The sequence below is a fragment of the Clostridium intestinale DSM 6191 genome (genome assembly GCF_900130055.1).
In the GTDB taxonomy this organism is placed as follows: Bacteria; Bacillota; Clostridia; order Clostridiales; family Clostridiaceae; genus Clostridium_T; species Clostridium_T intestinale.
Map to the genome: position 1 here is coordinate 519,042 of NZ_FQXU01000005.1, position 40,815 is coordinate 559,856.

Sequence of the window (40,815 nt, forward strand, 5' to 3'; positions counted from 1 at the left end):
ACTTTCTTTTGACTATGTGTTAATAGATTGTCCTGCAGGCATTGAGCAAGGATTTGAAAATTCAGTTATAGGTGCTGATAGGGCACTTGTTGTAGTAAACCCAGAACTTACATCAATAAGAGATGCGGATAGAGTTATAGGAATGATTGAAGAGCGAAACATTAGAGACATAAAGCTTATAATAAATAGAATTGACTATGAAATGACTAAAAATGGGGATATGCTAGATGTTGAAGATATAGTTAATAGTTTAAATATAGAATTAATAGGTATTATCATTGATGATAGAGCAATAACAATTGCCACTAATAGAGGAGAGCCAATTACACTAAATAAAAATTCTAAACTTAGAATGTCTTTTATGAGGATTGCTATGAGAATAACTGGTAAGAAGTTGCCATTTAAATATGATGATAAAAGTGATAAATCTTTTAGTTCAACTTTTAGAAAGTTATTTGCTTCAAAATAATAGAGGATAAGTGATGAAAAATTTTTATAATAAAACATCCTCGAAAGAAGTGGCAAGCAAAAGATTGAAACTTATATTAATTAATGACAGGGATAGTTTAAGTTTAGAGTTATTAGAGAAAATAAAAAGTGAAGTAATAATGATAATTGCCAAGTATGTTGAAATACATAATACAGAGGTGGAATTAAAAATAATAAAAAATAGTTCACCTGGAGTTGATTCATCAATACTAGTAGCCAATATACCTATTAAGGTTAATAGATATAGATAAAAGTTCATAAATTTAAAGGTGGATTAGAGTATCCACCTTATTTTGATATTTAAAGTACAACGCTAACAGCGCCATCTTTTTCTTCTAGCTTTCTATTACTTTTAATAACAACTTTATCACGGTATTGATAAGTATCTAATATTAAACCGTTTGGGTACTTAAATAAGTTTCTAGTGTATTCATTAGTTTGTGTAACTTCTGTTTTAACTTGATCAAAATCAACTTCGAATGGTGTAAGAACTTCTATAACGTTAGTAAATGTATATTCAAACATAATTGTCACCCCCTTTAAAAATTAATTCTACATGTAGGATGAAAATCCTTTAATAATAGATTAAAAATTGAATGAGGAATTTTAAACTAAATTTGTGTATAATATATTTATCAAATTTTATAAGGAGTCATAAAATGGATAAGATAATATGTATAGTAGGTGAAAGTGGAAGCGGAAAGTCTACTATTGCAGAAAGATTAGAAAAAGAAGGATATAATTATATACAAAGTTATACAACAAGGAAAAAAAGATATGATGGAGAAAAAGGACATATATTTGTAGATGCTGCTACATACCATGAGTTTGCAAGTAGAGAAGATGAAGTAATAGCTTATACATATTTTAATTCAAATCATTACTGGGCTACTAGAGAGCAATATAGAAATAAAGGTGTATCCGTTTATGTAATTGATCCAATTGGAGTAGATAAAATAAAAACAGAGATAAAAGATGCTAAGATAATAGTACTATATATAAAGACAGATAAAGATATTAGAATTGACAGAATGTGTTTGAGAAAACATAATAGGCTTAATGTTGTGGATGAGGATATTTTGCAAAGAGTAGAGCATGATAGTAAAGCATTTAATATTATAAAATGTGATTATGTTATTGATGGTAACAGAAGTAAGGAAAGTATATTTAGAGATGTTGTTAAAATAATAAATTATAAATAACTATTTTGGAAAACATTAAAAACCTAACCTTCTAATAATACATATAATAATTGAGAATACTATAGAATAATTAGGAGGTGCAAAATTGCAAATAAATGAATATATATTAAATATAAAAGAATTAACAAAGGATTTTATAAAAGAAAACTTAGGAGAATTAATTGATTTTGATGTAATGAGCCTTCCAGAAGAAAGAGGGATTTTCTTTATATATAAAAAAGACAGTAATGAGCTAGAATATATAGGAAGCGCAGATGAAGCTAACTCTAATATTAAAGATACATTATCGGAATATTTAAATCCAGAGTTTACTCAATTAGAATTTCGTAATAAAGTTATGCACAGTATTTATAACTCTATTAATTGGGTGGAAAATGAAATAGGGGAAGAAGTAAAAAATGTAGAACAAATAAACAAAACCATAGAATATATTAAAGGGAATTATAAGATAAGAGTAATAGTATTTCCTTCAGATACAGAGCTTAAAGATATAAAACTTATAAAAAAGGCTTGTATATCTTTAGAAAATCCAAATTTAAATGATTAAAAATGGTAGTTCGCGAATGAACTACCATTTAATTTTAAAGTATAGATCCTAATAAGAACCAAGGAAGTGGATTAAATCCTTGATTAGGGTATGGATGGTAGGGGTAGCCGTAGCCATATCCATGATTCCAATATGGATTCATAGGATATGGATTCATAGGATACGGAGGTCTAGGGTTAGACTTTGATTTTTTCTTTTTTCTCATATCTTGGGAATCCACAAGTTCTGATCCAATAGGCATATAATAAGGATTAAGTACAAAAGGTATTTGGTGAATATCGGTATTAAAAGGGGTATATTCGCTATCTTCGTAGTCGTCATCATAAGATAAAGATCTGAAATAGTTACTGTAATCATCCAGACTCTCAGTTCTTATTTCTTCATCGATATTAACGTACATTTACATCCTCCAAAAAACATTCTTATATGTATAGTGTATAGATTTAGTGATTAAAATGTGAATTAATTATATAGAGAATTTAAAAAAAACTATATAAATCTATATTTGGAAGTTTAAAATGATAATAATTATCTGTTGAAACTATTTATTATTTGATAGTTATAGTGTATAATGAAATAAAATATTTTATAAAAAGGATGGTTGTACATGGAGAATACACAAAACAAAAAACAATGTCGCTGTGGAGGCAATAAATCAGTTGAATTAGTAAAGGATCCAAATGCAACATGCTCATGTGGCAAAAGAAAGTTAAGTGAAAAGAAAGAAGAGGGCTGTGGCTGCGGTTGCGGGTGTAGTTAGTTAAATTTAGCTGTTTAGGAGGTTTTACTTCCTAAACAGCTTTTTTATAGATATATTCTTTTAATTGAACTATCAGCAATAATAGGAGAAAGTTTAACCGTTATTATATCTCCAACTTTTAGATTTGTAGCATCTATTAAGGTATTATCCATGTTTGGCTGACTAATTATATCTATAGGTATATCTTTAAAATATAGTTCCTTTAGAGGTACAAAAAATCTATAGATTATTCTTAGTAGATTTATTAAAGATAAACCATGTCTATTTACAGAACAATAAAAATTATGAATTTTACCGATGGGTAAGACACCGATAAGCATATCTTTCGGGGCTTTATATTTATCTCCATAACCAACAGTATTACCTTTTGAAACCTTAAAAGATTTTAGTATTTTACTTTTAAAAGAATAAGTTTGTTTAAATCCTTTATCTAATCCGCTATATCCATAGAGTAAGTTCCCGATTCTAATAAAATTAGTAAAATCACATGCCTCATATAAAACATCATTTAAAAAGCCATTAGAATTTAAACAATGTATATTAGGAATAATTCCAATATAGGGAGTTACACATCTTTTAAAATTCTCAATCTGCTTTAAAGAATAATTAGTGTTTTTAGTATTATGAAGGTGAGTATAGATACCCTCAATGATAACATTTTTATAATTACTTTTTATATAGTCTATAAACTTAGGAAGTTTATCTATTTCAATTCCAAATCTATTCATACCAGTGTTAACATAAATATGAACTCTATATTGTTTTTCCATATTTAGATAAGATAAATCTTCTTCATCATCTATAGTTAAAATAATATTACTATTTATATCGTTATAATCGTGAAATACGCATAAAGGAGTTAAAACTAAAATATCTTTTTCTATAGTTAGACTTTGAGCTTCTTCTAAAGTTGAAACAGCAAAACTATCAACTAAAGGACTTAAGATGGAAGATATTTCGTTTATACCTAATCCATATGCATTGGATTTAATTACTGCCATAAGTTTTTTTGAAGATTTCTTTTTTATAAGGTCTACATTGTGAATTATTTTATCTTTATAAACCTCACACCATACATTCATATTCATCACCTAATTTAAATATAGCCATAATTTGTTTCGTCTAATACAGTAGTTGTATCTAAGTTGTAAAAAGTAATAGATTATTTTTTTAAGTTACTTCTGATTTCCTTAAACTTTGGAAAGGCAGTTTTATATAGAAAATATAACAACTTACTTCTGATTATATATATTTCTCCTATAAACTCTATGAAGTCACCACCAAAGCCTTTCTTAAACTTATATAGTCCAGAAAGATTTTTGTTTGCTTCAGTAGGTTTAGGGGTTCCTCTAAAGTCATAAAGCTCTAAGCCTAAGTCAATTGAGTGCTTAATCATTTCCCATTGCATTAAATAATTAGGCATAGTATTTCTTAAGATATCGTGTGATGCACCATAGAGATACCAGGCTTTATTCCCATAGTGAGCATAGATAGCTCCACTTAAGTATATAGTTTTACCTTCATATACACTTATGGAGGCGATTTTAGCTTTAGTTTCAAGTATCTGTCTGTCTAGATCTTTAATTGAGTTTTTTAGTTTATCACTTATATTTATGTTTGATGAGTCTTTGTTAAGTTTATCAAGAAGTATATCTTGTTTTGCTCTTAACTCGGTAAGTTTTGCATTCATATATGAAAAATCTTTTTCATAATCATATTTAACTAAATACATGGTTATGTTAGGATGCAATTTATTTAAAAGTATATTAAAATAATTCCTGTCTCTTATTAAAAAACCATCTCGTTTGCCTGTTATTTTCATAAGTTCATAAAAGTTAGTTAATGTTTCCTGAGATATGTTAGTGGAATCATAACACTCAGTAGTTAAACCTCTAGAAGAAGCTGTTTTTATATTACGTTTAGTAGTTGAAGAAAATTTATTAAATGTAGCTGCTTTTATAGTATCTTTATCCCATTTAGGAAGAGCTAGTCTAAAAACAGTCCCAGGTTGTATAGAATCAAAATTAGTAGATGAGTTAACTTTGATTTTTTTTGAGGATAAAAATTTAAGTAATTTAGCCGACTTAGAGTTTATGGAGTCATTAACTTTGTAAGGAATGTCAGGATCTAAAGTTATAAAAGCTATCTTATTATCTTTCATAAACTTATCTAGGTATCTAAAAAATTCTTCTAAGAGGGTTTCATTTTCATAATTACAAATAAACCCTCTAGGAATATAACCTATATATCTAGGTAGAAAGGGCAGTTTTCTTATTAGGATTAAAGAACTTAGAACCATCTCATCGGTGTTTTCTTTAAAGCCTCCAATATATTTAGAAATCCAACTTTCTTTAACTTCTCCCCAGTTAGAACATTGAAATAAATGCCCTTTTTGAGAAGAATAGTTGAAATTATTAAGTTCATCTTTTGATATATCTTTAAAAATATACATATTAAAACCTCCTAGGAAAAGAGTTCCTAGGAGGTATTTTATAATACTGATGTATCAAAATAACTAGATATTGTATCTAAGTTGTAAATTATTTGAAGGAGAAAGTATAGATAACATTGTTTCCATTATAGCCATCAGTGATTTGAAAAGCTAGTTTGTTATCGTTACTCCAGCTTATGTTTGAGATAGAGTTTTTGTTTCGAAATATTTCTGTAGCAGTTAAGTTAGGATCATTTAAATTAATTACACTTAACTTTGCTAAATTACCATTTTCAACTAATGACAACATGCTTTTATCATTACTAATGTTAATATAAAACCATGTTGAAGATGATGTGATTGTTTTAAGCTTTTTATGTTTTTCAGTATCATATATAAATATAGAGTTTTCATCTATATTAGTAAGTAGAAGTAGATTATTATTGATAACGTATATTTCAGGACTAAGATACTTATCACTAAGTATTTTTTCAGGGGTCATATCTTTTTTACTCATCTTGTAAATTGAATACATACCTAATTTATAATCGTAATAAGAAAAATAATAAGTTGAACCATCATTTGATATAAAAATTGATGATATTTCAGCTGTATTTATTCCTGAAGATTTATCAAGAAAAGTGTGAGTGCTTTTGCTTTCAATATCATAAATGACTAAACTGTTAGAAGTATATGATTTTGCTATAAATCCACTACCATCAGGAAGCCACCTCATAGGATACAATCCGTCTAGAATTGGGGTAGAGGTATTATCTAGAAGGGAATAATAATAATATCTATTTCGATAGTTATACATTTTTTTATATTCATCTGGATTAAGACCTCTAATAAATTCATTAGTGTATTCTTCTGTACTTTCATATAAAAATCCATTGCCTAAAGGGGATACCTTGAAATCAGAAGATAAATTTTTAATATCTAGTTTTGTAGAAGAATTAGTTTTTGTATTTAAGATCTCTACATAGACATTTGAAGGGTAAGAAAAAAACATGCTTGCTAGAATAATTTCATCATTATTTATCCAGAAACTGTTGTCAAAAGTTTTATCAATATTAAAGCTGTCTGTAGAATCTATTTTAACATAAGAGGAAGAGTCCTCAATAGATGAAATATTAATAGGTCTATCATTAAGTACTATAGTATTTGTTTTTTTTCTAAAAATAGATGTTGGATTAAACCATAATGAAAGTATAGAGAAAGAAATAAATAAGACTAAAACTTTTAATACAAAATGTTTTTTCATCTCTAAACCTCCATTTTAGGAAAAGTAAGTGTAACCTTAGTTCCAACATTGACCTTACTTTTAATATCTATAGAAGCATTGTGTTTAGTTAAAATGTTTTTAACAATGCTTAACCCTAAACCTGTACTTCCTTTTTCTTTAGACTCAATCTTAGTAGCTCTATAAAAAGGTGAAAATATATTTTCTAGCTCAGTTTGTTTAATACCTATACCTTCATCTTGAACTATAAGTTTATAAGATGAATTTTCAGTTAAAGAAGTAATCTTAATAGAAGAGTTAGGATAACCGTATTTTATAGAGTTATCTAGAATATTTATTATAACTTCTTTAATCTTATCTTCATCACCATATATAGTCATATCAGCAAGTACATTTAAGTTTATAGATATACCATATCTATGAGCCTTAATACTTAGTTCTTCTGCAGTACTTTTTATGACTTTAGATAAGTTTAATTCTTTAAACTCATAACTAAAATCATTTGATGAGCTTTTAGATAGTTCGAGAAGTTGAACAACCATACGATTTAATCTATTTCCTTCAGAAACAATCTTATTAACGCCTCTATTAAAAAACTCTTCATCTGTAAAACCGTTATCTTTTAAGATTTCACCATAACCAACAATTGTTGTTATAGGAGTTTTAAGTTCATGAGTAACATTGTCAAAGAAGTTTTTTTGCTGAGCAGACAACTCTTTCAAAGTATCTCTATCTTTACTTATGATGTCTAGTTGACTCTTTATCTTATCAACCATGAGTTTAAAACTCTTACTTAACTTACTTACTTCATCTTTGTTAGAGTTAGTTTTAAGGGAGACATTCCAGTTGCCTTCTGTAATCTTTTCTGCTTGAGTTGTAAGAGTTGTTATGGGTTTTGTTATTTGCTTAGAAATTAAGTAAGAAAGAAACACACTTACAATGAATATAAACACAGAAACTGGAATAACTCTGTTTAAGAAGCCGTAACTTTGACTAAATAAGTAAGTATAATCTCTAGAATATCTCATAACAGCGATAACTCCATCATTACTAACTATTGGATAAGAAAAATAAACTGTAGTTTCTTGGTTTTTGTTATCAATAGTATAGGATATGTTTCCAGCTAAGGCTTGAGTTAAATCTTTAGAGTTAGTCAAAGAACTATTTCCCATAGAGTATAAAACTTGAGAGCCAGTGTTATATAAAGTTACACTAGTACCTAGCTTATTACTGATTTCTTTAGATAGGTTAGGGGCTTCAATCCTAATAGAAGTCTCATTAAGCTCTATTGTTTTTCCCAGGAAATATTGCTTCAAATATAAATCAATACCATTTTTGGTATCAGTTACTTCTTTATTAATAAAATACTCATTATTACTATTTAAAACTTCGTAAGATGAACTTATTAAAGCCATTAGGGAAATAGATGTAATAAATATAAATGAGATTAAAAGTTTGTTTCTTATAGATAAACTCATATTCACCTCTTAATTAACAAGCTTATAGCCAATGCCAAAAGCTGTTTCTATAATAGAGTTGTTCTTATTTTCATCAAGTTTTTTTCTTACTCTTTGAACATGGATATCAACAGTTCTAGTATCACATACAAAATCTATTCCCCACACACTATCTAAAATCTGACTTCTTGAAAGTATTCTTCCTTTATTTTGAGCTAAGTAAAGTAGTAGGTCATACTCTTTATTAGTTAAGTCAACAATACTATTATCCTTAATTACAGAACGCTCATCTGTATGAATTTCTATATTATCTCTTAATTTAATTACATTAGAGTTATAAGAAGAAACATTAGAAGAGATTAGTTCAATTCTCCTAAACAAAGCTTTAACTCTTGCTATAACTTCTCTTATATTAAAGGGTTTAGTTATATAATCATCAGCACCTAATTCAATTCCTAAAATCTTATCTACTGGATCAGATTTAGCTGTTATCATAATTATAGGTACATTGTAGTTTTTAGTTATTAATTTACATAAATCCAAACCATTTATATCAGGTAACATTAAATCTAAAATAACTAAGTTAGGAATAAACTTATCTAATAGCTCACGAGCCATAGTTCCATTATTAGCAACTTTAGTCACAAAACCCTCTTTACTAAGAGCATAAGAAAGAATATCTCCTATAGACTCTTCATCTTCAACAATCAAAATTTTTTTATTCATGTTTAACACCTCGCATAAACATAGCTTAAACTTATTTTAGCATATAATACTTAATTTAAAGATAGGAACACCTAATTTGTTACAATACTGATACAAGTTAAGATAAAAGATTAATAATTATTTTAAAATATTTAAATAATAGTAAAAATTACATTTATATAGTAGCTTAAGTGTGATAAAATAATGTCGATAATTAAAACACAGGCATGATAAATAATACGGAGTTTTGTCATTTATCACAATAAAAGGGGGAATTTAATTGCCTAGAAACAGGAAAATGAACATAAGAGGGATACGTACTAAGCTTATGGTTAGTCTTATATCCATATGTCTAATACCATTAGTTATATTAGGATTGTCAAATTATAGACAAGCAAAAAACACTTTAAGTAAAAATTTCGAACTTACAAGTAAACAAACAGTACATGAAATTAATACATCACTTAATTATTACTTTGATGCGATGTCTATTCAACTAAAGATGGCAAGTCAAAATGTTAACTTTACAAAACCAGAAGGTACTGCTGATAGAAGTCAGTATACTGAAGCTTACTTAAAAGATATAAAAGCAAGTAATGTTGATGTTTTAAATGCTTATTATGGTACAGAAAGTGGAAAGTTTTTAGTTTACCCTAAAGTTGAATTACCTAGCGACTTTAACCATAAAGAAAGAGATTGGTATAAAGAAGCTATTAAAAATAAAGGAAAAGTTTTCTATACAAGTCCCTATGTAGATGTAGCAACCGGACAAACAGTTGTAAGTTTAGTTCAAACTGTAGAAGATAATGGTACTATTGTAGGGGTTGTAGGAGTTGATGTTTCACTTGAGAGAATGACAAATGTTTTTGAAAGTTCTAAAGTTGGAAAAAATGGCTATGCGTATATAAGCGATAGTAACGGAATTATAATAGCACACCCAAATAAAGAGATAGTAGGTACAGAAGAAGCAAGTAAGCTTTCAGTTTGGAATTACATAAAAACAAGCACAAGTGGATTTACAGATTATGAATATAATGGTGATAAGAAGTATGCAACTTTCACAACTAATGAAAACACTGGTTGGAAGATAATTGGTTCAATGAGTGAAGATGAAATAAGTGAAGATGTAAATTCAATAAATAATGCAATGTTTATTACAATAGGTGTAATGATTTTAATATCAACTATCTTATCATATTTTTTAAGTAAATCAATGGCAAGTCATGCAAAGGCATTAAGAGATGCCTTTAGTAAAACAGCAAAAGGTGACTTAACAACTCGAGTAGATATAAAGTCAGGAGATGAATTTGGATTCTTAGGAAAAGACTTCAATATGATGATAGATAATATATCTGGTCTTATGTCAGAAGTTAAAGTGTCATCAGAAGTTGTATTAGAAACTTCAACAAACCTTGCAGCTATGGCAGGAGAAACAACAATATCCATAACTCAAGTTTCTAGAGCAATAGAAGAAATATCTCAAGGTGCTACAGAACAAGCATCTAATGCTCAAGATGGTGCAATGGGTATGAGTGTATTATCAGAAGGAATAGATGAAATTGCAGATACCACAAACCATTTAGAACAAGTAGCCTATGATGCATTAGATTTAGGACACATTGGATTAGATGTAGTTAAGGAACTTGCAGGTAAGTCAGACAGGACTAAAGAAGCTTCTAATGAAGTTAGTCAAATAGTTACAGACATGAGTCAGAAAACAGAACAAATTAATATGATTTCTGATGCTATAGCAGATATTACTGAACAAACAAACCTTTTATCTTTAAATGCAAGCATTGAAGCTGCAAGAGCAGGTGAAGCTGGAAGAGGTTTTGCAGTAGTAGCAGATGAAATAAGAAAACTTGCAGAACAGTCTAAACAATCAACAGAGGAAATCAGAAAAATAATTGAAAGCATACAAACTATGTCTAAAAATGCAGCTAAGGCAATGAATGAATCAAATGATTTAGTAAAAGATCAGGATATAGCAGTAGAAGAGACAGAAAAGATATTCATGAAAATATTGGATGCTATAAATGATTTGACTGAAAGAATCAAACAAATAGGTAGTTCGGCAAAAGTAATTGATGCTAAAAAAGATGAAGTAGTAGGTCAAATTGAAAATATATCTTCTGTATCAGAAGAAACTGCTTCAGCATCAGAAGAAGTATCAGCTTCAACAGAAGAAATAAATGCAACTATGGACGAAGTTACAAGATATGCACAAGATCTTCAAGAGTTAGCTAAAGCTCTTGAATTAGGAATACAAAGATTTAAATTATAGTAAAAAAGGTCATTCTACTTAGGTGGAATGGCCTTTTTATTTTATCGATATGAAATAAGTAAAAAATATTATTATATAAAAATAATTATGAGAAAATATTGTAAAATAGCCTATAAAATAGTATAATTTTAAAAAGTAATATTTTAGGGGGTGAAATTATGGTTAGTGAATTATTTATAAATACACTGTTACTTATTTCTTTTACATTCATAGGAGAACATTTATTAAAGGAATTACCTCAAAATATTATGAAAGATGTAAAAGAAAGAATATTATTAGGAATAGCTGGAGGAATATTAGGTATTTTCATGATGATCTATACCATAAATATTGTTCAAACGCAAACATTCTTAGATCTTAGAATATTAACTATAATGATTGTGGATATAGTAGGGGGAATAGCAAGCGCTGCAATATCAGGAGTAATTATTTTATTTTTTCGTATAAATTATTTTGGATTAAATCAATCTTCTTTAGTTGCAATTATTCAAGTGATATTGTGTCTAATATGCTTTTATATTCTAAATAAAAAAATTAAAGAGTTTAATAAAAGATGGTTTACAGCCTTGGGAATTTCATGGGTGATTTTATTTTTAACTTATGGATATTTGTTAAATGAAGTAGAAAAAAAATATTTAATTATATCAGAATTTTCTATAGCCTTTTTACTAGCAGGAACACTAGAATATTTTTTATTAAAATACGTTCAGGAATCCAATGAACTCTATAGAATATACAAAAAAAATTCCACTCAAGATTTTTTAACTGGACTAAATAATACGAGGAATTTTGATAAATTAGTAAATGAAACTTTTGTACAAGCTAAGGAAAATAAATTTGATTTATCTTGTTTTATGGTAGATATAGATCATTTTAAAAAAGTAAACGATACTTATGGACATCCTGTAGGAGATATAGTTCTAAAGGAATTAGCATATATTCTTAAAAATAACTGTAGATCTTTTGATATTATAGGTAGAGTTGGAGGAGAAGAGTTTTGTATATTGCTTTTAGATTGTGGACAAGAAGAAGCCTTTCAAATAGCATCAAGAATAAGAAAAGCAGTAAAAATATATGATTTTGAAATTGGGAATAAAGAGTATATTAACATAACTGTATCCATAGGAGTATCAACTTATCCAGATAAAGTATTTGATTTAGATAAGTTAAAGGAAATGGCAGATAGAGCACTATATACAGCAAAAAGAACTGGAAGAGATAAGATTTGTAATGATGATAGATGTATATTTGAGATATAGTAATTTTAGCTAAAAGAGTGAGACAAACTTATTAAAAGAAGATTTGTAGCACTCTTTTTATGAGATAAAATTACATATATTTGTTTTTTCTAAATAAATATATTTCTATGATTATTATTAAAATTAATAAAACCATAGATAAGGTAAAACCATAATAGTTATGAAGAAGAGGCATAATATCAAAGTTCATACCAAATATACCTGTAATTATAGTTGCAGGTAGGGATATAACAGTAATTATAGTTAAAACTTGCATTGTTTTATTCATCTTATTAGATGATAGGGAGTTATACATATCTATACAAGAATATATGGAGGATTCTATATTTTCAACCATGTTTATAGTATTATCTAGAACAAAAATCAACTTTTCATATAGAGGTAAATCGTCTAACTCATCATCAAGATAACTTATCATAGACTTATAGAAAGTAGTATTTCTTTTTATTAAGGAACTTTCTTTTTTCATTATAAGAAGTTTTTTGAAATCAATATGACCTTTATCTATAGCTTTCTCAAATAGTTCATTTAAATCATCTTCTAAACCTAATAAGGTATCAGTGTAGGTTATAGCTAGATATTGAAAAAGGAAAAGTAATATAATTTTAGCATCAAACCTACCATAGATAGAGCCTTTTTCTTTTAAAAAATCTATAAAATCATCTTCTTCAAAATCTAAAATAAGAATATCATTATCTATAACTGCACGTATTTGTATATTGAGATTATTAGTATTATAGGGAATCTTTAAAAATATGTTCTTTTTATCCTTTACAACTATATCAGTATGTATATTAGTAGTAAATTTTTCGCCCATACTTATGGTGTGATCTTCATCAATTATATAAGAAACTAAATTTGGAATATCTTTATTCAATTCTTTATCATATTCAATATTTAAATCGGAGAAAATAAGTGTGCTCATGTATTCACCATCCTTAAAAATAATTTTAACACAAATAATATATAGAGCAACTTTAAAAAAATTAGTAAGTAATATATAATTAGCTTAAATATAAACTAAAATATTGGAGGTAGTCTAATGGCAAAAATATTTGATACTTTTAAAATCAAAAACATAACTTTTAAAAACAGAATTATGATGGCACCTATGTGCATGTATTCAAGTGATGAAAGTGGAGAAGTTAAGGATTTTCATATTCATCACTATATAACAAGAGCAATAGGAGGAGTTGGCGGAATAATTATTGAAGCTACAGCTGTTGAAGAAAGAGGTGTAATATCTCAAAAAGACTTAGGTATATGGAAGGATGAACACATAGAAGGATTAAAAAAGCTAACAGATTCAGTTAAAGCTTATGGAGCACCAATAGGAATTCAACTAGCTCATGCAGGAAGAAAATCTGAATATCCAGGAGATATAGTTGCGCCATCTGAGATAGCTTTTGACGATAAAAGCAAAACTCCTAAAGAGTTAACAAAGGAAGAAATCAAAGATGTAGTAGAGTCATTTAAGAAAGGTGCCCTTAGAGCTGTAAAAGCAGGATTTGATTTTATAGAAGTACATGGAGCTCATGGATATTTAATAAATGAGTTTTTATCACCATTATCAAATAAAAGAGAAGATGAATATGGTGGAAGTTTAGAAAATAGGACTAAATTCTTAGATGAAGTATTAAAAGCAATAAAAGAAGTAGTTCAAGAAACTATGCCTATAGTTTTAAGAGTATCTGCTTCAGACTTTACTGAAGGTGGAAACACTCCAGAAGATACATCTAAGATAATAAACTTAGTAAAAGAAAATGGAATAGATTTAATAAACGTAAGTGCAGGAGCTGTAGTTCATGCAAAAATCAACCTATATCCAGGTTATCAAGTAAAGTTTGCAGAAGTTATTAAGAGAGATACAGGAATACCAGTTATGGCTGGAGGGTTAATCTCAGATAAGAAAATGGTAGATGAGATACTTGGAAATGAAAGAAGCGAGTTTGTCTTCCTAGCTAGATTACTACTTAGAGATCCATATGTAGTTTTAAAATGGGCTAAAGAAGAAGGAAGAGATGACTTAATACCAGAACAATATAAAAGAGGCCTCTAAAAACATAATCATGAAAATCACTCCTTATAGTATATCCTAATTAGGCTAGAAATCACTTTAGCAAAAAAAGACAGGATTTATAAAAAACTATAAACTATAATATAATCAACAGATATAAACAAGGTAGGTGTTTAAGCTTGAACCATGATGCCTGTATTAAAAAATCTATTGAATACATTGAAGACAATTTAGATAACAAAATAGAGTTAAAAGAACTTGCAGATAAAGCTTTTTTATCAAAGTACCATTTTCATAGAGTATTCCATTCTGTTGTTGGGGAACCAGTGGCAGAATATATAAGAAAAAGAAGACTTAAAGAGGCTGCAAGTGAACTAGTAACTACAGATAATAAGATAGTGGATATTGCGTTAAAATATCAGTTCAGTTCTCAAGAGGCCTTTACAAAAGCGTTTAAAAGGATTTATGGAGTTCCTCCAAGAGAATTTAGAACAAGTAAGGTTATGGTATTTGATAGAAGAAGTTCTAATGTAACTAAACTTTCTATGGCAGCATAAAGTTAAAAGGAGTGATAAATATGAGTTATGTACCAATGGTTGTTGAGCAGACTAATAAAGGGGAAAGGTCTTATGACATATATTCAAGACTTCTAAAGGATAGAATAATAATGTTAAATGGACCTGTAACAGATGAAAGTGCAAATACTATAGTTGCTCAGTTATTATTTTTAGAGTCAGATAATCCTGATAAGGATATTAACTTGTATATAAATAGTCCAGGCGGTTCTGTAACAGCAGGTGTGGCTATATATGATACCATGCAGTATATAAAGTCAGATGTATCAACTATATGTTTAGGATTAGCTGCAAGTATGGGCTCTTTTCTATTAACAGCAGGAGCTAAAGGAAAAAGATTCGCACTTCCAAACAGCGAAATCCTTATACATCAACCTTCAGTACATGGAGGTTTTCAAGGACAGGCGACAGATATAAAAATTCATGCTGATTGGTTATTAAAGACTAAAGCTAAGCTAAACAGAATATATAGTGAAAGAACAGGTCAACCTCTTGAAAGAATAGAGCAGGATATGGAGAGAGATTACTATATGACTGCAGAAGAAGCTTTTAAGTATGGAATAGTTGATAAGGTCTTATAAAGAAAACACACTTCTAGGATTTTAGAGGTGTGTTCTTTTTTATAACTAATTACTTTGGGTCGTTATTTTCTCCTCCAGTTGAGAATATAAGATATTCATCTTCACCAACCTTAAGATAGATAGTTCTTGCAGGTCCTTTAAAATCTAAAGTATCACTATAGATTTTTTTGCCTGTAAGTTTATGTAATGGATCAGAAATATAATATTTAGGTTTATTTTCCCCAGTTAATCGTATTGTCTTTTCAGAACTAGGAAAACTAAAGCTGTCAAAAGTCAGTTTAGTTGGATAAGCAAAAATATTAAAAGTTCCGTAGATTGCTCTATTACTAAGCGCAATAAATAACAATAGTAGTATAAAAATTTTCAAAAACCTTAGTTTTGATATTTTCATATTAATCACCATAAAACCTTATTTAAAAGATGTTCTCAACTTAATTATAAAGGGCATTTACAATGTTTTCAATTAATTGGAATAATGGTAAGAAACATTTAAGATATTCATATTTATGTCTAAATAACATTAATCTAAGTAAATTTCCGTGACGATGGTAACATTAGTTACTGAATTTATAAACTTTATTTACTATAATTTAAATATAAGTTAATAGTGGAGGGGTTAAAATGATTAGAAAAATTGTTAATATAGATAAAGAAAAATGTAATGGGTGCGGTATTTGTATAACAGCATGTCATGAAGGAGCATTAGAACTTGTAGATGGTAAGGCTACTTTAGTTAGTGATATATATTGTGATGGACTTGGGGATTGTCTTCCAGGATGTCCAATGGATGCTATTAATATAATTGAAAGATCAGCAGAAGAATATGATGATGATGCAGTTCAAGAAAGAATCAAAAGCAAAAATGAAAAGAAGAATAGAAGCATGGACATAATGGACTTTACACCATTTGGGATGGCTTCTCACAATAATAAGAGTAAGACTACTAAAGAGAAGGAAAAATCAGAAGAGGATGAGGTTTCTGCATTAAAGCAATGGCCATGTCAAATAAAATTAGTTCAGCCAACAGCAGGTTTTTTTAGAGATGCTGAACTTTTAATAGCAGCAGATTGTACTGCTTATGCTTATAGAGATATGCATAGTTTAATGGAAGGAAAAGTTACCCTTATAGGATGTCCTAAACTAGATGAAGGAGACTATTCTGAAAAACTTGCCTTAATATTAGAGAAAAATAATATAAAAAGTTTAAAACTTGTTAGAATGGAAGTTCCTTGCTGTGGAGGATTAGAAGTAGCTATTAAAAATGCTATGCTTAAGAGTGGTAAGGTAATACCTTGGGAAGTAGTAGTTATAAGTAGAGACGGAAGAATATTATAATAAAGAAGGTCACTTTATAGTTAAACATTATAAGGTGACTTTTTGTTTTTAGACATGGTATAATTCTCCTATATCAATAAAGATAAGAGGAGGAATTATTATGAGAACTATAAAGTGGGGAATAATAGGACTTGGTGGTATAGCAAATAAGTTAGCTCAAGCTGTAACTTCAATGAGTAATGTTGAGTTAGTAGCAGTAGCTTCAAGAAGTAAAGAGAAGTCAGAGACTTTTGGAAATAGATATGGTGTAACTAAAGATAAGTGTTATGGAAGTTATGATGAAATAGTTAAAGATGAAGAAGTTGAAGTAATATATGTAGCAGTTCCACATAATTTTCATAAGGAACTTTCTATATTGTGTCTTAAAAATGGTAAAGCAGTATTATGCGAAAAACCCGTAACTATAAGTGAAGAAGAGATAAGAGAAGTTATTAAAGTTGCAGAAGAAAATAAAGTGTTCTTTATGGAAGCTATGAAGACTAGATTTTTACCAGTTCATAGAAAGACCAAAGAATTAATTGAGGAAGGAAAAATAGGGGAAGTTAGATTACTTCAAGCGGACTTTGGAAGTTTAGTTCCTTTTGACCCAGAAGGAAGAATATATAACAAGGATTTAGCTGGAGGAGCATTGTTAGATGTTGGAGTATATAATATATCCTATAGTGCATTTATATTTGGAAACAAGCCAAAGGCTATTGATAGCACTCTTTATATAGGTAAAACTGGTGTGGATGAAAATGTATCTGTAACCTTAACCTATGAAAATGGGGAACAAGCACAGCTTTATGGTGCAGTAAATGCTCCAACAATAAGAGAAGCTAATATAATTGGTACCAAGGGAAGAATATGCATCCCAAGATACTCAAGTGGAGAAAAAGTTATTTTAATGTCAGATGGAAAAGAGGAAGTAATAGACCTTCCTTTTGAAATAAATGGTTTTGAATATCAAATTGAAGAAGTAAGTAACTGCATAAGAGAAGGAAAACTTGAAAGTGAAGTTATGAGTTGGCAAGACTCCATAGAAGTAATGAAGATTATGGATGAAGTTGCTAGAGGAAAGAGAGTATAATTAAAAAACTGTGCAATTGGGAGTAATTGCACAGTTTTTATGTTTTTATTTTGTATTTCCCCAAAAATAACTATAGCTATCTCCAATCCCAAGTTGTTCTTTAGGAAGATCATCTAATATTAAAGCTGCCTTTAACAAAGATTTTACTTGATTATGCATAAGGGTGATATCAAATTTATCCATTTCTCTATTATTACTGTTTGTTAGCAAATAATCTGGCATAGGTATAAAGCCAATAACAGGGATGTTTTTTTCAAAGAGAGGTTGACTTTCTCCAAACTCAAACTTATTGTGACCATGTAGAAAAACAGTTTTTGTATTTTCTCTATCTTTAATAGCTTCTTTCCATACCTCAAGCATAATAGGGTTATTTACATAGGTGTATTCGCTTTGAATGTTTCCAGTTGCCTTATACACTCCATTTTCATCATCTTTCCATTCCAGACTACCTAGATGTTCTACAGTAATGGCTGATACAGCTTTTTTATGACCATTTTTTCCATCCCATAGTTCTTCGTTATCATTAAGCCATGTAGAAGTTGCTTGAGAACTTCCTTTAAAAACTGGGAGTCTAAAGTGACCAGTTACAAAAGCAAAAACAATATTTTTATCTAAAGGTTCATCCTTTAGGTATTTAAGCATAGAAAGCATTGCAATGGCACCATTTTCTTCTACAACATTAACTCCATCAGTATGAGAGTTTATGATTATTGTTTCATCTTTATTTTTACCTTCTAACATTACATAAAAAGATTCAGTTTTTGCATCTGATTGAATATTTGCTTCAAGGGTTAAAGTAGCTGTGGATTTAGTATTTGAATAATTTATTACTTTTTCACCTTCTGTTTCATTTACGAAAAGAGCAGGTATTCCAGCATAATCAGTTGTAAAAGGAAGATATTGATCCCTTACTTTTTCACTTGATACACCTTTCCAAACTAAAACAACTGCCTTTACTCCTAAATCTTTTAACTTATTTAAGTTAGGTGTTTGTAAGGTTGAGGATAAAACAACATCACCATCACTTGACACAACATTAGTATTAAGTGGAAATGAGTCTAACTTATTCATGATAAGAGGTAAAGGTAGTTTCTTGGTGTTGTCAATTTCTACAACAGCAATTTTTCCTTTTGCAGGCTTGTAATCATTATTTTTAATATATACTAACTCACCTGTTACACCATCTTTATCAGTTATCCCAGAGTAGGGGTAGGCTGAGGATACCTCTATTTTTTCTCCATCTATAGATAATTCAGAAGTTTTTTCTTCCCATTGCTCGAAGATATATTTATTAGTATGGACTTCTAATCCCATATCAGTTATCTCCGATTTAAGCCAGTTTATAAACTCATTATGTCCTTCGGAGCCAGTGACTCTGCTTCCAAAGGAATTCATAATCTCAATGTTTTGTAACATTACTTCTTCTGAATCTAAATTATTTTCTTTTAAGGTTACTTTTTTTAGATTAGGTGTTGTAAAACTATTAGATGGCTTAGAATGGATACCAAATATAAGAACTACCACACTAATAATAACAAGAAAACTAAATATGACTTTACCAACTTTATAGATAGTTTTTCTTCCTCTTTTCTCTATGTGTAGAGAAAAAAATTCAACTACAGCTAATACTAAAAGTAAAAATCCTGATATGTAGTTAAAAACATTTAAATTTGTAGTGAAAGAGAGTACTTCTATAAATGTAATCAACAGATAAATAAATCTTAGCTTGTTTTTGCTTTTTAGTAATAATTCATAATATAGATATATTAAAAAACTTAATATCATAGTAACTAAGGAAGTGTCTTTTTGCATTCCTATGAAAAAACCTTTAGAAAACGCTAAAAGAAGTAATAAAATTCCTAAAAATAGTTTGAAGTATTTTTTCATATTGTTTATCTCTCCTTTTGAACTTACATTTGTAATGTCATATTAGATATAGTATAGTTAAGTTAATTTAAACATTCAATAAGATGAACCTTAAAACGTACAAATAGGAGGGATATGTAATGTCAGACAAGGATGAAAAGCTAATTAAGCGTTACTCAAATAAGATTACGAATAAGCTAACTAGAGAAGCTATATATACAGCTTTAGTCATTTTGATAAAACAGAAACCTTTTGACAGTATAACTGTTACAGATATTGTAAAGAAAGCAGGAGTATCAAGAACTGCATATTATAACAACTATAATACTAAAAAAGATATTTTAAATGATCTTGTAGATTCACTTATATTTGAAATCAATACGGAGCTTGCTCCATATACTGATTTAAATACAGGAAAAGCAAAAGAACCTGAGGCTTTCATAAGAACTATGTTTAAAGTTTTATATAAACAAAAAGATATTTATAAAATATTATACGAAGCAAACTTTAATCATGTTATTTTAGATAGATTAACAGAATCTATGCAGTCTCAAATATTAGATAAAAGCGATGAAAATATGTATCAGATCGCATTTAATGCAGGAGCACTATATAATGTTTTTTCTAGATGGATTACGAATACAGAAAATAACAATATTGATGAAATGACAAAGATAAGTTTAAAAATGTACTATAAACCAATGTCAGGAAAGCTTGAAGATTAAGTTGTGAGTTACATGATTCTATAGAAAGAATTAGAATTATTGATTAAGCTTATAGAGTAAAAAGGATATGATTAATATAATAATTACTGGAGGTAATATGATGTATAATCATGAACCACAAGGATATATTTGTCCATTTTGTAATATAGTTAAAGGAATAGAAAATGAACATGTATATACAAAACAAAAAGATATAATATATAAAGATGAGTATATAACAGCATTTATAGCTTCAGGATGGTGGGAAAATAATAAAGGACATGTTATTATAATTCCTAATAAACACATAGAAAATTTATATGATTTATCTTCTCAAATATCTTATAAAATACATGATTTTGAAAGAGAAGTTGCAATTGCATTAAAAGAAGTATATAAATGTGATGGAGTTTCTACAAGGCAGCATAATGAACCTTCTGGGGATCAAGATATCTGGCATTATCATCTTCATGTATTTCCAAGATATAAAAATGACAATTTATATAAAACAGATAGAAGGAACTCAGAACCAGAGGAAAGAATAGAGTATGCAGAGAAACTAAGAGAATATTTTAGAAATAAAAAGTCAGAATAAGAACTAACTTATTCTGACTTTTTAACTACCACTCTCGTCCTGGGTCATTAGCCATGGAATTTACTGTTCCTTTGGGATAAAGAACAGAATAATGATCTAGTTTAGGATCACTATTAGATTTAGTAGGGGCAGAAAATACAAATAATAATTTATATTCATCCCCAGCGGTGTAACCTATGATTTCTTCTCCATTAGATTTTACATCATGAGCTGGTGTTCCATAGGCACTTTTTATTTCTGAAAGGGTTAGGTTTTTTAAGCTAGGATCAAAAGATCTTGCTTCAAATATCTGAGCTCCTTTATTAGAACCAAATACTAAATTATGTTTTGAGAAAGTTGAGTAGTTGCCTTTTGCAGAGGCTACCCAATCAGTTTTGTCAGCTGTACCTAATTTCTTTTCTATATCTGAAAGATTTGAGTTTTTCACTCCAAATTCACTGTTTATTATTTTTCCTTCCATAGCAAGCTTTTTAATATTATCTAAAATAATTTTATTATCAGCTTGACTATTAGGATTAGAAGGTGTTTGTGGCTTTGTATTTGGTTTAGAAGAAGAGTCACCACCAGTATTTCCGCTCTCATTAGTAGGATTTTGTGATACATTATTTTCTGATTCAGTAGAAGGCTTATCTTCGTTTATAGGTTTTGAGAAATTAGAGCAACCTACAAGGAAAACAAATGAAAGAGTAAAAATAGTACAAATAATAGTTTTTTTCTTAAAGTATTTTAACATAGTAATCCTCCTTCAATTTAACTTATAAGAAGCCAATAGTTCTTATAATATACAATTAAAGATTATGCTTCTAGAAAGAGAAAGTCAATTACTATAAGGTTACAATAAAAGTATAAAAATGGTAAAATAATATTAACAATATGACGAACAGTTGTCATATTATTGATATTATAATTTAGGTAAGATTATTAAGAGGAGGTATGTAGAATGCTTGAAAATATACCAACAGAAGAAGAGCTTAAACATCTTATGGGAGATAACATATTTAGAAACTGGAGCTTAATCAACAAGTTTATAGAAAAAAACTATGAAATGGACATCTTATGGAATAAGGGAGGAAAAACAGGGGTTTATGAGCTGAAGTATCGTAAAAGCAGTAAGACCCTCTGTGCTTTATATCCAAAAGAACAAGGGTTATGTATGTTGATTATATTTGGAAAAGCTGAACGAGATAAATTTGAAAATTCAAGAGAAGAATTCTCAGAATATATTAATAGTTTTTATGATAACACTAAACAATATCATGATGGAAAATGGTTATACATAGATAGAGTAGATGATGAAATAGCTAAAGATATAGAACGATTATTATTAATAAAGAAAAGACCAAATAAAAAGTTGAAGAGTAGTTAGAGAATTTATAAGAGGTAGAGGCGTGCTGAATTTTTGTGTGATTATAACTATTGACAAGTTGATTTAAAGTATGTATGATAAAAAGTTAAATGTTTTTTAAGAACATCCTTTGTCTAACAATATTATTCTAACTTAAAAACTACAAGTGTACAAGAAAAAATAAGAATGTTTAAGTATATATTTGAGGCTTGGGTGTTAGTTAATACTAGTATATAGTAGAGGGATATATGAGACTTAGTACTTTTAATAACTAATGCTATAATGTTTTTGGATAGAGACGTCTTTATACTAATTGCAGATAAATTTGGAGAGTGATTTTAGTGAAAACAGTTTATGAAACTGAAAGACTTTTATTAAAAGTAGTGGATAAATCATATTCAGAAATGGTTCTTGATTATTATTTAAGAAATAAGTCCTTTTTAGAAGCCTGGGAACCTGTGAGAAATGAAGAGTTTTATACAAAGCAATATCATGAGGAGCAGCTAGATAAAGAACTAACAGAAATTAAAAATAATAATTCATTTAGACTATGGGTATTTAAAAAGGAAGATGATTCTAAAATAATAGGTTCTATAGCCTTTACTAATATAGTAAGAGGGATATTTTTATCAACTTATCTTGGTTATAGATCAGATCAAGACGAAATAAATAAAGGATATATAACGGAGGCAATTCAAAAAGGAATTGAAATTATATTTAATGAGTATGGGTTGCACAGAATTGAAGCTAATATTATGCCAAAAAACAAAATGTCTTTAAGAGTAGTTGAGAAATTAGGTTTTTATAATGAAGGATTATCATATAAATATTTAAAGATAAATGGAAATTGGGAAGATCATATACATATGGTTTTATTAAATAATAATATTAAATAAGGGTGTAGAAAATAAAGGAGCACTTCATAAGCGAAGTACTTCTTATTTTTATTTAGAATATTCTCCATACTCACAGCCAGTATTTCTAATTTCCATGTGATCAATAAGAACTTTTTCAGTGCCTTTTTTTTCATATAGCTTAATTTCACCATATCCCGTGCCACCATTCCACAATCTATTATGAAGTTTTTTACCGTTTGGAGCTTCATAATTTATTAAAAGCATTTCTGATTTTGGACATTCTAAGGTTAGTTCCATTATTGAGTCTGAATTACTGGAATTAACAAACCATTTATTAATACTCTCTCCTTCAGTAAATCCAAACTCTACATTTGATTTCTCCCAAAACTTTGAGAAATTATATTCATACATTTTTCCTTCATAATATAAAGCAACTAAAATCTTTCTATCTAGAGCTACACCTAAAACTTTAGGTTTTCCACCTCCTACCTCAACGGCAGAATTGGTTAAAGTTTTATTTGTAATCAAACTTTTTATATTGCAGCTGCTTATCCATAACCAAGGAGATGTAAAATCTTTTCCCCAGTTTTTATCAGCATAACCATAAGATTTTTCAGGAATAACATCATAAACCTCACCATCAAGAACAACTATCCCTGAATATTCGGTTTTAATTCCTTCTGCATGCCAAAACATTTCAAAGGCATTTAAGTTACGTAAGGATTTAGAGGCTCCTAACCCAACATTATAAGTAATCTTTTTATTAACAGAAAGCTTCCAAGACATTTGGCCAGCATCACACATATATTCAGGATGGTCTTTAGCATCTTCAGGAGTAACCCTACAGTGACCTTCTATATGTTTTTCAGTTAATGTACACTCTCCAATTTTCACATTCAAAACATTTTCGGCAGAAGAGAAAGAGTTGATTGGATAAAAGTTATGTATTTGTTTAGCATTTTCACCCCAAAATCCAACCTTAATCAAAGCATAAGAAGGTTTTACTCCATTTTTTATATTCTCAGGAAGTTGTCCCAAAATAGCTTTTTCTCCACCTAAAGCAGGGTTACAAACAAAGTATTCAACAAAAAAGGCTTTAGCTTCACCAGTTTTTGTATTATAACCAGTGAAATTATGCCACCACCAGTCGTACCCTTCTTTAGCTAAAGGGCCTTTAAGCATATATAAATTTCTACTTAAATCACTTTTATTCATATCCAATACCTCATTGCAATAATTTTAATTTTATTATAACATAAATAATAACAAAACTTGAGGATTCACAATTCTTAAAGAAAAAATAACCATATTTTAATCTGTTTCTAATTAAAATGGTTAATAATATAAACAATAAGAAAAAAAGGGGGCACAAAATGGATATATTAAGAAGAATACATACATTTGATAATTATATACTATTCACTATAAGTAGACGTATTAAAAATAGATATTTAGATAAAGCGATGCCCATGATAACTAGCTTAGGCAACTTGGGTATTATATGGATTATAATAGCTGGGGTTTTGATGATAAATGAAGAGCGTAGATTAATTGGAGAAGTAGTTCTATTAACTTTGATTATCAGTACTTTAGTTGGAGAAGGAATTATAAAACATATAGTTAGAAGAGCACGACCATGTAGTTATAAGGAGAGTATGCACTTATTAATTGACAAGCCTTTATCATATTCTTTTCCATCAGGGCATACCTTATCATCATTTGCTGTTGCAGAAGTTTTATCAGCGTATTTTGTGCAGTTTAGAATAATATTTTTAGCTATAGCTTTCTTAATAGCTTTATCAAGAATTTATTTATATGTCCATTACCCAACAGATGTAATAGCAGGAATGATAATTGGTATAGTCTGCTCTAAGATAGTCTTTATAATATTGCAGGGGGGATATCTTCAGGGAATGATTTTATTAGATAGAATATTTACATATTAGCATAGAAATCTTTATTTTAATGACAGGGAACGTATATTCTGGTATAATGTACAGGCATTAAAATAAAGGGTGTGTTTAGATATGCTAAAAAGAACTCATTTGGCTATGGGAATTGCAACTACAATTACACTCGTCACAAAAGATAATATGCTAATAGTTCCAATAGCATTAGTAGGATCCATAGCCCCAGATTGGGATATATACCTTGGAATAAAACACAGAACCCTTACACATTCATTATTGGCACTTGGGATAAGCTCTTATTTTCTTTATACCTTTAATGAACAGTTAGGAATCTTATGGGGAGTAAATTATTTTACCCATTTATTTTTAGATTCCTTAACCAAGGCTGGTGTTCCATTTTTATATCCCCTTAAGAAAAAACATTATGGTTTTAAATTATTTAAAACAGGTGGAGCAGAGGACTTTTTTATAGGTCTGTTACTTATATACATAATATTTTCTTTGGTTAAATAAAGAAAATATAAGAAAAGAGATATGTCATGCTAAGTAAATTAGTATGGCAAATCTCTTTTTTGTATAGGAAAGAATTAGTAGTAGAGGCATAATAATAGACTCAGAGTATTAGTAAAGGGAATGGTAATAAAACATTCGATAAATTAAGTATGTCTTCATTATATCTTCATATAAAAATAGTAAACTCATAATAAAATTATTGTTGCAGATAATTTAATAAACAATTGAGGGGAGGAAGGGTATTACTGAGTTAATATAGTAATACTGTGATGTTATGAAGAAAAAAGCAATATCAGCTTTACTTATTGTTTCACTATTATTTGGAACAGGTGTACAAGTATTTGCTGAACCTTTAACAGAAGAACAGCAGCAAGTACTTAATGAAAAGGGCGAAAAGGTATCAGAAGCTGAAAGTAAGTATGCGGAACTACAAAATAAAGTAGACGAGCTAGACATGCAAATACAGCCAATAGCTATAGCTGTAGAGGAAAATCTTACGAGGATTGCAGATGCAAATAATCAAATAGAAAGCATTAAGAAACAAATACAAGAAACAAAAAAAGAATTAGAAGAAAAAGAGGAAATCTTTGGATTAAGAATGCGAGTGCTTTATAAATCTGGCGGACAAGCAAGTTATATTGGAATTTTATTAAGTTCTAATAGTTTAGGTGATTTAATTGCTAAAGCTCAAGCAGTTGGAAAGGTAATGAGCTTAGATAAACAAATTATAGGTGATCTTGAGGATAAACAAAAAGAGTATAATGACCATATATCCAACTTAGAAGGTAATATTCAAGAAATTGAATTATTAAACAAAGATAATAAGGTTAAATTAGATGAGCTAAATAAGAAAAAAGAGGAACAAATGGTATACATAAATCAAGCTAAAAAGGAGTATGAAAAATTTGCCACAGATTTAGCAACAACAGAGAGAGAATTATATAAGCCATTTGAAACTATAATTAATAATTCTGGCAGTACAGTTAATGATTTAAATAATGCGATTTCAACTTTAAGAGAGTTAAGAAAGAATGTTAAGAGTTCAGAGATTGATGGTGAGTTAGTAAACTTAATTGAAAAAGCCAAAACTTTAGTTCAGCAAAAACAAGCACCAGTGACTACATTAAGCAGGGGAGGGAGTGTTGCACCTGCGACTGGTTCAGCATCAAGTTCAACTTTGCTTTCCATAGCTTATAGTAAACTAGGCTCTAAATATGTTTATGGAGCCACTGGTCCAAATGTATTTGATTGTTCTGGATTTACACAGTATGTTTTTAAACAAGTAGGCATATCTTTATCTAGAACTACATTTACACAAATAAATGATTGAGTTCCTGTGAACTATTCTGATCTACAACCAGGAGACTTAGTGTTTACGAGTCCGGGACATATGGGCATATATGTAGGAGGAGGGCAAATAATACATGCACCTCAAACAGGCGATGTAGTGAAGGTTTCAAAAATTTGGTCATTCTATGCGGCTAGAAGAGTTATGTAGAATGAAAACTTTATATTTTGGATAGTTTGGATGGAACAAAAAAATATAAATTTATCTATAGAAAATCCTAATGTATAAATAGAAGAAGCATCTTATTGTAGTTTGAGATGCTTCTTTTTTAATAATCATTAATCTTTATAGGTAATTATATAATATATTCAGACATTGTTTATGCCTACGTAATCTACATCATGATATTATATAGAATAACATAAACTGTAAGTAATTTGTATAAAGTGGTAATAAGATTTACTTAATGTATTTATTTCTGATTTCCTCTAGATTTGCAGAATTCAGGTCAGTTACAGATTCGATTAATCCAAGTAATTGACCATCATAGAATATTCCATATGGACCAGAGCTATCTATAGTGAATTTTAATTCAATAACTCCTTTTTTTCCTGTAAATTCTTTAACGAGGTCACCTGTATACATATCTTTTATGAAAAAGTCACTTTCAGGGTTATCAAAAGAATTCAAATCTAGCGAAAGATTTGTGCTAATACCTTTATTAATTACAATAATAAGTGGATCGATCTCATATCCAATTCCCTTTATTGTTATCTCTTGATTTTTATTAGATGTTTGAGCTTTTTTTACTAATCTATCAGTAGATACCTTGCTTATATCATTCCCGTAGATACTTGTCTTTATCTCTTGTGAAGCAGATTCAGATGAAGTATCACCAGAGGAGTCTCCACTGGTTCCAGATATAGAATCAAGATCATCTACCACCTTTATAGTTCCACCAATCATACCCATCCAACAACTAAACTTAATATCCTTAGTTCCAGGAGTAAATTCTAATATATTTTCTCCACTTTTAAGTTTTAATTGTTTATTTAAGGACGGAATCACTAGGGTGCTATTACAAGAATTAAGCTGTTTTCCATCAACAATTAACTTAACAGGAGTCCCTTTTTCAATATAGGATACACTTGGAGTATAGCCTCTACTACTAGCAGTCATTTTTAAAATCTGAACTCCGTTTTCTAGAGTTGCTTTATTTGAGGAGTCTGAAGATGCAGAGCTTTTGTTATTGGTAGATGAACTAACATCTCCGTTAGTAGTTTTAATTTCTTCAATCTTTGATGATATTAAATTCAATGGGTTAATACTTATGCCAGCTAGTGATAATCCACGGTTTCCCATAATAAGACCAAGAACTACTATAAGAATTCCACTGAATTTTAGTATTTTTTTCGTGTAACTTTTACTTAGAAGTCCTGATATTGCACCGAATGTCAGCATCAGTGGAACTGTACCTAAAGAAAATACAAACATAGATAAGGCACCTTTTACGGCACTGCCTGTACCTAAAGCGAAAAGTTGCATAGTTTGAAGTGGACCACAAGGCATAAGTCCATTTAAAAGACCTACTAAAAATGGAGTTTTGTTTTTACTCTTATTATTACATGCAAAGCTAGGTAACTTAATGTTAAATCTTCTGAATATGCTAAATCCAGCCATATTAAACCCCATCATAACCATAAATACTCCAGCGAATATTTGAAGAGCTGCTTTAGTCATAATTGAAAGAGAAAATACTGATCCGATAGCACCGACTATACCACCTAAAATAGTGTAAGATATAACTCTTCCTAGATTATATAGCATTGCTGGTTGCATAGACTGAAATTTGTTTTTACTTTCTTTTAATAAGCTTTGTGAAAGCATTATACCACCACACATACCTACACAGTGAATAGAAGTAAAAATACCAACTATGAAAAGCACTGCATAAGATGCATTACTAAGTTTTGAATCCATATCAAAACCACTAGTATTTAATCCAAGTAGTACAATGGCAGTCACTATAATAAGAAGTCCAATAATCTTATAACCATTAGATTTCTCAGTACTATAACCAGCATTTACTATAGCTGTTTTAATTTTTCTTATTGAACATAAATCTTCATCATATTCAACTATAGCAGATTGTCTAGTATAATTTGCTTTGACGTTCAACACTCCATTTAATTTTTTTATAGACCTTTCAACTCTGGTTTCACACGATGTACAAGTCATATCATAGACTTTAAGTCTTTCTCTTTTAATACTCATAAAATCCTCCAATAAATATGTCATATATTTTAAGTTATAAGTAAAATATATAAAATAATTATGTAAGTTATATGAAGGTAAAAAATCTCTTCATATATTCTTCATAAGAATTATTTATTATATAGCTGTGGTTAAAATTTTTTTGAAGGAGTTGTAGTAATATGAAAAATACAAGGGAAAAAGTAAATACAAATTATTTTTATAAAATATGGGATTGAGAGAGTAAATTTTTTTATATTTACAACACCCCTGGGGAGTGGAGTAGGTAAGTTTGAGAGAAGTAGTCGAGTTAGTGCATGTAATCATAAGGAAAAAACTCGATAGACATACATTGGAAGGAGTAGAATAATGAATCAAGATAAGAATAAAGCTTTGATGGCATTAAGAACTTCTAAGGGGCAAATTGAAGGAATAATTAAAATGATAGAAGATGAAAGATATTGTGTGGATATATCAAACCAAATTATTGCAGCGCAAGCTCTTTTAAAAAAAGCTAATATGTTGATTTTGAAACAGCACATACATCATTGCGTAAAAGATTCCATAAATAAAAGTAATGGTGAAGAGAAAATAGATGAGATAATAGGTATTTTATCTAAGATAACAGATAAGTAAGTATTATAAGATTTGTAAGGAGGAAATTTATATGGCAATAAAGTCATTAAAAATAGAGGGAATGACCTGCGCAGCATGTGCAAAAGCAGTTGAAAGAGCATCTAAAAAGCTTCAAGGTGTTACTGAAGCAAATGTAAATTTTGCAACAGAAAAGCTTAGTGTTCATTTTGATGAGACTAAGGTAGCTATAGCTGATATCCAATCAGCTGTGGAAAAAGCAGGGTATAAAGCTATAATTGAATCTAGTACTAAAACATTAAAAATAGAGGGAATGACCTGCGCAGCTTGTGCAAAAAATATTGAAAAAGTTACAAAAAAACTTGAGGGAGTAATTGAGTCTAATGTAAATTTTGCAACAGAGAAATTAAATATAAGTTATGAAGCTTCTTCAGTTAGGATTTCAGACATAAAAAAAGCTATTGAAAAAGCAGGTTATAAAGCTTTAGAGGAAGAAAGTACTACTATAGATATAGATAAAGAAAGAAAAGAAAAAGAAATAAAACTCTTGTGGAAGAAGTTTATTGTTTCTGCAGTCTTTACAATACCACTATTGATTATAACTATGGGTCATATGTTTGGAGAACCTCTAGGATTCAAGCTTCCTGAGATTATAGATCCTATGCATAATGCTAGAAATTTCGGTATAGTACAACTAATATTAGTTCTTCCAGTTATGGTTGCAGGATATAAATTCTTTACAGTAGGATATAAATCCTTATTTAGAAGAAGTCCTAATATGGATTCTCTTATTGCAATAGGTACATCTGCCGCATTCTTATACGGAATATTTGCAATTGTACAGATTTATAGAGGAAATGTTGATTACGCCTATGATTTATATTTTGAAGCAGCTGGTGTTATTATAACACTGATTTTGTTAGGGAAATATCTTGAAGCTGTAACTAAAGGAAAAACTTCTGAAGCTATAAAAAAACTTATGGGACTTGCGCCTAAAACAGCAATAATCATTAAAGATGGTAAGGAAATAGAAACCCCTATAGATGAAGTAGAAGTAGGAGATATTATAGTAGTTAAGCCAGGGGAGAAAATGCCTGTAGATGGTGAAGTTGTAGAGGGAATTACTTCAGTTGATGAATCTATGCTCACTGGAGAGAGTATTCCAGTAGAAAAGAATATTGGAGATAAAATAATAGGTGCTAGTATAAATAAAAATGGTACTATAAAATATAAGGCTACAAGAGTAGGTAAAGATACAGCATTAGCACAGATTATTAAATTAGTAGAAGATGCTCAAGGGTCTAAAGCTCCAATTGCAAAATTGGCAGATATTATCTCAGGATACTTTGTTCCTGTTGTTATTACGATTTCTATAGTAGCATCATTGGCTTGGTACTTTATTGGTGGGGAAACAGGAATATTTGCATTGACTATATTTATATCTGTACTTGTTATAGCTTGCCCTTGTGCTTTAGGATTAGCAACGCCAACGGCTATTATGGTTGGAACAGGAAAAGGTGCCGAATATGGAGTTCTTATAAAAAGCGGTGTAGCTCTAGAAACTGCACATAAGATAAAAACAATAGTATTTGATAAAACAGGTACAATAACAGAAGGAAAGCCAAAGGTTACAGATATAGTTGTTTCAAATGGAATAGATGAAAATAAATTGCTACAATTAGCAGCATCAGCAGAAAAGGGTTCAGAACATCCATTAGGTGAAGCTATAGTAAAGGATGCTGAAGAAAAAGGATTAAAGATTTTGAAGCTTGATTTCTTTAAAGCAAATCCGGGACATGGTATAGAAGTTAAGATAGATGGTAAAGTAATTTTACTTGGAAATAGAAAGCTTATGATTGAGAGTGATATATCATTAGAAGATTTAGAGGAAACTTCACATAGATTAGCAAGTGAAGGTAAAACTCCGATGTATATATCTATTGATGATAAAATAGCAGGTATAATTGCAGTTGCAGACACTGTTAAAGAAAATAGTAAAAGGGCAATCGAAAAACTTCATGATATGGGAATTGAAGTAGCTATGATAACTGGAGATAATAAACGAACTGCTGAAGCTATAGCAAAACAAGTTGGTATTGATAGAATTTTAGCAGAAGTTCTTCCTCAAGATAAGGCAAATGAGGTTAAAAAACTTCAAGCTGAAGGTAAAAAAGTAGCTATGGTTGGAGACGGAATAAATGATGCACCTGCACTAGCACAAGCAGATATTGGAATAGCAATTGGTTCAGGAACAGATGTCGCTATGGAGTCAGCAGATATTGTACTTATGAGAAGTGATCTTATGGATGTACCAACAGCAATTCAATTAAGTAAGAAAACAATATCAAATATTAAGCAAAATCTATTTTGGGCATTTGGATATAATACGTTAGGTATACCAGTAGCTATGGGAATATTATATATATTTGGAGGACCACTGCTAAATCCAATTATAGCTGCTGCTGCTATGAGTTTTAGTTCAGTTTCAGTTTTACTAAATGCATTAAGATTAAAAAGATTTAAACCAGCTAGATAATTATTAAAATATTAAAAAAATTAGGAGGAATTAAAATGAAAAAGAAGATATTAGTTGAAGGAATGAGTTGTGGGCATTGTGTTAATCATGTCAAAGAGGCATTAATGGAGTTAGAGGGAGTAAGTAGCGTAAATGTTACTTTAGATGATAAAACAGCTATACTAGAAGCATCTAAAGATATAAATGATGAAGATATAAAATTTGCAATTGATGATGCAGGATATGAGGTAGTGGGAATAGAAGAGATATAGTATAGAATTAAGAGTTTTGATAATAATTTACTTTTTATCAAAACTCTTTTTATTTAATGTTAATAAACTAGAGTTAAGAGAATTAAGGTTTAAAGTAGGCAAAAGGGTTGAAAGGAAATAAATATGAAGATTTTAGAAGTTAAAATATTGGATCTGATAATTATAGGAGCACTTTTAATACTAAGTTTTTTACCATTAGGAATTTTCATGGTTGTAAAAGGAGATAAGAAAAGTGGTGATATTATTATTAATATAGACAATAAAATAGTAAAAAAAGTTCCATTAAATCAATCTAGCGAAAGCATAACATACCAGATTGATTTTAATAATAATACAGGATATATTGAAGTTAAAGATGGTAAAGTAAGAATGTTAGAAATGAGTAAAGAAATTTGTCCTAACTCTATTTGTTCAGATACAGGGTGGATTGATAAAATTTATCAAAGTATTGTATGCTTGCCTAATAACATTATAGTTACAATTGAAGGTGTTGAAGAGGAGGCCATAGATGCACAATCATTTTAAATCTGTACTAGATTTACTTAAGTAGTACTAAATTAATAGAATATATTTGATTTAAAAGATATTTCTTCATAATATCTTTATATAGGTAATTTAAAATGTAACTATAATATAGATGATTTTAGCTATTTAGAAATCATAATGGAGGGGTATACATGAATTTTAATAAAAGTAATAAAAGAAAAGGCAAACACAACCATAGCCCATTAAAACATATGCTTCACATGGCACTTTGTTGTGGATTACCTATAATTATCTTATCATTCTTACCGCTTATATCTAGATTAAGTCCAAGAGCAGGAGTATTTGTTTCCGGAATAATCCCGTTTATATGTCCTTTAATGATGATTGGAATGATACCAATGATGTTTGGTGGGGATAAAAAAGGAAGTTGTTGTAGTGATAATAATGATAAAGAAGCGAATAAGTCCTTAGAGTAAGGTCTTAATAATATAATTGATTCATTTAAACACTTGACTTCGAGTTTACTCGAAGAAGTATGATATAGACTATAAAGGTGGGCTAGAAAAACAAATAGGAGCTAGTATATTAAAAGAAGTTCTCCCACCCTTATATTGTTAAAGCCTATAAAAAAACTATATAGGAATTTGTTGTAATTGTCTCATAGGAAATCACTTTTATTCCTACAGCATGAGCATCTGTCACTAGTTGATTAGGAAGGGAAACTCCTATTAATATTTACATATTAGCATAGCAATCTTTATTTTAATGACTGGGAACATATATTCTGGTATAATGTACAGGCATTAAAATAAAGGGTGCTTTTATAAATTACTTCCTAAATATAATTTAAAGTTGGAGAAGTTTTTAAAATCAACTTAACTAAAAATGTATCATCTGTTTTTAAGGTGTGAAATTCTCCTTTATGGAGGGCTATAATTTTTTTGCAGTTTTTAAGTCCTATACTAGTACTATCAACTCTTTTTAGAGTATCTATTTTATTTTCTACGGTAATAACTATTTTTTCATTTTCTATATAGTATTTAATATTAACTTCTTTAGAAGTATCAGCATATTTAGATATATTAGAAAAAATGTTATCAAAAACTCTACGAATTGATATTAAATTAAGTTCTACAAAAAACAGCCTATCACAGGAATCAACATTAAAGTTAAAACCGCTATTGCCTAAGGTTAAAATTTGTTCTTGAATTAACTGTTCAAACAGTTCATTTCCATTAAAAATTTCTAATTTTAAGTCATCGCTGGTATTGAAGACTGTAAAATACTCAAATAATTTGTCAGATAAATATTTTATTTGATATGCCTTTTCTCTACTATTATGAATATATTGATTAAAGGCTTCATTAGTTTTATATTTTTTGTATTCTATAATATCTAGATATCCAACTAATGCTGTAAGAGGAGTTCTAAGGTCATGAGATAGAGCAGTTATTAATTCACTATTAGCAAGTCTTGCTTCATTTTCGCTTTCTAGCTTTTCTATAAAAGACTTTCTCATATCATCAATACTTTGAGCTAAGGATGAAAGTTCATCATTACTTTTTATAGAGATGTTATAATTTAAATCTCCACATTCTAATATTTTTATTTCCTTTTCAAGCTGACCTATATAGCCTATCTTCTTATTAATAAAAAATAGCATAAGTATTATGAAAAGTAGCGCTGATATAAAGACTGAAAAGAATATTAATATATAGTAGTATTTATACTCAAAAAAACACTCCATATGTAGTTTAGCATTACCATCAATAAAAGGAATATCAACAAGAACATTAGTAGGAAATATAGGAGCTTCCTTGTATTGTTCATAATTTGTTACTTCGCTAGTTAAGTTAGAAGTATAAACTAGGTTATTATCCTTATAAAGATATATGTCTACATACTTTTCATTACCAGCCCAGTTTTTTAGAGAATCATAATCATTTATAGATAGCTTATTATCTGAAACATAGTCTTTAAATTCTGATATAGCTTGCTTTTTTTTATCTAATAAAAATGATGTTTTATTAAAATAGTTGTTTAATAATTTTTCACCAAGGTTATTTATTAAGAAAAAGATTAAAATAGATACTATAAACGAAAAGATTAATGATAGTATTAATTTTACTTCTAACTTAGTAAAGAAAGCTTTTCTACTCAATTCGATACCCCTTTCCCCAAACTGTTTTAATATATTCAGGATTTTGTGGATCTTCTTCTAATTTACTTCTTAAGTTTCTTATATGAACCATAACTGTATTATTACATGAATAGAAGTAAGGCTCTCTCCAGATGCTTTCATAAAGGTTTTGAGCTGAAAAGATTTTTTTTCGATTTTGTGCCATTAATAAAAGAATATTGTATTCTATCTCTGTCAAAATAAGCTCTTTTCCATTTACTGAAGCTTCATTTGAACTTGTATTTATTATTAAGCCGTTAATACTTATTGAATTATCCGTATCTTTTACCTCTTTTCCTTTATATACGTAATATCTTCTAAGTAAGGCTTTAACTCTCGATACTAATTCTGTATATGAAAATGGTTTGGATAGATAATCATCACTTCCAGCTGAAAAAGCCATATATTTATCAGAATCTTGGGACTTGGCAGTTAAAAATAAAATAGGAGCACTTGTTTTTTCTCTAATATCTATACATGCTTTAAAGCCAGTCTTTTTGGGCATTACAACATCAAGGATTATTAAATCAATTTCATCATCCACTTTGTTTATAGCATCCTCTCCATCTACTGCCTCAACTACATTGTATCCTTCACTTTCCAATAAAACTCTGACTATTTCTCTTATATCTTCATTATCATCTGCAATTAAAATATTTTTCATAATGCATTGATCACCTCCGCATGTTATTAGTATATATCTCAAAATATCTTAAATCTATACATTTAAAGCTACTTAAGATTTCTTAAGATTTGATATACCTAAATCTTAAGATGTTAAAGCTAAACTTTAGAATATCAAGTCAAAGCATAGATGAAGAAGGAGATAGTTATGGAAAAAACAAAAAAAATATTATTAGGGAAAATAGCCTTGATAATTTTAGGGATTATAGTTGTAATATTAACATTTAGATATTTACCACAGCTTATTGAATTAACTACATCACTTGATAAGTTTAGAGATTATATAATTTCTACAGGGAAGTTTGGGGCTTTTTTAATTATATTTTTTCAAATAGTACAAACTGTCATTGCACCAATTCCAGGAGAAGCAATTCAGCTTGCTGGAGGTTATGTATATGGTGTCCCTTTAGGATTACTTTATTCAGTTATAGGAATGATGATTGGGTCAGTTATGATTTTTTACTTTACAAGATTTATAGGTGCCTCCTATGTAGAAAAACGAATAGATAAGGAAAAATATAAATGGCTTTTTGATATTATGGATAGCAAAAAGTTTACTGTTACCTTATTTGTGTTTTTTATTATTCCAGGATTACCAAAGGATTTTTTGATATATCTAGCAGGATTAACACCAATAAAACCAATCAAGTTTTTTGTGATTTTACTGGTAGGGAGGTTACCATCAATAGCTGCTCCAGTAGTAATAGGTGCTAATATACATTATGAGAACTATACCTCAATAATAGTAATTTCAATTATAGCAGTAGTATTATTTATTTTGGGTGTGGTATATAAAGATAAGATTATAGAAAAACTTTCAGGGACTGAAGCAGAAGAAGTATAGTCATTAGAGGATATATTGTAAAAGAAAAGTAGTTTTGATAACATATATGTAACAATTATAGGAGGAGAATTTATGATAGAAACTAAAAAAGAAAATATAGTTACACTAACCATAGCTAAAAAAGAGGAATTACAGAAATTTAAAAAAGAGCTACAAGAATCATTTACTTATGCAGTAGTTAAAGAATTTGGGGATGATTCAGATAAGTCTATCCCTTCAGATAAAACTATAGAAGAATCTTTTAATGCTAAAGGAGCCATTGTTTATCATATATTATCAGATGGAAAAAAGGTTGGGGGAACTGTAGTTGTTATAGATAAAGAAACACAACACAATTCTTTAGATCTACTTTTTATTAATATAGATGCCCATAGTAATGGGATTGGCTATAGGGCTTGGAAAGCCATCGAAGAAAACCATCCTGAAACAAAGGTTTGGGAAACTCATACACCATATTTTGAGAAACGTAATATCCACTTCTATGTAAATAAATGTGGATTTAAAATAGTAGAATATCTAAATAAAAATCATCTAGGTTCACATGAATCAGAAGATGAAGAATTGCCAGGAGGAGAAGATTTTTTTAGATTTGAAAAAGTTATTCACCAATAGTTTTAATAAAGAAGTAAAAAATACTAACAGGCTAATTTGAATTAAAATATATTCAATTTAGCCTGTTAAAGATTTCATCTTTTTTATAAATCCCAGTAGCAACAAGGGTTTTATCTATATTACTTTTATCAACTGCTATTGGATTAACTAGGATTGAGGGAACGTCCTTTAATCCATTATTAATATCATTAGTTACATCAATTACACTTCCATTAACTAATCTAATAGCTGTATCAACAGCTGTTTTAGCAAGTTCTCTACTGTCCTTAAACACAGTCATTAATTGAGTTCCATAAACTATTCTTTTAATTGCAGCTAGGTCAGCATCTTGACCGGTTACAGCCGTTTTTCCAGCTAAACCATGTTCACTTAAAGCAGATATTACTGCTCCAGCAGTTGCATCATTTGGAGCTAAAACACCATCTATTTTATCGGAAACATTATTTAGAATATCAGATACAATTGTGTATGCATCTATAGGAATCCATCCTTCAATTACCTTATCTGCTATTATTTTTACTGATCTATTTAGGACTAAAGGAGTTATATATTCCATAGCCCCTTCTTTGAACAGCTCTCCTTTAGGTGATCCAGATAAAAGAATGTAATTTCCTTTTGGAACATATGTTGTAAGGTACTTTCCTTGAAGTTCTCCCACTCTTATATTGTTAAAACCTATAAAAAAATTTATATCGGAATTTATTGCAATTGCCTCATAGGAAATCACTTTTATTCCTACAGCATGAGCATCCTTAACTAGTTGTTTAGTACTTTCCTCATCTATTGGGACAATAATTATTATACTAACTTGTTCAGTTATCATAGTAGCAACTTGTTGAGCCTGTTTAACTGGGTCAAAATCAAAATATTTTATTTCTAAAGTAGCTCCTTGAGCATCAGCTTCTTTTTTCATGGCAGCAGCGTCCCTAATCCATCTATCTTCTCTTTGATTAGGAAGGGAAACTCCTATTAATATTTGCCTAGGGATGTTTTGATTAGGGGTAAATAGATTTTTATTATTTAGTAAACGACTAACAGGAACATAAAAAACATCTGGAATTGATACATACATGCGGTTCACCTATTATGTTTAATATATTAATAGTTTATTGTTGTTATTTTATTATAGTTCAATAAAATAGAAATATTATTAATGTTTTATGGGTTTGACAAAAACACCCCCCTTTACATGAGAACGTTAGTTCGATATAATAATATTAATTTCATTAATATTGGTAATAGAGGAGTAGTGAAAGATGAATGGGAATAAAAGATTAATATTTCATATAGATGTTAATAGTGCTTATCTTTCATGGGAGGCTGTTTATCGCTTGCAGCATGGAGATAAAGTTGATTTAAGGAATATATGTAGTGTAGTTGGTGGAAGTGAGCAAAGTAGACATGGAATAGTACTAGCAAAATCTATCCCAGCTAAGAAGTTTAAGGTGACAACTGGTGAAACTCTTTATAATGCAAGACAAAAGTGCCCGGGCTTGTTGGTAGTTCCACCTCGTTATGAGCTTTATATGCAGTGCAGTAATGCCTTAAATGAAATATTACAAGAATACACTAATAAGATACAACGTTTTTCAGTAGATGAAAGTTTTCTTGACTTTAGCAATATGGAGAACTTATATCCTGATCCAATAAAGCTTGCTGAGGAAATAGGAACCAGAATTAAAAAAGAATTAGGATTTACTGTAAATATAGGTATATCAAACAACAAACTTTTAGCTAAAGTGGCCTCGGATTTTCAAAAACCAGATAAAATACACACACTATTTCCACATGAAATAAAGAATAAGATGTGGAAACTACCTGTGGAAGATTTATTTATGGTAGGAAGAGCTACACTACCTAAACTCCATAAATTAAATATCTATACTATAGGGGAACTTGCAAATTATGATCTTAGTCTTTTAACTTATCACCTCAAGAGTCATGGCAGACTTATATGGAACTATGCAAATGGAATAGATGATTCTGAGGTAAAAGCAGATAAAAATATTGATATGAAGGGGATAGGAAACTCTACTACTATACCTTATGATGTTAGAGATAGAGAAACTATTCAGTTGATAATTTTATCTCTTGCAGAGATGGTTGGAGAGAGGCTTAGAAAGTCTGAAAACTACTGTAAGGTTATTTCTATTTCTATAAGAAGTAGCGATTTCACAAACTATTCTCACCAAAGAAAATTAGTTTGCCCAACTGATTCAACACAAAAGATTGCAGAAACTGCATCAGAACTATTTAATGAATCATGGAAGGGAGAACATGTGCGTCATGTAGGTGTTCATGTTACGGATTTATCTACAAATGCATTTTATCAATATGACATTTTAGATTCTAGAAATGTAGATAAGATGCGTGACTTAGATAAGGTAATAGACAAAATTAGGCTAAAATACGGACAGAAATCAATAGTGCGTTCATCCTTCATAAAATCAGGAGTTAAAAACATGTCTGGTGGAGTAGGAGAAGATGAATATTTAGTTATGTCTAATTTATTATGAGGAGCTGGTATTAAGTGAAAGTTATAGCTAAATCCATCGATGTAATTGCCTGGTTTACTGAAGCTGGTGAGCCTAGTCCTATAAGATTTAGAATGAAAAATGAGGACCAATCTACTACCATAATTAAAGTAGATAAAGTAATTTTTAAAGAAAAAGAAAAACTAGCTGGAAATCCCATGCTAGTTTTTAGATGTCAAAGTATGATTGATAAAATAAATAAAATTTATGAATTAAAATATGAACTCCAAACCTGTAAATGGACTTTATTTAAGATGTAGAAGCAATAAAACTTTAAAAGGCTAAGTTGAATTAAAATTATTCAATTTAGCCTTTTAAAGATTTTATCTTTTTTATAAATCCCAGTAGCAACAAGTGTTTTATCTATATTACTTTTTATCTTGTAAATATCTTAAATGTTAAGAATTCTTAAGATTATTAGCAATGAAATATTAATGTTTTAATTTAATAATAAATACATAGCTTAGACGAAATAAAATTTAAATATATGAAATTTTAGGAGGAAGAAATGAAAAGATTATTTACATCTGAATCAGTTACAGAAGGACATCCAGATAAAATCTGTGATCAAATATCAGATTCAGTTTTAGATGCTATATTTGAACAAGATCCAAATGCTAGAGTAGCATGTGAGACAGCAGTTACAACTGGAATGGTAATGGTAATGGGGGAAATATCAACTAAATGTTATGTGGATATTCCTAAGGTAGTTAGACAAACTATTAGAGAAATAGGTTACGATAGAGCAAAATATGGATTTGACTGTGATACTTGTGCGGTATTAACTACTATAGATGAGCAATCATCAGA

Annotated in this window: 44 protein-coding genes and 1 pseudogene (1 of these 45 cut by a window edge); 29 read left to right on the forward strand and 16 right to left on the reverse strand. The window is 29.2% G+C overall.

Annotated features, from left to right (window positions below):
• Together minD and minE are read left to right on the forward strand one after the other, a co-directional pair.
• A protein-coding gene (minD, locus tag BUA92_RS09055; RefSeq protein WP_073018836.1) for a septum site-determining protein MinD crosses the window boundary here: on the forward strand, nucleotides 1-469 show its 3' portion. The gene continues 329 nt to the left of window position 1, outside the view; only the last 469 of its 798 coding nucleotides appear in the window; its start codon lies beyond the left edge, outside the window; the stop codon is at nucleotides 467-469.
• Between the two features lie 13 nt (nucleotides 470-482).
• A complete protein-coding gene (gene minE, locus BUA92_RS09060; RefSeq protein ID WP_073018837.1) occupies nucleotides 483-740 on the forward strand; it encodes a cell division topological specificity factor MinE in 258 nt (85 codons plus the stop codon).
• Nucleotides 741-789: 49 nt separating this feature from the next.
• Here minE and BUA92_RS09065 read toward each other — a convergent pair whose 3' ends face one another.
• The gene (locus tag BUA92_RS09065; RefSeq protein ID WP_073018839.1) at nucleotides 790-1,014 is read right to left on the reverse strand and encodes a hypothetical protein; all 225 of its coding nucleotides are present in this window, start codon (nucleotides 1,012-1,014) and stop codon (nucleotides 790-792) included.
• Between the two features lie 134 nt (nucleotides 1,015-1,148).
• On the opposite strand from BUA92_RS09065, the gene BUA92_RS09070 reads away from it, so the two are divergent.
• Together BUA92_RS09070 and BUA92_RS09075 are read left to right on the forward strand one after the other, a co-directional pair.
• Nucleotides 1,149-1,691 (forward strand): AAA family ATPase, encoded by a 543-nt coding sequence (locus tag BUA92_RS09070; RefSeq protein ID WP_073018841.1) that lies wholly within the window; start codon nucleotides 1,149-1,151, stop codon nucleotides 1,689-1,691.
• Between the two features lie 85 nt (nucleotides 1,692-1,776).
• Nucleotides 1,777-2,238, forward strand: a complete 462-nt coding sequence (locus tag BUA92_RS09075; protein WP_073018844.1) for a hypothetical protein — start codon at nucleotides 1,777-1,779, stop codon at nucleotides 2,236-2,238.
• Nucleotides 2,239-2,272: 34 nt separating this feature from the next.
• Here the strand turns inward: BUA92_RS09075 and BUA92_RS09080 are convergent, their stop codons facing one another.
• Entirely contained in the window at nucleotides 2,273-2,638 is a 366-nt protein-coding gene (locus tag BUA92_RS09080) for a hypothetical protein (protein ID WP_073018847.1), read from the reverse strand.
• A gap of 207 nt (nucleotides 2,639-2,845) precedes the next feature.
• On the opposite strand from BUA92_RS09080, the gene BUA92_RS23255 reads away from it, so the two are divergent.
• On the forward strand, nucleotides 2,846-2,998 hold the full coding sequence (locus BUA92_RS23255) for a hypothetical protein (RefSeq protein ID WP_156337820.1): 153 nt from the start codon (nucleotides 2,846-2,848) through the stop codon (nucleotides 2,996-2,998).
• A gap of 44 nt (nucleotides 2,999-3,042) precedes the next feature.
• Here BUA92_RS23255 and BUA92_RS09085 read toward each other — a convergent pair whose 3' ends face one another.
• From BUA92_RS09085 to BUA92_RS09105, 5 genes are all read right to left on the reverse strand, one after another.
• Entirely contained in the window at nucleotides 3,043-4,080 is a 1,038-nt protein-coding gene (locus BUA92_RS09085; RefSeq protein ID WP_175550879.1) for an alanine racemase, read from the reverse strand.
• An 80-nt stretch (nucleotides 4,081-4,160) separates the two neighbouring features.
• Complete coding sequence (locus BUA92_RS09090) at nucleotides 4,161-5,450, reverse strand: lipid II:glycine glycyltransferase FemX (RefSeq protein WP_073018852.1); 1,290 nt, start codon at nucleotides 5,448-5,450, stop codon at nucleotides 4,161-4,163.
• An 88-nt stretch (nucleotides 5,451-5,538) separates the two neighbouring features.
• Nucleotides 5,539-6,693: a YncE family protein gene (locus tag BUA92_RS09095; protein ID WP_073018854.1), complete on the reverse strand. Its 1,155-nt coding sequence runs from the start codon at nucleotides 6,691-6,693 to the stop codon at nucleotides 5,539-5,541.
• Between the two features lie 2 nt (nucleotides 6,694-6,695).
• A complete protein-coding gene (locus BUA92_RS09100) occupies nucleotides 6,696-8,150 on the reverse strand; it encodes a sensor histidine kinase (RefSeq protein ID WP_073018857.1) in 1,455 nt (484 codons plus the stop codon).
• A 9-nt stretch (nucleotides 8,151-8,159) separates the two neighbouring features.
• On the reverse strand, nucleotides 8,160-8,855 hold the full coding sequence (locus BUA92_RS09105) for a response regulator transcription factor (protein ID WP_073018860.1): 696 nt from the start codon (nucleotides 8,853-8,855) through the stop codon (nucleotides 8,160-8,162).
• 259 nt (nucleotides 8,856-9,114) lie between these two features.
• Between BUA92_RS09105 and BUA92_RS09110 the strand changes: the two genes are divergently transcribed.
• Both BUA92_RS09110 and BUA92_RS09115 read left to right on the forward strand, forming a co-directional pair.
• On the forward strand, nucleotides 9,115-11,118 hold the full coding sequence (locus BUA92_RS09110; RefSeq protein ID WP_083553459.1) for a methyl-accepting chemotaxis protein: 2,004 nt from the start codon (nucleotides 9,115-9,117) through the stop codon (nucleotides 11,116-11,118).
• Between the two features lie 158 nt (nucleotides 11,119-11,276).
• Nucleotides 11,277-12,377, forward strand: a complete 1,101-nt coding sequence (locus tag BUA92_RS09115; protein WP_073018863.1) for a GGDEF domain-containing protein — start codon at nucleotides 11,277-11,279, stop codon at nucleotides 12,375-12,377.
• Nucleotides 12,378-12,447: 70 nt separating this feature from the next.
• Here the strand turns inward: BUA92_RS09115 and BUA92_RS09120 are convergent, their stop codons facing one another.
• Nucleotides 12,448-13,302 (reverse strand): CorA family divalent cation transporter, encoded by an 855-nt coding sequence (locus tag BUA92_RS09120; RefSeq protein ID WP_073018865.1) that lies wholly within the window; start codon nucleotides 13,300-13,302, stop codon nucleotides 12,448-12,450.
• Nucleotides 13,303-13,419: 117 nt separating this feature from the next.
• Between BUA92_RS09120 and namA the strand changes: the two genes are divergently transcribed.
• The 3 genes from namA to clpP all read left to right on the forward strand — a co-directional run bounded on the left by namA (nucleotide 13,420) and on the right by clpP (nucleotide 15,550).
• Complete coding sequence (gene namA, locus BUA92_RS09125; protein ID WP_073018867.1) at nucleotides 13,420-14,436, forward strand: NADPH dehydrogenase NamA; 1,017 nt, start codon at nucleotides 13,420-13,422, stop codon at nucleotides 14,434-14,436.
• Nucleotides 14,437-14,573: 137 nt separating this feature from the next.
• Nucleotides 14,574-14,951 carry a helix-turn-helix transcriptional regulator gene (locus BUA92_RS09130; RefSeq protein WP_073018869.1) on the forward strand — a complete coding sequence of 126 codons (378 nt, stop codon included), beginning with the start codon at nucleotides 14,574-14,576 and terminating at the stop codon, nucleotides 14,949-14,951.
• 20 nt (nucleotides 14,952-14,971) lie between these two features.
• Nucleotides 14,972-15,550 (forward strand): ATP-dependent Clp endopeptidase proteolytic subunit ClpP, encoded by a 579-nt coding sequence (clpP, locus tag BUA92_RS09135; protein WP_073018871.1) that lies wholly within the window; start codon nucleotides 14,972-14,974, stop codon nucleotides 15,548-15,550.
• 49 nt (nucleotides 15,551-15,599) lie between these two features.
• Here clpP and BUA92_RS09140 read toward each other — a convergent pair whose 3' ends face one another.
• Nucleotides 15,600-15,941, reverse strand: coding sequence for a hypothetical protein (locus BUA92_RS09140; RefSeq protein ID WP_073018874.1), 342 nt, complete (start codon nucleotides 15,939-15,941; stop codon nucleotides 15,600-15,602).
• Nucleotides 15,942-16,171: 230 nt separating this feature from the next.
• Between BUA92_RS09140 and BUA92_RS09145 the strand changes: the two genes are divergently transcribed.
• Both BUA92_RS09145 and BUA92_RS09150 read left to right on the forward strand, forming a co-directional pair.
• The gene (locus BUA92_RS09145) at nucleotides 16,172-16,885 is read left to right on the forward strand and encodes an ATP-binding protein (protein WP_073018876.1); all 714 of its coding nucleotides are present in this window, start codon (nucleotides 16,172-16,174) and stop codon (nucleotides 16,883-16,885) included.
• A gap of 100 nt (nucleotides 16,886-16,985) precedes the next feature.
• Complete coding sequence (locus tag BUA92_RS09150) at nucleotides 16,986-17,954, forward strand: Gfo/Idh/MocA family protein (protein WP_073018878.1); 969 nt, start codon at nucleotides 16,986-16,988, stop codon at nucleotides 17,952-17,954.
• Nucleotides 17,955-17,999: 45 nt separating this feature from the next.
• On the opposite strand, the gene BUA92_RS09155 is transcribed toward BUA92_RS09150, so the two are convergent.
• Entirely contained in the window at nucleotides 18,000-19,841 is a 1,842-nt protein-coding gene (locus BUA92_RS09155) for a zinc-binding metallopeptidase family protein (protein WP_073018880.1), read from the reverse strand.
• Between the two features lie 119 nt (nucleotides 19,842-19,960).
• Here BUA92_RS09155 and BUA92_RS09160 point away from each other — a divergent pair, with 119 nt between their 5' ends.
• Nucleotides 19,961-20,545 carry a TetR/AcrR family transcriptional regulator gene (locus BUA92_RS09160; RefSeq protein WP_073018882.1) on the forward strand — a complete coding sequence of 195 codons (585 nt, stop codon included), beginning with the start codon at nucleotides 19,961-19,963 and terminating at the stop codon, nucleotides 20,543-20,545.
• A 100-nt stretch (nucleotides 20,546-20,645) separates the two neighbouring features.
• On the forward strand, nucleotides 20,646-21,119 hold the full coding sequence (locus BUA92_RS09165; protein WP_073018884.1) for an HIT family protein: 474 nt from the start codon (nucleotides 20,646-20,648) through the stop codon (nucleotides 21,117-21,119).
• A 25-nt stretch (nucleotides 21,120-21,144) separates the two neighbouring features.
• On the opposite strand, the gene BUA92_RS09170 is transcribed toward BUA92_RS09165, so the two are convergent.
• On the reverse strand, nucleotides 21,145-21,852 hold the full coding sequence (locus BUA92_RS09170) for a YjgB family protein (RefSeq protein ID WP_073018886.1): 708 nt from the start codon (nucleotides 21,850-21,852) through the stop codon (nucleotides 21,145-21,147).
• A gap of 207 nt (nucleotides 21,853-22,059) precedes the next feature.
• Between BUA92_RS09170 and BUA92_RS09175 the strand changes: the two genes are divergently transcribed.
• Both BUA92_RS09175 and BUA92_RS09180 read left to right on the forward strand, forming a co-directional pair.
• A complete protein-coding gene (locus tag BUA92_RS09175; RefSeq protein WP_073018888.1) occupies nucleotides 22,060-22,485 on the forward strand; it encodes a DUF3788 domain-containing protein in 426 nt (141 codons plus the stop codon).
• A 320-nt stretch (nucleotides 22,486-22,805) separates the two neighbouring features.
• Entirely contained in the window at nucleotides 22,806-23,360 is a 555-nt protein-coding gene (locus BUA92_RS09180; RefSeq protein ID WP_073018890.1) for a GNAT family N-acetyltransferase, read from the forward strand.
• A gap of 48 nt (nucleotides 23,361-23,408) precedes the next feature.
• Here the strand turns inward: BUA92_RS09180 and BUA92_RS09185 are convergent, their stop codons facing one another.
• The gene (locus tag BUA92_RS09185; RefSeq protein WP_073018893.1) at nucleotides 23,409-24,536 is read right to left on the reverse strand and encodes a tocopherol cyclase family protein; all 1,128 of its coding nucleotides are present in this window, start codon (nucleotides 24,534-24,536) and stop codon (nucleotides 23,409-23,411) included.
• Between the two features lie 158 nt (nucleotides 24,537-24,694).
• On the opposite strand from BUA92_RS09185, the gene BUA92_RS09190 reads away from it, so the two are divergent.
• The 3 genes and pseudogenes from BUA92_RS09190 to BUA92_RS23590 all read left to right on the forward strand — a co-directional run bounded on the left by BUA92_RS09190 (nucleotide 24,695) and on the right by BUA92_RS23590 (nucleotide 27,242).
• A complete protein-coding gene (locus BUA92_RS09190; protein ID WP_073018895.1) occupies nucleotides 24,695-25,267 on the forward strand; it encodes a phosphatase PAP2 family protein in 573 nt (190 codons plus the stop codon).
• Nucleotides 25,268-25,348: 81 nt separating this feature from the next.
• Entirely contained in the window at nucleotides 25,349-25,744 is a 396-nt protein-coding gene (locus BUA92_RS09195) for a metal-dependent hydrolase (RefSeq protein WP_073018897.1), read from the forward strand.
• 454 nt (nucleotides 25,745-26,198) lie between these two features.
• Nucleotides 26,199-27,242: pseudogene (locus tag BUA92_RS23590) on the forward strand (C40 family peptidase).
• A 249-nt stretch (nucleotides 27,243-27,491) separates the two neighbouring features.
• Here the strand turns inward: BUA92_RS23590 and BUA92_RS09205 are convergent.
• A complete protein-coding gene (locus BUA92_RS09205; RefSeq protein WP_073018899.1) occupies nucleotides 27,492-29,306 on the reverse strand; it encodes an urease accessory protein UreH domain-containing protein in 1,815 nt (604 codons plus the stop codon).
• 348 nt (nucleotides 29,307-29,654) lie between these two features.
• On the opposite strand from BUA92_RS09205, the gene BUA92_RS09210 reads away from it, so the two are divergent.
• The 5 genes from BUA92_RS09210 (at nucleotide 29,655) to BUA92_RS09230 (ending at nucleotide 33,628) form a co-directional block, all read left to right on the forward strand.
• Entirely contained in the window at nucleotides 29,655-29,921 is a 267-nt protein-coding gene (locus BUA92_RS09210; protein ID WP_073018900.1) for a metal-sensing transcriptional repressor, read from the forward strand.
• A gap of 31 nt (nucleotides 29,922-29,952) precedes the next feature.
• Nucleotides 29,953-32,415, forward strand: a complete 2,463-nt coding sequence (locus tag BUA92_RS09215) for a heavy metal translocating P-type ATPase (RefSeq protein WP_073018901.1) — start codon at nucleotides 29,953-29,955, stop codon at nucleotides 32,413-32,415.
• Nucleotides 32,416-32,450: 35 nt separating this feature from the next.
• Nucleotides 32,451-32,666, forward strand: coding sequence for a heavy-metal-associated domain-containing protein (locus tag BUA92_RS09220; RefSeq protein WP_073018902.1), 216 nt, complete (start codon nucleotides 32,451-32,453; stop codon nucleotides 32,664-32,666).
• Between the two features lie 123 nt (nucleotides 32,667-32,789).
• Nucleotides 32,790-33,191 carry a NusG domain II-containing protein gene (locus BUA92_RS09225; protein WP_073018903.1) on the forward strand — a complete coding sequence of 134 codons (402 nt, stop codon included), beginning with the start codon at nucleotides 32,790-32,792 and terminating at the stop codon, nucleotides 33,189-33,191.
• Nucleotides 33,192-33,343: 152 nt separating this feature from the next.
• Nucleotides 33,344-33,628: a hypothetical protein gene (locus tag BUA92_RS09230; protein WP_073018904.1), complete on the forward strand. Its 285-nt coding sequence runs from the start codon at nucleotides 33,344-33,346 to the stop codon at nucleotides 33,626-33,628.
• A gap of 359 nt (nucleotides 33,629-33,987) precedes the next feature.
• On the opposite strand, the gene BUA92_RS09235 is transcribed toward BUA92_RS09230, so the two are convergent.
• Both BUA92_RS09235 and BUA92_RS09240 read right to left on the reverse strand, forming a co-directional pair.
• Nucleotides 33,988-35,313: a sensor histidine kinase gene (locus BUA92_RS09235; protein WP_073018906.1), complete on the reverse strand. Its 1,326-nt coding sequence runs from the start codon at nucleotides 35,311-35,313 to the stop codon at nucleotides 33,988-33,990.
• Complete coding sequence (locus BUA92_RS09240; RefSeq protein ID WP_073018907.1) at nucleotides 35,306-35,995, reverse strand: response regulator transcription factor; 690 nt, start codon at nucleotides 35,993-35,995, stop codon at nucleotides 35,306-35,308. Before BUA92_RS09240 ends, BUA92_RS09235 begins: the two co-directional genes overlap by 8 nt.
• A gap of 168 nt (nucleotides 35,996-36,163) precedes the next feature.
• Here BUA92_RS09240 and BUA92_RS09245 point away from each other — a divergent pair, with 168 nt between their 5' ends.
• Nucleotides 36,164-36,859, forward strand: a complete 696-nt coding sequence (locus tag BUA92_RS09245; protein ID WP_073018909.1) for a TVP38/TMEM64 family protein — start codon at nucleotides 36,164-36,166, stop codon at nucleotides 36,857-36,859.
• Between the two features lie 72 nt (nucleotides 36,860-36,931).
• Nucleotides 36,932-37,471: a GNAT family N-acetyltransferase gene (locus tag BUA92_RS09250; RefSeq protein WP_073018911.1), complete on the forward strand. Its 540-nt coding sequence runs from the start codon at nucleotides 36,932-36,934 to the stop codon at nucleotides 37,469-37,471.
• 52 nt (nucleotides 37,472-37,523) lie between these two features.
• Here BUA92_RS09250 and BUA92_RS09255 read toward each other — a convergent pair whose 3' ends face one another.
• The gene (locus tag BUA92_RS09255) at nucleotides 37,524-38,543 is read right to left on the reverse strand and encodes a sugar ABC transporter substrate-binding protein (protein WP_073018912.1); all 1,020 of its coding nucleotides are present in this window, start codon (nucleotides 38,541-38,543) and stop codon (nucleotides 37,524-37,526) included.
• A gap of 184 nt (nucleotides 38,544-38,727) precedes the next feature.
• Here BUA92_RS09255 and BUA92_RS09260 point away from each other — a divergent pair, with 184 nt between their 5' ends.
• The 3 genes from BUA92_RS09260 to BUA92_RS09270 all read left to right on the forward strand — a co-directional run.
• On the forward strand, nucleotides 38,728-39,987 hold the full coding sequence (locus tag BUA92_RS09260; protein ID WP_073018913.1) for a DNA polymerase Y family protein: 1,260 nt from the start codon (nucleotides 38,728-38,730) through the stop codon (nucleotides 39,985-39,987).
• 14 nt (nucleotides 39,988-40,001) lie between these two features.
• Nucleotides 40,002-40,265, forward strand: coding sequence for a hypothetical protein (locus BUA92_RS09265; RefSeq protein ID WP_073018914.1), 264 nt, complete (start codon nucleotides 40,002-40,004; stop codon nucleotides 40,263-40,265).
• 248 nt (nucleotides 40,266-40,513) lie between these two features.
• Nucleotides 40,514-40,815: S-adenosylmethionine synthetase N-terminal domain-containing protein (locus BUA92_RS09270; protein WP_278335133.1), on the forward strand; the 302-nt coding region annotated here is incomplete at its 3' end.

Bases quoted from the DNA above. Each gene is read 5' to 3' on its own strand.
- minE (WP_073018837.1), top strand. From the start codon at position 483: ATGAAAAATTTTTATAATAAAACATCCTCGAAAGAAGTGGCAAGCAAA.
- BUA92_RS09065 (WP_073018839.1), bottom strand. From the start codon at position 1,014: ATGTTTGAATATACATTTACTAACGTTATAGAAGTTCTTACACCATTC.
- BUA92_RS09070 (WP_073018841.1), top strand. From the start codon at position 1,149: ATGGATAAGATAATATGTATAGTAGGTGAAAGTGGAAGCGGAAAGTCT.
- BUA92_RS09080 (WP_073018847.1), bottom strand. From the start codon at position 2,638: ATGTACGTTAATATCGATGAAGAAATAAGAACTGAGAGTCTGGATGAT.
- BUA92_RS23255 (WP_156337820.1), top strand. From the start codon at position 2,846: ATGGAGAATACACAAAACAAAAAACAATGTCGCTGTGGAGGCAATAAA.
- BUA92_RS09085 (WP_175550879.1), bottom strand. From the start codon at position 4,080: ATGAATGTATGGTGTGAGGTTTATAAAGATAAAATAATTCACAATGTA.
- BUA92_RS09090 (WP_073018852.1), bottom strand. From the start codon at position 5,450: ATGTATATTTTTAAAGATATATCAAAAGATGAACTTAATAATTTCAAC.
- BUA92_RS09095 (WP_073018854.1), bottom strand. From the start codon at position 6,693: ATGAAAAAACATTTTGTATTAAAAGTTTTAGTCTTATTTATTTCTTTC.
- BUA92_RS09100 (WP_073018857.1), bottom strand. From the start codon at position 8,150: ATGAGTTTATCTATAAGAAACAAACTTTTAATCTCATTTATATTTATT.
- BUA92_RS09105 (WP_073018860.1), bottom strand. From the start codon at position 8,855: ATGAATAAAAAAATTTTGATTGTTGAAGATGAAGAGTCTATAGGAGAT.
- BUA92_RS09115 (WP_073018863.1), top strand. From the start codon at position 11,277: ATGGTTAGTGAATTATTTATAAATACACTGTTACTTATTTCTTTTACA.
- BUA92_RS09120 (WP_073018865.1), bottom strand. From the start codon at position 13,302: ATGAGCACACTTATTTTCTCCGATTTAAATATTGAATATGATAAAGAA.
- namA (WP_073018867.1), top strand. From the start codon at position 13,420: ATGGCAAAAATATTTGATACTTTTAAAATCAAAAACATAACTTTTAAA.
- clpP (WP_073018871.1), top strand. From the start codon at position 14,972: ATGAGTTATGTACCAATGGTTGTTGAGCAGACTAATAAAGGGGAAAGG.
- BUA92_RS09140 (WP_073018874.1), bottom strand. From the start codon at position 15,941: ATGAAAATATCAAAACTAAGGTTTTTGAAAATTTTTATACTACTATTG.
- BUA92_RS09145 (WP_073018876.1), top strand. From the start codon at position 16,172: ATGATTAGAAAAATTGTTAATATAGATAAAGAAAAATGTAATGGGTGC.
- BUA92_RS09150 (WP_073018878.1), top strand. From the start codon at position 16,986: ATGAGAACTATAAAGTGGGGAATAATAGGACTTGGTGGTATAGCAAAT.
- BUA92_RS09155 (WP_073018880.1), bottom strand. From the start codon at position 19,841: ATGAAAAAATACTTCAAACTATTTTTAGGAATTTTATTACTTCTTTTA.
- BUA92_RS09160 (WP_073018882.1), top strand. From the start codon at position 19,961: ATGTCAGACAAGGATGAAAAGCTAATTAAGCGTTACTCAAATAAGATT.
- BUA92_RS09165 (WP_073018884.1), top strand. From the start codon at position 20,646: ATGTATAATCATGAACCACAAGGATATATTTGTCCATTTTGTAATATA.
- BUA92_RS09170 (WP_073018886.1), bottom strand. From the start codon at position 21,852: ATGTTAAAATACTTTAAGAAAAAAACTATTATTTGTACTATTTTTACT.
- BUA92_RS09175 (WP_073018888.1), top strand. From the start codon at position 22,060: ATGCTTGAAAATATACCAACAGAAGAAGAGCTTAAACATCTTATGGGA.
- BUA92_RS09185 (WP_073018893.1), bottom strand. From the start codon at position 24,536: ATGAATAAAAGTGATTTAAGTAGAAATTTATATATGCTTAAAGGCCCT.
- BUA92_RS09190 (WP_073018895.1), top strand. From the start codon at position 24,695: ATGGATATATTAAGAAGAATACATACATTTGATAATTATATACTATTC.
- BUA92_RS09195 (WP_073018897.1), top strand. From the start codon at position 25,349: ATGCTAAAAAGAACTCATTTGGCTATGGGAATTGCAACTACAATTACA.
- BUA92_RS09205 (WP_073018899.1), bottom strand. From the start codon at position 29,306: ATGAGTATTAAAAGAGAAAGACTTAAAGTCTATGATATGACTTGTACA.
- BUA92_RS09210 (WP_073018900.1), top strand. From the start codon at position 29,655: ATGAATCAAGATAAGAATAAAGCTTTGATGGCATTAAGAACTTCTAAG.
- BUA92_RS09215 (WP_073018901.1), top strand. From the start codon at position 29,953: ATGGCAATAAAGTCATTAAAAATAGAGGGAATGACCTGCGCAGCATGT.
- BUA92_RS09220 (WP_073018902.1), top strand. From the start codon at position 32,451: ATGAAAAAGAAGATATTAGTTGAAGGAATGAGTTGTGGGCATTGTGTT.
- BUA92_RS09225 (WP_073018903.1), top strand. From the start codon at position 32,790: ATGAAGATTTTAGAAGTTAAAATATTGGATCTGATAATTATAGGAGCA.
- BUA92_RS09230 (WP_073018904.1), top strand. From the start codon at position 33,344: ATGAATTTTAATAAAAGTAATAAAAGAAAAGGCAAACACAACCATAGC.
- BUA92_RS09240 (WP_073018907.1), bottom strand. From the start codon at position 35,995: ATGAAAAATATTTTAATTGCAGATGATAATGAAGATATAAGAGAAATA.
- BUA92_RS09245 (WP_073018909.1), top strand. From the start codon at position 36,164: ATGGAAAAAACAAAAAAAATATTATTAGGGAAAATAGCCTTGATAATT.
- BUA92_RS09250 (WP_073018911.1), top strand. From the start codon at position 36,932: ATGATAGAAACTAAAAAAGAAAATATAGTTACACTAACCATAGCTAAA.
- BUA92_RS09255 (WP_073018912.1), bottom strand. From the start codon at position 38,543: ATGTATGTATCAATTCCAGATGTTTTTTATGTTCCTGTTAGTCGTTTA.
- BUA92_RS09260 (WP_073018913.1), top strand. From the start codon at position 38,728: ATGAATGGGAATAAAAGATTAATATTTCATATAGATGTTAATAGTGCT.